Annotated in this window: 53 protein-coding genes (2 of these 53 cut by a window edge); 10 read left to right on the top strand and 43 right to left on the bottom strand. The window is 70.0% G+C overall.

Translation table 11 applies throughout. The annotated features are described in order from the left end of the window. A protein-coding gene (locus FHX50_RS00545) for a DUF1844 domain-containing protein (RefSeq protein WP_183373537.1) crosses the window boundary here: on the top strand, positions 1 to 164 show its final stretch. It extends 244 nt beyond the left edge of the window; 164 of the gene's 408 nt are visible here — the last part of the coding sequence; its start codon lies beyond the left edge, outside the window; the stop codon is at positions 162 to 164. A 30-nt stretch (positions 165 to 194) separates the two neighbouring features. On the opposite strand, the gene FHX50_RS00540 is transcribed toward FHX50_RS00545, so the two are convergent. The 8 genes from FHX50_RS00540 to FHX50_RS00505 are packed head-to-tail and all read right to left on the bottom strand — an operon-like array spanning position 195 to position 6,346. After that, positions 195 to 1,532 carry an MFS transporter gene (locus FHX50_RS00540; protein WP_183373536.1) on the bottom strand — a complete coding sequence of 446 codons (1,338 nt, stop codon included), beginning with the start codon at positions 1,530 to 1,532 and terminating at the stop codon, positions 195 to 197. 5 nt (positions 1,533 to 1,537) lie between these two features. Beyond that, positions 1,538 to 2,308, bottom strand: coding sequence for an SseB family protein (locus tag FHX50_RS00535; protein WP_239375547.1), 771 nt, complete (start codon positions 2,306 to 2,308; stop codon positions 1,538 to 1,540). Positions 2,309 to 2,363: 55 nt separating this feature from the next. Continuing rightward, positions 2,364 to 3,098, bottom strand: a complete 735-nt coding sequence (priA, locus tag FHX50_RS00530) for a bifunctional 1-(5-phosphoribosyl)-5-((5-phosphoribosylamino)methylideneamino)imidazole-4-carboxamide isomerase/phosphoribosylanthranilate isomerase PriA (RefSeq protein ID WP_183373535.1) — start codon at positions 3,096 to 3,098, stop codon at positions 2,364 to 2,366. Between the two features lie 33 nt (positions 3,099 to 3,131). Further along, positions 3,132 to 3,287, bottom strand: coding sequence for a hypothetical protein (locus tag FHX50_RS00525; protein WP_183373534.1), 156 nt, complete (start codon positions 3,285 to 3,287; stop codon positions 3,132 to 3,134). Continuing rightward, positions 3,284 to 3,979 carry an imidazole glycerol phosphate synthase subunit HisH gene (gene hisH / locus FHX50_RS00520; protein WP_343064018.1) on the bottom strand — a complete coding sequence of 232 codons (696 nt, stop codon included), beginning with the start codon at positions 3,977 to 3,979 and terminating at the stop codon, positions 3,284 to 3,286. The genes FHX50_RS00525 and hisH overlap by 4 nt, the downstream gene beginning before the upstream one ends. Then, positions 3,976 to 4,599 (bottom strand): hypothetical protein, encoded by a 624-nt coding sequence (locus FHX50_RS11955; RefSeq protein ID WP_183373532.1) that lies wholly within the window; start codon positions 4,597 to 4,599, stop codon positions 3,976 to 3,978. Before FHX50_RS11955 ends, hisH begins: the two co-directional genes overlap by 4 nt. After that, positions 4,599 to 5,243, bottom strand: a complete 645-nt coding sequence (gene hisB / locus FHX50_RS00510; RefSeq protein WP_183373531.1) for an imidazoleglycerol-phosphate dehydratase HisB — start codon at positions 5,241 to 5,243, stop codon at positions 4,599 to 4,601. The genes FHX50_RS11955 and hisB overlap by 1 nt, the downstream gene beginning before the upstream one ends. Continuing rightward, the gene (locus FHX50_RS00505) at positions 5,240 to 6,346 is read right to left on the bottom strand and encodes a histidinol-phosphate transaminase (protein ID WP_183373530.1); all 1,107 of its coding nucleotides are present in this window, start codon (positions 6,344 to 6,346) and stop codon (positions 5,240 to 5,242) included. Before FHX50_RS00505 ends, hisB begins: the two co-directional genes overlap by 4 nt. A gap of 94 nt (positions 6,347 to 6,440) precedes the next feature. On the opposite strand from FHX50_RS00505, the gene FHX50_RS00500 reads away from it, so the two are divergent. Beyond that, complete coding sequence (locus FHX50_RS00500) at positions 6,441 to 6,845, top strand: DUF3054 domain-containing protein (protein ID WP_183373529.1); 405 nt, start codon at positions 6,441 to 6,443, stop codon at positions 6,843 to 6,845. Positions 6,846 to 6,864: 19 nt separating this feature from the next. Then, positions 6,865 to 8,436, top strand: a complete 1,572-nt coding sequence (locus FHX50_RS00495) for an amidohydrolase family protein (RefSeq protein ID WP_183373528.1) — start codon at positions 6,865 to 6,867, stop codon at positions 8,434 to 8,436. A 30-nt stretch (positions 8,437 to 8,466) separates the two neighbouring features. Here the strand turns inward: FHX50_RS00495 and hisD are convergent, their stop codons facing one another. Further along, positions 8,467 to 9,777, bottom strand: coding sequence for a histidinol dehydrogenase (hisD, locus tag FHX50_RS00490; protein ID WP_183373527.1), 1,311 nt, complete (start codon positions 9,775 to 9,777; stop codon positions 8,467 to 8,469). A gap of 79 nt (positions 9,778 to 9,856) precedes the next feature. Here hisD and FHX50_RS00485 point away from each other — a divergent pair, with 79 nt between their 5' ends. After that, positions 9,857 to 10,786, top strand: a complete 930-nt coding sequence (locus FHX50_RS00485; protein ID WP_183373526.1) for a hypothetical protein — start codon at positions 9,857 to 9,859, stop codon at positions 10,784 to 10,786. Positions 10,787 to 10,827: 41 nt separating this feature from the next. On the opposite strand, the gene dnaE is transcribed toward FHX50_RS00485, so the two are convergent. The 23 genes from dnaE to FHX50_RS00370 form a co-directional block, all read right to left on the bottom strand. Continuing rightward, positions 10,828 to 14,379, bottom strand: coding sequence for a DNA polymerase III subunit alpha (gene dnaE / locus FHX50_RS00480; protein WP_183373525.1), 3,552 nt, complete (start codon positions 14,377 to 14,379; stop codon positions 10,828 to 10,830). A 14-nt stretch (positions 14,380 to 14,393) separates the two neighbouring features. Continuing rightward, the gene (locus tag FHX50_RS00475) at positions 14,394 to 15,320 is read right to left on the bottom strand and encodes an RluA family pseudouridine synthase (RefSeq protein ID WP_183373524.1); all 927 of its coding nucleotides are present in this window, start codon (positions 15,318 to 15,320) and stop codon (positions 14,394 to 14,396) included. Further along, positions 15,317 to 15,952: a signal peptidase II gene (lspA, locus tag FHX50_RS00470; protein ID WP_183373523.1), complete on the bottom strand. Its 636-nt coding sequence runs from the start codon at positions 15,950 to 15,952 to the stop codon at positions 15,317 to 15,319. Before lspA ends, FHX50_RS00475 begins: the two co-directional genes overlap by 4 nt. Next, positions 15,949 to 16,599 carry a DivIVA domain-containing protein gene (locus FHX50_RS00465; protein WP_183373522.1) on the bottom strand — a complete coding sequence of 217 codons (651 nt, stop codon included), beginning with the start codon at positions 16,597 to 16,599 and terminating at the stop codon, positions 15,949 to 15,951. Before FHX50_RS00465 ends, lspA begins: the two co-directional genes overlap by 4 nt. A gap of 79 nt (positions 16,600 to 16,678) precedes the next feature. Then, positions 16,679 to 16,978 (bottom strand): YggT family protein, encoded by a 300-nt coding sequence (locus FHX50_RS00460; protein WP_183373521.1) that lies wholly within the window; start codon positions 16,976 to 16,978, stop codon positions 16,679 to 16,681. 5 nt (positions 16,979 to 16,983) lie between these two features. Next, positions 16,984 to 17,487: a cell division protein SepF gene (locus tag FHX50_RS00455; protein WP_183373520.1), complete on the bottom strand. Its 504-nt coding sequence runs from the start codon at positions 17,485 to 17,487 to the stop codon at positions 16,984 to 16,986. A gap of 97 nt (positions 17,488 to 17,584) precedes the next feature. Further along, positions 17,585 to 18,358 (bottom strand): peptidoglycan editing factor PgeF, encoded by a 774-nt coding sequence (gene pgeF / locus FHX50_RS00450; protein WP_183373519.1) that lies wholly within the window; start codon positions 18,356 to 18,358, stop codon positions 17,585 to 17,587. Positions 18,359 to 18,371: 13 nt separating this feature from the next. Next, a complete protein-coding gene (gene ftsZ, locus FHX50_RS00445; protein ID WP_183373518.1) occupies positions 18,372 to 19,859 on the bottom strand; it encodes a cell division protein FtsZ in 1,488 nt (495 codons plus the stop codon). Positions 19,860 to 20,042: 183 nt separating this feature from the next. After that, positions 20,043 to 21,014, bottom strand: a complete 972-nt coding sequence (locus FHX50_RS00440; protein ID WP_183373517.1) for a cell division protein FtsQ/DivIB — start codon at positions 21,012 to 21,014, stop codon at positions 20,043 to 20,045. Then, positions 21,014 to 22,546, bottom strand: coding sequence for a UDP-N-acetylmuramate--L-alanine ligase (gene murC / locus FHX50_RS00435; RefSeq protein ID WP_183373516.1), 1,533 nt, complete (start codon positions 22,544 to 22,546; stop codon positions 21,014 to 21,016). Before murC ends, FHX50_RS00440 begins: the two co-directional genes overlap by 1 nt. After that, positions 22,543 to 23,622 (bottom strand): undecaprenyldiphospho-muramoylpentapeptide beta-N-acetylglucosaminyltransferase, encoded by a 1,080-nt coding sequence (gene murG, locus FHX50_RS00430; protein WP_183373515.1) that lies wholly within the window; start codon positions 23,620 to 23,622, stop codon positions 22,543 to 22,545. The genes murC and murG overlap by 4 nt, the downstream gene beginning before the upstream one ends. A gap of 1 nt (position 23,623) precedes the next feature. After that, positions 23,624 to 24,916: a putative lipid II flippase FtsW gene (gene ftsW, locus FHX50_RS00425; protein ID WP_183373514.1), complete on the bottom strand. Its 1,293-nt coding sequence runs from the start codon at positions 24,914 to 24,916 to the stop codon at positions 23,624 to 23,626. Then, positions 24,916 to 26,400, bottom strand: a complete 1,485-nt coding sequence (gene murD, locus FHX50_RS00420; RefSeq protein ID WP_183373513.1) for a UDP-N-acetylmuramoyl-L-alanine--D-glutamate ligase — start codon at positions 26,398 to 26,400, stop codon at positions 24,916 to 24,918. Before murD ends, ftsW begins: the two co-directional genes overlap by 1 nt. A 32-nt stretch (positions 26,401 to 26,432) precedes the next feature. Beyond that, entirely contained in the window at positions 26,433 to 27,521 is a 1,089-nt protein-coding gene (gene mraY, locus FHX50_RS00415) for a phospho-N-acetylmuramoyl-pentapeptide-transferase (RefSeq protein WP_183373512.1), read from the bottom strand. Beyond that, positions 27,518 to 28,933, bottom strand: coding sequence for a UDP-N-acetylmuramoyl-tripeptide--D-alanyl-D-alanine ligase (locus tag FHX50_RS00410; protein WP_183373511.1), 1,416 nt, complete (start codon positions 28,931 to 28,933; stop codon positions 27,518 to 27,520). Before FHX50_RS00410 ends, mraY begins: the two co-directional genes overlap by 4 nt. Then, a complete protein-coding gene (locus FHX50_RS00405; protein ID WP_183373510.1) occupies positions 28,926 to 30,497 on the bottom strand; it encodes a UDP-N-acetylmuramoyl-L-alanyl-D-glutamate--2,6-diaminopimelate ligase in 1,572 nt (523 codons plus the stop codon). The genes FHX50_RS00410 and FHX50_RS00405 overlap by 8 nt, the downstream gene beginning before the upstream one ends. Positions 30,498 to 30,506: 9 nt before the next feature. After that, the gene (locus FHX50_RS00400) at positions 30,507 to 32,264 is read right to left on the bottom strand and encodes a peptidoglycan D,D-transpeptidase FtsI family protein (protein WP_239375572.1); all 1,758 of its coding nucleotides are present in this window, start codon (positions 32,262 to 32,264) and stop codon (positions 30,507 to 30,509) included. Between the two features lie 116 nt (positions 32,265 to 32,380). Then, entirely contained in the window at positions 32,381 to 32,893 is a 513-nt protein-coding gene (gene ftsL / locus FHX50_RS00395) for a cell division protein FtsL (protein ID WP_183373508.1), read from the bottom strand. Next, entirely contained in the window at positions 32,893 to 33,954 is a 1,062-nt protein-coding gene (rsmH, locus tag FHX50_RS00390) for a 16S rRNA (cytosine(1402)-N(4))-methyltransferase RsmH (RefSeq protein WP_183373507.1), read from the bottom strand. Before rsmH ends, ftsL begins: the two co-directional genes overlap by 1 nt. 164 nt (positions 33,955 to 34,118) lie before the next feature. Further along, positions 34,119 to 34,550 carry a division/cell wall cluster transcriptional repressor MraZ gene (mraZ, locus tag FHX50_RS00385; protein WP_183373506.1) on the bottom strand — a complete coding sequence of 144 codons (432 nt, stop codon included), beginning with the start codon at positions 34,548 to 34,550 and terminating at the stop codon, positions 34,119 to 34,121. Between the two features lie 467 nt (positions 34,551 to 35,017). Beyond that, positions 35,018 to 35,452 carry a DUF3040 domain-containing protein gene (locus FHX50_RS00380; RefSeq protein ID WP_183373505.1) on the bottom strand — a complete coding sequence of 145 codons (435 nt, stop codon included), beginning with the start codon at positions 35,450 to 35,452 and terminating at the stop codon, positions 35,018 to 35,020. Positions 35,453 to 35,679: 227 nt separating this feature from the next. After that, entirely contained in the window at positions 35,680 to 36,906 is a 1,227-nt protein-coding gene (gene dinB, locus FHX50_RS00375; RefSeq protein ID WP_343064017.1) for a DNA polymerase IV, read from the bottom strand. Positions 36,907 to 36,945: 39 nt separating this feature from the next. After that, entirely contained in the window at positions 36,946 to 37,356 is a 411-nt protein-coding gene (locus FHX50_RS00370) for a hypothetical protein (RefSeq protein WP_183373504.1), read from the bottom strand. A gap of 94 nt (positions 37,357 to 37,450) precedes the next feature. Between FHX50_RS00370 and FHX50_RS00365 the strand changes: the two genes are divergently transcribed. Then, entirely contained in the window at positions 37,451 to 38,347 is an 897-nt protein-coding gene (locus FHX50_RS00365; RefSeq protein ID WP_183373503.1) for a spermidine synthase, read from the top strand. Here the strand turns inward: FHX50_RS00365 and FHX50_RS00360 are convergent. Both FHX50_RS00360 and FHX50_RS00355 read right to left on the bottom strand, forming a co-directional pair. Next, a complete protein-coding gene (locus FHX50_RS00360; protein WP_183373502.1) occupies positions 38,292 to 38,501 on the bottom strand; it encodes a cold-shock protein in 210 nt (69 codons plus the stop codon). The genes FHX50_RS00365 and FHX50_RS00360 overlap by 56 nt on opposite strands. 14 nt (positions 38,502 to 38,515) lie before the next feature. Next, on the bottom strand, positions 38,516 to 39,583 hold the full coding sequence (locus FHX50_RS00355) for a PAC2 family protein (RefSeq protein ID WP_183373501.1): 1,068 nt from the start codon (positions 39,581 to 39,583) through the stop codon (positions 38,516 to 38,518). A 254-nt stretch (positions 39,584 to 39,837) separates the two neighbouring features. On the opposite strand from FHX50_RS00355, the gene FHX50_RS00350 reads away from it, so the two are divergent. Then, complete coding sequence (locus tag FHX50_RS00350) at positions 39,838 to 42,126, top strand: HelD family protein (protein ID WP_343064016.1); 2,289 nt, start codon at positions 39,838 to 39,840, stop codon at positions 42,124 to 42,126. Between the two features lie 219 nt (positions 42,127 to 42,345). After that, on the top strand, positions 42,346 to 44,379 hold the full coding sequence (locus FHX50_RS00345; RefSeq protein WP_183373500.1) for an OPT family oligopeptide transporter: 2,034 nt from the start codon (positions 42,346 to 42,348) through the stop codon (positions 44,377 to 44,379). Positions 44,380 to 44,605: 226 nt separating this feature from the next. Here FHX50_RS00345 and nrdR read toward each other — a convergent pair whose 3' ends face one another. Both nrdR and yneA read right to left on the bottom strand, forming a co-directional pair. Then, the gene (nrdR, locus tag FHX50_RS00340; protein ID WP_183373499.1) at positions 44,606 to 45,058 is read right to left on the bottom strand and encodes a transcriptional regulator NrdR; all 453 of its coding nucleotides are present in this window, start codon (positions 45,056 to 45,058) and stop codon (positions 44,606 to 44,608) included. A gap of 127 nt (positions 45,059 to 45,185) precedes the next feature. Further along, positions 45,186 to 45,533 (bottom strand): cell division suppressor protein YneA, encoded by a 348-nt coding sequence (yneA, locus tag FHX50_RS00335; protein WP_183373498.1) that lies wholly within the window; start codon positions 45,531 to 45,533, stop codon positions 45,186 to 45,188. A gap of 179 nt (positions 45,534 to 45,712) precedes the next feature. Between yneA and lexA the strand changes: the two genes are divergently transcribed. Further along, positions 45,713 to 46,387 (top strand): transcriptional repressor LexA, encoded by a 675-nt coding sequence (gene lexA / locus FHX50_RS00330; protein WP_183373497.1) that lies wholly within the window; start codon positions 45,713 to 45,715, stop codon positions 46,385 to 46,387. A 114-nt stretch (positions 46,388 to 46,501) separates the two neighbouring features. On the opposite strand, the gene FHX50_RS00325 is transcribed toward lexA, so the two are convergent. Beyond that, complete coding sequence (locus FHX50_RS00325) at positions 46,502 to 48,529, bottom strand: ATP-dependent DNA helicase (RefSeq protein WP_183373496.1); 2,028 nt, start codon at positions 48,527 to 48,529, stop codon at positions 46,502 to 46,504. Positions 48,530 to 48,559: 30 nt separating this feature from the next. Beyond that, complete coding sequence (gene hflX, locus FHX50_RS00320; RefSeq protein WP_425485164.1) at positions 48,560 to 50,128, bottom strand: GTPase HflX; 1,569 nt, start codon at positions 50,126 to 50,128, stop codon at positions 48,560 to 48,562. Positions 50,129 to 50,224: 96 nt separating this feature from the next. On the opposite strand from hflX, the gene FHX50_RS00315 reads away from it, so the two are divergent. Beyond that, the gene (locus tag FHX50_RS00315; protein ID WP_239376100.1) at positions 50,225 to 50,866 is read left to right on the top strand and encodes a class I SAM-dependent methyltransferase; all 642 of its coding nucleotides are present in this window, start codon (positions 50,225 to 50,227) and stop codon (positions 50,864 to 50,866) included. Here the strand turns inward: FHX50_RS00315 and dapF are convergent. Next, positions 50,850 to 51,716: a diaminopimelate epimerase gene (dapF, locus tag FHX50_RS00310; RefSeq protein ID WP_183373494.1), complete on the bottom strand. Its 867-nt coding sequence runs from the start codon at positions 51,714 to 51,716 to the stop codon at positions 50,850 to 50,852. The two genes, FHX50_RS00315 and dapF, sit on opposite strands and share 17 nt — an antisense overlap. Positions 51,717 to 51,726: 10 nt before the next feature. Beyond that, positions 51,727 to 52,644, bottom strand: coding sequence for a tRNA (adenosine(37)-N6)-dimethylallyltransferase MiaA (gene miaA, locus FHX50_RS00305; protein WP_183373493.1), 918 nt, complete (start codon positions 52,642 to 52,644; stop codon positions 51,727 to 51,729). 121 nt (positions 52,645 to 52,765) lie between these two features. Between miaA and FHX50_RS00300 the strand changes: the two genes are divergently transcribed. Next, a complete protein-coding gene (locus tag FHX50_RS00300) occupies positions 52,766 to 53,245 on the top strand; it encodes a type III secretion system chaperone family protein (protein ID WP_183373492.1) in 480 nt (159 codons plus the stop codon). A gap of 12 nt (positions 53,246 to 53,257) precedes the next feature. On the opposite strand, the gene miaB is transcribed toward FHX50_RS00300, so the two are convergent. From miaB to recA, 3 genes are all read right to left on the bottom strand, one after another. Beyond that, on the bottom strand, positions 53,258 to 54,877 hold the full coding sequence (miaB, locus tag FHX50_RS00295; protein ID WP_183373491.1) for a tRNA (N6-isopentenyl adenosine(37)-C2)-methylthiotransferase MiaB: 1,620 nt from the start codon (positions 54,875 to 54,877) through the stop codon (positions 53,258 to 53,260). Positions 54,878 to 54,950: 73 nt separating this feature from the next. Next, positions 54,951 to 55,601 carry a regulatory protein RecX gene (locus tag FHX50_RS00290; protein WP_183373490.1) on the bottom strand — a complete coding sequence of 217 codons (651 nt, stop codon included), beginning with the start codon at positions 55,599 to 55,601 and terminating at the stop codon, positions 54,951 to 54,953. A 56-nt stretch (positions 55,602 to 55,657) separates the two neighbouring features. After that, positions 55,658 to 56,430: the 3' portion of a recombinase RecA gene (gene recA, locus FHX50_RS00285; protein WP_183373489.1), read on the bottom strand. The gene runs 310 nt beyond the window's last position; the window shows 773 of its 1,083 coding nt (coding positions 311–1,083); the start codon falls outside the window, past its right edge; it ends in the stop codon at positions 55,658 to 55,660.

The following is a 56,430-nucleotide window of genomic DNA, read 5'->3' as shown; positions in this document are numbered from 1 at the left end:
TCGCCGCCCTCATCACCGCGAGCGCCCCGGACCTCGGCAACGAGCACGCCCGCTCTCTGCGGGACGGTCTGCGCTCCCTGCAGCTGGCGTTCCAGGAGGCGCTGCCGGTGCCCGACGAAATGGGCCAGGGGCCGGGCGAGAAGTTCACCGGCCCCGTCCGCTGACCGGGTCCCGTCGGCCCGCCCGGCGCGTGCTCAGCTGAGCCCGGGCACGGTCGCGGCGAGCCGACGCCGCACACGACCCCGTCGGATGCGCATCGCGATCAGGCCCGCGCCCGCGATGCCGATCGCGACCAGGCCGGCTGCGCCGAAGCCCCAGTTCGCGCCCCACACATCGATGACGCTGCCGAAGATCGGGCCGCCCATCGCGGCGCCGATCGTCAGCGATGAGCCGTGCCAGCCCATCGCCTCCGAACGCCCCTCCTCCGGCACCTTCTGCGCGATCGCCTCACCCGTGGCGGACAGCAACGGCGCGATCGTGGTGCCGGCGAGGAACGCGAACACGATGAGCAGGATCAGGGCGTGCGTGAGCGCCAGCGGCAGGATCAGCAGGCCCATCAGCAGCAGGATCCACAGGGCGCCCACGTCGGTCCTCATCGCGCCGTAGACGATGCCGCCGATCGCGGAGCCGGCGCACATGATCGACACCATCGGGCCGACCATGCCCTCCTGCCCGATCTCCCGCAGCAGCGCCACGAACGCGACATCGGTCGCCACCAGCAGCATGGAGCCGACCGCGGTGGAAACCAGGATCGAGATGCCGCCCCAGCTGAGCAGGGCGGTGCGGGCCGCGCTCTTCGCCTGCTCCTGCGCCGGGTCCCCCACCACGGGGATCGCGCCGGTCTGCGTGTCCTCGAAGACGCGGCGTTCGTTGTACTCGCCGGTGTGGGCGGCCGCGGCCGCCTCCGCGGTCTCCAGCGGCTCCGACAGGTGCGTGGGCAGCATGATCTGGTCGGTGCGCAGCGGCGGGTCCACCACCATCAGCCCGAGCCCGGCCGCCACGATCAGCACCCCCACGAGGATCATCGTGGGGCGCGACCCCGCGGAGTACACCAGGACGGTGGCGAGCGCCGGCCCCGTCATGAACACGAACTCGGTGAACACGGAGTCGAGGGCGAACGCGGTGCGCCGCATCCTCGCCGGCACGATCACGGCGAGGGAGGTGCGGACGATGGAGAACACGGGGATGGAGAACAGGCCGCCGAGGAACACCAGCGGCAGTACGCCGGCGTACGGCAGCCACGGCACGGTCATCCACACGATGCCGTTGACGATGATCGGCGGCACCAGAGTGCGGCGCAGGCCCTGCTTGTCGAGGAGGCGGCCGCGCCACGGCGCCGAGATCGCGGCACCGAGGGTGGCGGCGGTGACCAGCAGACCCGCCTGCGTGAACGACACGTGCAGGGTCAGCACACAGTGCAGGGTCAGCAGCAGGCCCGTGGTGGAGAACGGGAAGCGCGCCAGGAACCCCAGCAGGAAGATCGATGCTGCTTTCGGCTGGGCGAGGACCGCCTTGTATGCGCTGAGGTTCATACCCCTCAGCCTGTCACGGTCAGCTTCAGCGAGGTCACCCTTTCGGCGATCAGCTGCGAAGACGCCAGGATCTGCTGGATGCCGCCGAGGATCGCCTGCAGGTCCTCGCGGCGCAGCCCCGGCTCCAGCACCAGCACCACGTCCACTTCGCGCTCGGGATGCGGACGCAGGTGCACATCCCGCAGATGCGGGACCGTTCCCAGCAGTGCGCCGCGCATCTCGCTGATCACAGCGTCGTCGGCGTGCGGCGGGGTCCAGGGACGGTCCTGACCGAGCGCCCACAGTGCAGAGCGGGTCAGGACCACGGGGCGGGGCCGTCCCATGTCCACGATCAGCATGGTGCAGCCTTCGGCGACTGCGGCCTGCGCCGCCTGCTCGATCACCATCGGCACGGGCCGCGCCTCCGGGCGCCACGCGGTGAGCTGCTCGGTGCCGGTGAAGATCGGCAGGGCGATGTCAGTGCCGGCCTGGATCTTCACCACGGCCATGTCGGAGGCGTTGTCGGCGACGAGCCCGTCGGCCGTGACCTCGGTGTCGGTGGCGATCGCGGTGATCGGCACCATCACCCGCTGCCCGCGCAGCGCCGCCACGAGCGCCTCATGGTGGGGGTCCTCCCCCGCGTCGACGGCGGCGAGCGCAGCAGCGATGCGGGGATCCTGGCCGCCCGTGTCCGTGGGGAACGGGGAGACGGTGTAGTCGCGCCCCTTCCACGGCACGCCAGCGGTGTCGGTCAGATGCGACTTCTGGGTGAAGTGGGCGGGCAGCGTGCGGCGCACCTGGTCCGCCTGCTCCGGCAGCGCCGATGAGTCAGGCTGGTCGCGGCGGGGCTGCTCAGTGCTGATCGCCGGCCACCTCGATCGCCTGCTCCAGGGTGAAGTTCTGCGCGTACAGCGCCTTGCCCACGATCGCGCCCTCCACACCGATCTCCACGAGGTCGCGCAGCGCCTTCAGGTCGTCGAGACTGGAGACGCCGCCGGAGGCGATGACGGCGGCATCGGTCCGTTCGCACACCCGGCGCATGAGGTCGAGGTTCGGGCCGCTGAGCATGCCGTCGGTGGCGACATCGGTGACCACATAGCGCGCGCAGCCGGCGTCGTTGAGGCGCTCGATGGTCTCGAACAGGTCGCCGCCCTCGCGGGTCCAGCCGCGGGCGGCGAGGATGGTGCCGCGCACATCGAGGCCCACGGCGACGCGGTCGCCGTACTCCCTGATGACCTCGGCCGTCCACTCGGGGTTCTCCAGGGCCGCGGTGCCGAGGTTGATGCGGCGGCAGCTGGTGGCGAGGGCGCGCTCAAGGGAGGCGTCGTCGCGGATGCCGCCGGACATCTCCACGTTCATGTCCACCTCGGAGACGACCTTCTCCAGCAGCTCTGCGTTGGAGCCGCGGCCGAATGCGGCGTCGAGGTCCACCAGGTGCAGCCAGGCGGCGCCCTGGCGCTGGAAGGAGAGTGCGGCGTCGACGGGGGCGCCGTAGACCGTTTCGGTGCCGGCTTCACCGCGGACGAGGCGGACGGCCTGCCCTCCGGCGACGTCAACAGCGGGCAGGAGGATCAGGGAATCAGACACTCAGGTCTCCTTACGTGGGAGCCGCGGGGGCGGCTACTGGTAGATGCGGAAGAGTGAGACGCCGATGCACAGCAGACCGGCGAGGGCGAGCACGGCGACGGACCACCACGGGTGGCGCTGCTTGGCGAAGGACCAGGCGCCGCCGAGCAGGATCGCGCCGACGAACAGCATGATGAATGCGAGGATCATGCGGCACCGCCTCCTGCTTCAGCGGTACCGGGGCGGGCGCCTTCTCGCTGCGGCAGAGTGCTGAGCCAGTTGCGCAGCACCCGAATGCCGGCCTGCCCGGACTTCTCCGGGTGGAACTGGGTGGCGCAGAGTGCGCCGTTCTCCACGGCGGCGATGAACCGATCGCCCTCATGCGCGGCCCACGTCACCTGCGGCGGGGTCATCGCGTCGCTGATCTGCTGGAACTCCCAGCGGCGCACACCGTAGGAGTGGACGAAGTAGAACCGTTCGTCCTCCACACCGGCGAACAGACGCGTTCCGGCGGGGGCGTCGATCGTGTTCCAGCCCATGTGGGGGACGGTCGCGGACTGCAGCCGTTCCACCCGCCCGGGCCATTCGCCGAGCCCGTCGGCCTCGATGCCGTGCTCGCTGCCGGCATCGAACATGACCTGCAGGCCCACGCAGATGCCGAGGACGGGGCGGCCACCGGCGAGGCGGCGCCCGATGATGCGGGGCGCACCCACGGCGCGCAGCTGCCGCATCGTGGCATCGAATGCGCCGACGCCGGGGACCACGAGCCCGTCGGCCTCGAGCGCGGCGACGGGGTCCGCAGTCAGCTCCACGGCGGCGCCGGCGTGTTCGAGGGCGCGCACAGCAGAGCGGACGTTGCCGGATCCGTGGTCGAGGACCACGACTCTGGGGGCGGGGCTCACCGCTTCCTCTTCCTGCCGGTCGCGATCCACTTCACGGCCTCGGTGCGGGACAGCTCCGCCGGGTCGTACACGTTCTCCGCTTCGGCGACGGACTCCGCTCCGAGCAGCAGGTCCTCCACGCGGGAATCGAGGGCGCCGAGCACGAACGCGGGAGGGACGTCGTCCATCCGCTCGCCGGAGCGGTAGCGGGTGGCGGTCATGCGGTCGCCCTGCCGCCAGAACAGCACCACGCCCTGCCGCTGCAGGCCGATGGAGACGAGGCCGGCGAGGCGGTGCGCGTCGGCCTCGGTGAGGGGGCCGACGGCGAGGGCACCGGAGTCGGCATCGATGGTGGCGGACCCCGTCGGCAGCGCGCGCGGGTCCTCCTTCGCGGCCATCGCGAGGCGGATCACCCCGGCGAGGGCCTTCGCGGTCGCGACCGGGGTGGCGACGATGGCGATGGGGGCGGGGGCCGACGGGTCCTGGGCCTGCGCCTGGTCCGCAGAGCCGGCTGAGGGGCCGCCCGCGGCGGTGAGGGGATCGTCGAGGGAGGACGTGTCGAAGTCCAGTCCCTCCATCATCGCGGCGAACTCCGCGTCCACACGGTCCTTGTCATCGGGTCCCTGCGGGGACTGCGTCATCAGAGTGCTCCCTTGGTGGATGGGATGACATCGGTCATCCTCGGATCGTACTCGGTGGCGCCGCGCAGCGCCCGCGCCAGCGCCTTGAACTGCGCTTCCACGATGTGGTGAGGGTCGCGGCCGGCGAGGAGGCGCATGTGCAGGCAGATGCCGGCGTGCAGCGCGAAGGATTCGAACACGTGGCGGGTCATGGAGCCGGTGAAGTGGCCGCCGATCAGGTGGTACTCCTGGCCGGCGGGCTCCCCGGTGTGCACGCAGTAGGGGCGGCCCGAGAGGTCCACCACGGCGTGGGCGAGGGCCTCGTCGAGGGGGACGAAGGCGTCGGCGAAGCGGGTGACGCCCTTCTTGTCGCTGAGGGCTTCGCGGAACGCGTCCCCGAGCACGATGGCGGTGTCCTCCACGGTGTGGTGGACGTCGATGTGGGTGTCGCCGTGCGCCTTGACGGTGAGGTCGAAGGAGCTGTGGGTGCCGAGCGCGGTCAGCATGTGGTCGTAGAACGGCACGGAGGTGTCGATGGAGACCTGGCCGGTGCCGTCGAGGTTGAGCTCCACCTCAACGCTGGATTCGCGGGTGGTGCGCGTCAGGGACGCCGTGCGGGGCGCGCGCTGACTGGGGTTCTGCGCGGGGTCATCGGTGCTGGTCATGCGGGATCGATCTCCTCAAGTGCGGTGCGGAAGGCCTGGTTGTCCTCTGCGGAGCCGACGGAGACGCGCAGCCACCCGTCGGGCCCGACCTCGCGGATCAGGACGCCGCGCTGCAGCAGCGCCTCGAAGACGGCGCGCCGGTCCGCGAAGGTGCCGAAGAGGATGAAGTTGGAATCGGACTGGGCGACGTCATGGCCGCGGCCGGTGAGGAATGCGGCGAGCTCATCGCGCTGCTGCCGGAGGAACGCGACGGAGCCGAGGAGCTCGTCGGTGAAGTCGAGGGCGGCGTGCGCCACCGCCTGCGCAATGGCGGACAGGTGGTACGGGAGGCGGACCACGCGGACCGCGTCGACGAGGGGCCGCGGCGCCGCCATGTAGCCGACTCGTGCTCCCGCGAGCGCGAACGCCTTCGCCATGGTGCGCGACACGATCAGGTTCGGGTGCTCGTCCAGGACGCTGAGGGCGGAGGGGACGCCGGCGTGGCGGAACTCCGCGTACGCTTCGTCGACCACGAGGATCGCTCCGCGCTCCTCCAGGGTGCGGGCGGCCGTGCGCACGAGGTCGAGGCTGAGCGCGGTGCCGGTGGGGTTGTTGGGGCTGGTCAGCAGCACGATCGTGGGGTCGTGCCGCTCGATGCCGGCCAGCACCATCTGGTCGGTGAGCTCGAAGCCGGGGGCGCTCCCGCGCTCCTCGGTGACGAACTCGGTGAGTGTGTTGCGGGCGTACTCGGGGTACATCGAATAGTGCGGCGCGAACGCGAGGGCGCGGCGGCCCGGGCCGCCGAACGCGGTGAAGACCTGCTGCATGATCTCGTTGGAGCCGTTTGCGACCCACATCTGCTCCGCGGGGATCGGGGCGGGCAGATCGGCGTCCGCGGCGAGGTAGGCGCCGAGGCGGGCGCGCAGGTCGAGGAACTCGCGGTCCGGGTAGCGGTTGAGGCCGGTGGCGGCGCGGCCGACGGCCTCCTGCAGATGCGCGATGAACTCCGGGGACGGCGGGAACGGGTTCTCGTTGACGTTCATCAGGTGAGGGACATCGATCTGGGGCGCGCCGTAGGGGGCGTCGCCGCGCAGATCGTCGCGCAGAGGGGGGTGGAAGGCCATGGGCCAAGTCTATGGGTGTGAGCTGAAGCGCGAGGGCGGCGTCCACCGGGCGTGCGCGCTCCCTCCCGGGGAGCCGCGGCGCTACCGTGGGGGCATGAAGAAGACCTTCGCCACCGCTGTTGTGATCGACATCGTCTGCGTCATCGCGTTCACCATCGCCGGGATCCTCTCCCACGGTGAGGCGCTCAGCGCCGGCACCCTGTTCCGGGTGGGGGCACCGTTCCTGGTGGGCCTGCTGCTGGGCCACGCTGTGACGCAGAGCTGGCGCACGGTCGCGGCCCGTCCCGCCGCGGCCGAGGCGAGCGCTGTGCAGGCCGCGGCGTTCCGCCTGTGGCCGCACGGTGTGCTGATCCTGGCGGTGGAGATCGCGACCGCAATGGTGATCCGCTCCCTCATCGGCGACGGCACCGCGACGAGCTTCGTGATCGTGTCGGTCCTGGTGAATGCGGCGCTGCTGCTGGGCTGGCGCGCCATCGCCCGCGCGGTCCGCACCCGCTGAGTCCCGGCGGCTGCTGCTGATGCTGCTGCGCACCGTCCGACTGATCGACCCCGTCGACCCCTCCCCCACCTGCTCGCGCACCGCCGCGCCGGTGGACGTCCGCATCGTCGACGGCCGGATCACCGAGATCGCTGAGCGGCTCAGCCGCACGAGCGGTGAACAGGTGGTGGATGCGGCGGGGGCGTTCGCGATCCCGGGCCTGTGGGATCAGCACGTGCATGTGGGGCAGACAGCGCAGGGCCGCTCCCGCCTCGACACCTCCGGCGCCACCAGCCTGGATGATCTGCTCGGCCTCGCCCGCCGGGCGCTCGCTGCCCGCCGCGCTCAGCTCGCCGGCAGCGCGGTGCACAGCGGCGATGCACTCGTCGGCTTCGGCCACCGCCTCGTCGACTTCGACGACGACCCGCACGGCGATGCCTTCACCCGCCGCGTCCTCACCGAACTGGACGCCCTGGCCCCCGCTACCGCGATCGTCCTCATCGGGTCCGACGCCCACCACGCCCTCATGAACACCGCCGCCCTGACGGGCCTCGGCCTGCCCACCGAGGGCGGTGTGGTCGGCGAGGACGAATGGTTCACGGCGCTGGAGCACCTCGACGACCTGCCCGGCATCGCCGACCGGCTCGAAGGCGGCGTCGCGGATATGCAGACGGAGGCGCTGGAGCGCGGCATCGTCGGCCTCGTCGACATGGAGTGGGCGGCGAACTGGGAGCTGTGGGCGCGCCGCGCGCCGCGCCTGCGGGTCCGCACCGCCACCTACGCCTCCACCCTGGAATCCGTTCCCGGGCCGACGGGGACCCCCATCCCCGCCGCCGACGCCCACAGCCCGCTGGTGACCATGGGTCCGCTGAAGGTGATCGTGGACGGCGCCCTCGGCTCCAAATCGGCCCTGTGCCGCCACGCCTACGGCGCCCCCGACGGGGACGGCCGCGGTGTCCTCGCGGTGCCGCTGCACGACCTGCACGACCTGCTGGGCCGTGCCCGCGGCCTCGGCCTGCACGCCGCCGTCCACGCCATCGGCGACGCCGCCGCCGACATCGCCCTCGACGCGATCCAGCAGGCGGGGATCCCCGCCCGCATCGAACACGCACAGATGCTGACCGACCAGGACGTTGCACGCATGGCCCGCCTCGGTGTGACCGCGTCCGTGCAGCCGGTGCATCTGCTGGATGACCGCGACGCCACCATGCAGACATGGGGCGACTGGGCGGACTGCGCCTACCGGCTGCGCGACCTGCTCGAGGCAGGGGTGCCGCTCGCATTCGGCTCCGATGCCCCGGTGGCGCCGATCGCGCCGTGGATGGCGATGGCGGCCGCGGTGCACCGCTCCTCCGATGAGCGCCCCGGCTGGTTCCCCGCCCAGCAGCTGCAGCCCCTGGAGGCTCTCGCCGCATCCGTGGACGGTGTTCAGCGCCTCCAAGTGGGAGGTCTCGCGGACCTGGTGCTGCTGGAGGACGACCCGTTCGCGCCGGTGCCGACGGGTCCCGACGGCCTCATGGTCGAATCAGCGGCGCGGGAAGCGGCGGAGCGCCTGCTGGCGGTGCGGCCGCTGTCCACGTTCGTGGACGGCATCGAACGCTTCAGCCGCTGAACGGCTCTGAGCGCCGCTGCGAGGTGCTGCTCAGTCCTCGAAGCGGATCGCGATGGCGCGGCCGTGCGCCGGCAGATCCTCCGCCTGAGCGAGCGTCTCCGCGGCCTCGCGCGACGCGGCCAGCGCCTCCCGGGTGTAGGTGATCTCGTGGATGGCGCGCAGGAACGTGTGCACCCCCAGCCCGCTGGAGAAGCGGGAGGAGCCGCCCGTGGGCAGCACATGGTTCGAGCCCGCCGCGTAATCGCCGAGGGACACCGGTGAGTATTCGCCGACGAACACAGCGCCCGCGTTCGTGATGCGGGACGCCGCCTCCCGCGCCCGCTCCGTGTGGATCTCCAAGTGCTCCGCGCCGTAGGCGTTCGCCACCGCGACTGCAGCATCGATGTCATCGACGAGCACCGCGGCGGACTGCGGGCCGCGGAGCGCCTCGGTGATCCGCTCCGCGTGCCGCGCCTGCGGGACCTGGCGGTCCAGTTCGGCGCGGACGGAGTCGATCAGGTCAGGGCTGTCGGTGATGAGGACGCTCGCGGCCATCGGGTCGTGCTCCGCCTGCGAGATCAGATCCGCCGCCACGGAGCGGGCCCTCGCGGACGCATCAGCGATGATGCCGATCTCCGTGGGGCCGGCCTCGGCGTCGATGCCGACATAGCCGCGCACGGCGCGCTTCGCCGCCGCCACGAACACGTTGCCCGGACCGGTGACGAGGTCCACGGGTTCCAGGCCGACGCCGTCGCCGAACGCGAACATCGCGATCGCCTGAGCGCCGCCCGCGGCGTACACCTCGGTGATGCCGAGCAGTTCGCAGGCGGCGAGGATCGTGGGATGCGGGTACCCGTCGGCCTCCTTCTGCGGCGGAGAGGCGACCACCAGCTCGCTGACGCCGGCGACCTGCGCGGGCACGGCGTTCATCACCACGGAGCTGGGCAGGACGGCACGTCCGCCGGGGACGTACAGGCCGACGCGCTCCACCGGCACCCAGCGCTGCGCCACCCGCCCACCGGGGATGACCTCCACGAGGTCGGTGTCGCGCAGCTGCGCCTCATCGACGGCGCGGACCCGCTCGATCGCGACCTCGAGGGCGGCGCGGATCTGCGGGTCGAGGCCGTCCAGGGCGGCGCGGCGGACGGAATCGGGGACCCGCAGCTGGGGCGGGCGGACCCCGTCGAACTGTTCGCCGTACTCGAGGATCGCCTCGGCGCCGCGCTCCTGCACATCGTCAATGATGCTCTGCACCTTCTCGAGCGCGCGATGCACATCCACCTCGGGGCGTGGAAGGGTGCGCTGCAGCTGGGAGCGGGACAGATCGGTGCCCCGCAGATCGAGGGTGTGGAGAAGAGCCATGCGGACCATCGTAATCTCGCGCCCGCCCGCGCCGCTGAACCATCCGCAGTTCTCCGCCGCCCGCCGGTACCCTGTCCTCATGCAGGAACCCGCACGCTTCTGGGCCCGCGCCGGCGAGCGCGTGGACTCCCCCACCGGTCCCGTCCACCTCGCGCAGTGGGGCCACTCCCCCACCAGTGAGGACGCCGCCCGCGCCCACGCCCGCGAGCGCCTCGCGCGCCTCGCCGAGCGGGTGCGCATCCACGGCCTTCCGCGGCGCCAGGATGAGGGGCAGGGCGGTTCCCTGAGCGCCGGCGGCGCCGCGCTGCGCACCGACGAGGGCTCCTACTACGACGCACAGCCCGCCCGCGAAGAGGTCCTGCAGGAGCTGCGGGACAGCGCCGACGCGCTCCTCGCGGTCATCACCCGCAACCGGTACGGGTCCCTGATCCTCACCACCGACACGATCGCGTTCGTCGACATCGACCTGCCGCCCGCCCCGCCTGCGAAGCAGCCCCTGTTCGGTCGCGGCGCGTGGCGGCAGAAGCAGGAGGAGCACCGAGCGGAGAGGAAGCGGCGCGTCGACCTCATCGCCTCGTGGGCGCTGCGCCACCCGGTCTGCAGCGTCATCACCTATGAGACAGCGGCCGGGCTGCGCGTCGCGATCTCCGGTCTGGACGCCGCCGCCGACTCCGCCCAGATGCAGCAGGTGATGCAGGACCTGGAAGCGGACCCGCTGTACGCGCGCCTGTGCGCACGTCACGCAACCTACCGGGCGCGCCTCACCGCGAAGCCGTGGCGGTGCGGGGTCACCGCACTCAGCGACACCGCCGACTACCCCACCACCAGCGCGGCCGAGCAGTCCGCGCGGGAGGAGTGGATCAGCGGCTACGACGCCGCCCGCGCCGGCACCCGCGCGGTGCAGCGCCTCGACGCCTCGGGCCCGGCCGTCAGCGGCGCCGCGGCCGTGGTGCTGGATCTGCACGACCGCCTGTCAGGGGCGGCCGACGGGGCGAGCCGCCTGGCCTGAGCCGCGCCGGCACCCGTCGGGCTGCCGGCAGCCGCCGGTCCTCAGCCGAGGCAGGACGCGCCCAGCAGAGTCTTCAGCGACGCGTACAGCGCGGGTGACGCCTGCACGCTCAGCCGCCGATCCAGGCGCATGAGCGTGGAGCGGCCCGGCTCCATCAGCTTCAGCCGCACCTCGCTGGAGCCCGGATTGTCCTCCAGGATCTCCCGCAGCTGCTCCGCCGTCCGCTCGTTCATGCGGGCATCCGGGATCGAGATCACCAGCGGACCATCCGCCGAGGCCGACGACGTGTCCAGCAGCGTCATCTCCATGACGCGCATCTCCGCACTGCCCTTGGAGTTGTCCACGCGGCCCTTCATGGACACCACGATGTCCTCCGCGAGCTCCGTGGCGACCTGCTGGTACGTGTTCGGGAACAGCAGGCAGTCGATGGAGCCCTCCAGGTCCTCCATCGTGACGATCGCCCACGTGTCGCCCTTCTTCGTGGTCTTGCGCTGAATACCGGTGACCAGGCCCGACAGGTTCACGATCCCGAGCGCCTCGGTGTTCTCCACCTCCGCCAGCTGCGAGATCGTGTGCGAGGAGTTCTGCGCCAGCACGTGCTCCAGGCCGTGCAGCGGATGGTCCGACACGTACAGGCCCAGCATCACGCGCTCGAAGCCGAGCTTCTGCTTCCGGTCCCACTCCGGCAGGTCCGGCACCTGCATCGTGGCGGCGGAGCCGAACGCCTCCCCCTCACCGAACATGCCTTCGCCGAACAGGTCGTACTGTCCCTGCTGCTCCTTGCGCTTCACATCGACCACACCATCGACCGCGTCCTCGTGGATGAGGGCGAGGGAGCGGCGGTTATGGCCCATCGAATCGAACGCGCCGCCCTTGATGAGCGACTCGATGGTGCGCTTGTTGCACACCACCAGCGGCACCTTGTCGAGGAAGTCGCTGAAGGAGGTGAACGCGCCCTTCTCCTCACGCGCCTGGATGATCGCCTCCACCACGTTCGCGCCCACATTGCGGACCGCGGACAGGCCGAAGCGGATGTCCTCCCCGACAGCGCGGAAGAACATACCGGACTCGTTCACATCCGGCGGCAGCACCGTGATGCCGCGGTGGCGGCAGTCGCCCAGGTAGAGGCCAAGGCGGTCGCGGTTCTCCTGCGTGGAGGTCAGCAGCGCCGCCATGTACTCCGTGGGGAAGTTCGCCTTCAGGTACGCCGTCCAGTACGACACCACACCATAGGCCGCGGAGTGCGACTTGTTGAACGCGTAGTCCGCGAACGGGAGCAGAACATCCCACAGCGCCTGGAACGCCTGCTCGGAATAGCCGTGGTCGAGCATGCCCTGGCGGAAGCCCACCATCTGCTTGTCCAGCTCTTCCTTCTTCTTCTTGCCCATCGCGCGGCGGAGGATGTCCGCCTGTCCCAGGGAGTAGCCCGCGACCTTCTGCGCGGTCTGCATCACCTGCTCCTGGTACACGATGACGCCGTAGGTCTCGCCGAGGATCTCCTGCAGCGGCTCCGCCAGCTCCGGGTGGATCGGGGTGATCTCCTGCATCCCGTTCTTGCGCAGGGCATAGTTCGTGTGGCTGTTCATGCCCATCGGGCCCGGGCGGTACAGCGCCGACACAGCCGAGATATCGCCGAACTTGTCCGGCTTCATCTGCCGCAGCAGGGACCGCATGCCCGCGCCATCCAGCTGGAACACGCCGAGGGTGTCACCGCGCTGCAGCAGCCGGTACGTCTCCGGGTCCTCGAACCCGAGGGTCTCGAAATCGGGGCCCTGCTTGCCGTTCGCTTCGATGTTCTCCAGCGCATCGGAGATCACCGTCAGGTTCCTCAGCCCCAGGAAGTCCATCTTCAGCAGGCCGAGGGTCTCGCACGTCGGGTAGTCGAACTGGGTGATGATCTGGCCGTCCGCGGGGCGCCGCATCATCGGGATGATGTCGGTGAGCGTGTGGCTGGACATGATGACCGCGCAGGCGTGCACGCCCCAGCCGCGGGTCAGGCCCTCCAGTCCGCCGGCGAGCTCCGTGACCCGCTTCGTGTCCGGGTCCTCCGCGTGCAGGCGGCGGTACTCCTCCGCCTCCCCGTAGCGCTTGTCGGACGGGTCGAAGATGCCCTTGATGGAGATGTCCTTGCCCATCACGGTGGGCGGCAGCGCCTTCGTGAGCCGGTCCCCCACCGCGTACGGCAGGCCGAGCACGCGGGCGCCGTCCTTCAGTGAGTTCTTCGTCTTCATCACGCCGTAGGTGATCACCTGCGCCACGCGGTCATCGCCGTACTTCTTCGTGACGTAGTCGAGCACTTCGCCGCGGCGGCGGTCATCGAAGTCCACGTCGAAGTCGGGCATGGAGACGCGCTCCGGGTTGAGGAACCGCTCGAACAGCAGGCCGTGCGGGATCGGGTCCAGGTCCGTGATGCGCATGGCGTAGGCGACCATCGAGCCGGCACCGGAGCCACGGCCGGGGCCCACGCGGATGCCCTGCTCCTTCGCCCATCTGATGAAGTCGGACACCACCAGGAAGTAGCCGGGGAAGCCCATGTTGGTGATGACGGACGTTTCGTAGTCGGCGCGCTCCTGCACCTCGTCCGGGATGCCGGCCGGGTAGCGGTACTCCAGGCCGCGCTGCACTTCCTTGATGAACCAGGAGTGCTCGTCCTCGCCCTCCGGCACGGGGAAGCGCGGCATGAAGTTCGCGCCCTCATCGGTGGTGGTGAAGGAGACGTCGCACATCTCGGCGATGCGCATCGTGTTGTCGCACGCTTCGGGCAGGTCGCGGAAGATGTCGCGCATCTCGGCTGCGGACTTCAGGTAGTAGCCGGAGCCGTCGAACTTGAAGCGGCCGGGGGTGTCGAAGGTGGAGCCGGAGTTGATGCACAGCAGGGCGTCCTGGATCGCGGCGTCCTCCCTGTGGACGTAGTGGAGGTCGTTGGTGGCGACCAGCGGCGCCCCGATCTTCTTCGCGACGTCCAGCAGTTCGGTGCGCACACGGCGCTCGATGTCCAGGCCGTGGTCCATGAGCTCGACGAAGTAGAAGTCCTTGCCGAACATGTCCTGGAATTCGCCGGCGGCACGGACCGCCTCATCGAACTGGCCGAGCCGCAGGCGGGTCTGCACCTCACCGGAGGGGCAGCCGGAGGTGGCGATCAGACCGCTGGCGTACTTCGCGAGGATTTCGCGGTCCATGCGGGGCCACTTGCCCATTTGGCCGTCGAGGGAGGCGTAGGAGGCGAGGCGGAACAGGTTGTGCATGCCCTCGGTGGTGCGGGACAGCAGCGTCATGTGGGTGTAGGCGCCGCGGGCGGAGACGTCGTCGCCGGCGTCCTGCTGCGCCTTCGTGCCCCAGGTCTGGCGGGTGCGGTCATGCCGCGACGTACCGGGGGTGACGTACGCTTCCACGCCGACGATCGGCTTCACGCCCGCAGCGATGGCGGTGCGGTAGAACTCGTAGGCACCGAACACGTACCCGTGGTCGGTGATGGCGATGGCCTTCTGGCCCTGCTCGGCGGTGGCGGCGACCAGTTTGTCGATCTTCGCTGCACCGTCCAGGAGGGAGTAGTCGGTGTGACAGTGCAGGTGAACGAAATCCTCAGAAGCCATGCCTCGAGGATAGGTCACTCTCCGCGCAGACGCGCCAGCGCAGTCTCCAGATCGTCGGGGAACTCGGTGGTGAATGTGACGGGCTTGGCGGCCGTCGGATGGTCGAACGTGAGCCCCGACGCGTGCAGCCACTGCCGCACCAGTCCCAGCTCCTTCGCCATTGTCGGGTCCGCACCGTAGAGGGGGTCGCCGACGAGCGGGTGCCCGTACTCGGAGAAGTGCACGCGGATCTGGTGGGTGCGCCCGGTCTCCAGCTGGATCCGCATCAGGGCGGCGCCGGGGAACATCTCCTCGACGTCGTAGTGGGTGATCGACGGCTTCCCGCTGTCCATCACGGCGAACTTGTAGTCGTGGCGGGTCGAGCGCCCGATGGGGGCGTCGATCGTGCCGCGCATCGGGTCCGGGTGGCCCTGGCACACGGCGTGGTAGGTCTTGCCCACCTGGCGGTTGCGGAACGCGTTCTTCAGCACCGAGTAGGCGATCTCGCTCTTGGCGACCACCATCAAACCGGAGGTGCCGACGTCGAGCCGCGAGACGATGCCGCGCCGCTCCTGCGCGCCCGAGGTCGCGATCCGCACTCCCGCGCCGAGCAGGCCGCCCAGCACCGTGGGGCCGGACCAGCCGATCGACGGGTGAGCGGCGACGCCGACGGGCTTGTCCACCACCACGATGTCCGCGTCCTCGAACACGATGGTCATGCCGTGGACATCCTCCGGCTCGACCTCGATCTCGGTGCGCTGGCCCGGGATCTCCACGTCGAGGCGGGCACCGGACAGGAGGCGTTCGGAGCGGACGGGCACCTGGCCGTCCACGAGGACCTTGCCGTCGGTGACGAGGGATGCGGCGCGGGTGCGGGACACCCCGAGCAGGCGGGAGAGGCCGACGTCCAACCGTTCGCCCTGCAGCCCGTCAGGGACGATGACCATGCGGTGCTCGCTCATCGCACCTCCTCACCGTCAGCGGTGCAGCCGGACGGGGCGCTGTCCTCACCGGTCGCTGCGCCGCTGCTGCCGTCAGCGTCCTTCTCCAGCACGCTGCCGTCGGAGGTGACGCCGAACAGGGTCAGCAGCACGATGAGGACCGCCGCGGTCACCACAGCGGTGTCCGCGATGTTGAAGATCGGCCAATGCGGCAGTTCGACGAAGTCCACCACCTCGCCGTACAGCGGCTTCGGGGCCCGCAGCAGGCGGTCATGGATGTTGCCGAGCGCCCCACCGGCCAGCAGACCGAGCGCGATCGCCCAGCGCCAGTCGGCGAGCTTCACCAGCACCCAACCGAGGACCGCCACGCAGATCAGGATCTGCACGACCGTGATGATGGGGGTGACGGAGGAGCCGAGGGAGAACGCGGCGCCGCTGTTGTAGATCAGGCGCAGCTGCAGCAGGTCACCCACCAGCGGCCGGGTCTCCCCCAGCGCCAGGGTGCGCTCCGCCCACGCCTTCGAGGCGAGGTCCGCGATGAGCGCGGCTGCGCCGATGGTCAGGGCGAGCAGAACCGACGGCCAACGACGCGAAGCGCCGGGTGCCCGCTGGGGCTGCCCGGCGCTTCCGCGCTGCTCAGAGGGGGAGGTCACAGGCCTCGGCTGGCCGACGACTCCTGGGTCTCGCTGGTGTCGAGATCCTGGAGCTGGTTCTCGAGGTAGCGGCGCAGGCGGCTGCGGTAGTCGCGCTCGAAGGTGCGCAGACCCTCGATCTCCTGCTCCAGCTCGGCCTTCTGGGTCTCGAGGCTCTCCAGCGTGGTGCGGGAGGTTTCGTTCGCCTCATCGATGATGCGCTTGTGCTCGGACTCGGCCTCGGAGATGAGGCGGTCGCGCTCGGACTCGCCGTTGGCGACGTGCTCGTCGTGCAGGCGCTGCGCGAGGGCGATGAGACCGGCGGCGTCGGAAGTGCCGGAGGCGGCCGGGCCGGCCATCGCGGCGGCGGTGTCCTCGGTGGGCTCCTCAGCCACGGGAGCGGCGACGGTGTCCTGCTCCTCCTCGACGACGGTCTCGGAGGCGGTGTCCACGGCCGGCGCGGCGGAGGCGCGGGACTCGAGCTCGGAGACCCGGTTGTGCGCCTCATCCAGCTGGGACTTCAGGCGCTCGTTCTCCTCGATGAGCTCCTTCAGACGCGGAATGACGTCATGGTCGAGGTAGTTGTCCACCTCGTCCATGTCGTAGCCCTCGGTGAAGCGAACCGGGGTGAAGCGCTTCTCCTCAAGATCCTCTGGCATCAGAGCCATGGGGTCACCTTCTCATTCGACTAGTAGATCGGTTTGGGAACAGAGTATCTGGTCAATCCTGAATCCGTCGGCCCATGAATCAGGCGGCGGAGGTGATCAGGCCGGTCAGCGCGCCTTCGGCGAGCATGCACGCGATGAACAGCACCAGCACGCTCAGGTCCAGCGACACCTGCCCCAGCCGCAGCGGTGGAATCACCTTGCGCAGCGCCTTCACCGGCGGGTCGGTCACCGTGTACACCACTTCGAACAGGACCAGGACGATGCCGTGCGGCCGGAATCCGCGGGAATACGACTGAATGATCTCCAGCACGATGCGGACGATCAGCAGCGTGCGAAAGACGAAGACCGCCAGGAACAGCAGCCCGAGGAGTGTGGTCACGTCCCTCAGCTCTGGTTGTAGAACGTGTTCTCTTCGCCCTTGGCGTCACCATCGACCTGGATGAACTCGGGCGAGAGCAGGAACACCTTGTTGGTGACGCGCTCGATGGAGCCGCGCAGACCGAACACGAGACCGGCGGAGAAGTCGACCATGCGCTTGGCATCGGCCTCGTCCATGTCGGACAGGTTCAGGATCACCGGGACGCCGTCGCGGAAGGACTCGCCGATGCTCTTGGCGTCGTTGTACGAGCGCGGGTGGATCGTGGTGATGCGCTGCATGGCGTCCGGCGCGGCGGAGGGCGCCACGGAGACGATGTTCTGCTGGCGCTGACGGATCGGGGTCACGTGAGCCTCCCGCTCGAGGGGTTCCTTGTCGTTCTCAACCGCGCGGGCCGCCACCGGTGCCGGTCGCTGCTGGTCCGCGGAGTCCAGGTCATCGTAGTAGTACTGGTCGTCGTCGGTCTGGTCGGCCAACCCCAGGTACACCATGGCCTTGCGCATTGCGCTCATTCTTTACTCTCCCTCATCGCGAAGTGACGACCCGTGGGGAAGCACGGGAGTGCAGTGGGTCCACCATGAAAATTACATGAGTGACATGAGCGCCGCCTCATCGCTGTGCGGCGTGTCGCGCAGAATCGGGATTCTCCGCTGAACCGTCCCGCCACACCGCGGTCGCGAACCGTCCCGACGCACTCGAACGGCGGTGCGAGAAGAAGTCCTCGTCCTCCAGGGTGCACACCGTCGGCAGCTCCATGTGCTCGTCCCTGATCCCCGCCTGCTCCAGCGCCCAGCGCGCCCCGGACTGCAGATCCACAGCGGGCGTCCCCCACCGCGTCTCGCCGCTCGCAGCGGGGTTCGAGCGCACCGCCTCCTCGAGCATGTCCGCGGGCACTTCGTAGCAGCGGCCGCAGATCGATGGGCCAACGGATGCGCGGATCCGCTCGGGCCGGGCTCCCAGGTCGGTCATGGCGGCCACCGTGTTCTGGATGACCCCGTCGAGCAGGCCCCGGCGGCCCGCATGCGCTGCGCCGACGACACCGGCATCGGGGTCGGCGAACGCGATCGGCATGCAGTCCGCGACCATCATCGCCAGCGCGACGTCATCGCGGGCGGTGACCAGGGCGTCGCACTCGGGCGGGTCCGCGGCGAAGGCGTCGAGGTCGGTGGTGCGGTCGATGCGGACCACGCGCGGAGAATGGATCTGGCTGACGAACAGCACCCGTCGGCCGATCCTCTCCTCCAGGCGGGCACGGGCGGCGCGGGCGCCCCCCGGGTCTGCCCCGGCGTGGAGCGCGAGGTTGCCGGCGTGCACGGTCGTGACGAGGGCGCGGAGTCCGGGAATGGCCGGTCTCCGCGCCCACGGCTGATCAGGTGTCGTCACTGGTGGACGATCCTCACTTCAGGAAGTCGGGGATGTCCAGGTCGTCGTCGCTGCGGCGCGGCTGCTCGTCGATGGTGGGGACGGACGGCTGGCGCTTCTGCTGCTCCTGCGCACGCGAGGGGCCCGACGAGTAGGGGCTGCTGTGCTGCTGGTCCTGGTCGGTCTCATCGTCGCGGTCCACGGAGTCCGACTCCATGCGGTTCTGCGGGGACGCGGAGGGTACGTACGCCGCGGGAGCCGACGGAGCCGACTGAGCGAACTGGTTCTGCTGACCCTGCTGCTCGTACTGCGACGCACTGCTCTGCTGGTCCTGCTGACGGTCCTGTGCGTAGTCGCCCTGCGCGGACGGCTGGCTGAACTGCTCGGAGGAGCCGTACTGGGTGGAGGGCTGGGTGTAGCCCCCGGACTGCTGGGCGTAGCGCGAGGGCTGCGCCGGCTGAGCGGCGGGGCGGGACTGGCCGTAGCCGCCCGCGGCCGAGGATCCGTAGCCGCCGGAGGACGGCACACGGCCCGCCTGCTGCTGGGCGCGGGCCTCGTCGGCCTGCTTCTTCGCACCCTTCGGTTCGAAGCCTGCGGCGATGACGGTCACACGGACCTCGTCGCCGAGGGCGTCGTCGATCACGGAGCCGAAGATGATGTTCGCATCCGGGTGCGCGGCCTCCTGGATGAGGCGCGCGGCCTCGGACACCTCGACGAGGCCGAGGTCGGTCCCGCCCTGGATGGAGAGCAGCACGCCGTAGGCGCCGTCGATCGAGGCCTCCAGCAGGGGGCTGGAGACGGCGAGCTCAGCGGCCTGCAGAGCACGGTCGTCGCCCCGGGCGGAGCCGATGCCCATGAGGGCGGTGCCGGCGTCCTGCATGACGGACTTGACGTCCGCGAAGTCGAGGTTGATCAGGCCCGGGGTGGTGATCAGGTCGGTGATGCCGGAGACGCCCTGCAGCAGCACCTGGTCGGCGTGCTTGAACGCGTCCAGCATGGAGATCTTGGCATCCGCGATCTGCAGCAGCTTGTCGTTCGGGATGGTGATGAGGGTGTCGACCTCAGCCTGCAGCGTCTCGATGCCGGACTCGGCCTGGGTAGAGCGGCGGCGGCCCTCAAAGGTGAACGGACGGGTGACCACACCGATGGTCAGCGCGCCGATCTCGCGGGCGATGGATGCCACGACCGGGGCGCCGCCGGTGCCGGTGCCGCCGCCCTCGCCGGCGGTCACGAAGACCATGTCCGCGCCCTTGAGCGCTTCCTGGATCTCCTCCTTGTGGTCCTCCGCAGCGCGGCGACCCACTTCGGGGTCGGCGCCGGCGCCGAGGCCGCGGGTGAGCTCCTTGCCGACGTCGAGCTTGACGTCGGCGTCCGACATCAGCAGGGCCTGGGCGTCGGTGTTGATCGCAATGAACTCCACGCCCTTCAGGCCGGATTCGATCATGCGGTTCACGGCGTTGACACCGCCGCCGCCGATGCCGACGACTTTGATGACTGCGAGGTAGTTCTGGGATCCGTCCACGGGGTTGGTCCTGCTTTCGTCCGAGGTTCTCAACCCTCAACCTCCAGTTGAGGTCGAGGAATCAGCTGCGTTCTTCGTACTGTCGACGCTAAGTTGCCGCCGAGGTGAGTGCAACAACTCTCGCATGCGTGTCTGACAGCAGTTCTCTGCCGGCCCGCCCTCCACAGGGCGCGCCGGCCGGTGTCAGCGGGTGGTCGGTGAGTGCGGGGCGGAGACGTCGATCGTGGATCCGGGCTGCTTCAGCAGGGCCTGCACCACCTTCGACTTCAGTTCGCCGTCCTCCGCGGTGCCCCAGATGATGGTCTTGGGGCCGCTGTCCGTGGTGATCTTCACCGTCACGTTCGACGGCGTGCTCGCCTCGATCCCCGTCACCTGCTTGAGCAGCGCCGGGTCGATGGTGGTGAGGGTGGCCATCAGCGCCTCCTGCGTGCGCTCCGGATCGATCGCCTCGCCCTTCACCGTCAGGGTGCGCAGAGACTTCCCCTGCGCGGACGCCTTGGGCAGGACGACGCCGTCGAGGTCGACCACGTGGGTGGCGGAGCCGTTCTTCACCACAGCGGCTGGTTCGCGCTCCGTCACGGTGACGCGCAGCCGGTTCGGCCAGGCGCGGTCCACTTCGGCGTCCTTCACGCCGGGGATCGTCGCGATCTCGTCGGCCGCGCCGGAGGTGTCGGCCAGCAGGATCGATCGGCCCATCTGCGGGCCTGTGACCTGTGTGATGGACTCCTCGGAGACGTACCCGGTGCCGGTGACCGTGGTCTCCTCGAGCTTGAACTGCGGCATGAACAGCAGCGCGGCCAGTGCCGCCACGAGCAGCACACCGGCGATGAGCAGGGTGATGACGATGGGGCGGCGGCTGCGCTGCCAGGGCCGGGGGCGCAGGCGCGACAGCAGTCCGCCGCGGCCGCCGGCGTCGTCTCGGTGGGTGGAGGCGAACCGGTCGCGGGCGTCGACCACGCGGGAGGAGCCGGAGCGGCGGGCGAGGGTGGTGGGCTCCTCCTGCCGCTCCACCTCGGAGCCGACCTGGTCGCGCTGCTGCGAGTCAGCAGGGTCCGGGGCGGCGTGCGATCCGGAGGCCGACGGGTGCTGGTCGTCGACGGGGCGCCGCGGTGTGTGGGGCGCTCCGCTGGGGCGGCGGATCCGGGGCTGCTTCATCAGCGGCCGTCGGCCTGACCGGCGCTGTCAGTGCTGTCGGAACTGTCGCGGCCGACGGCGCGCAGGGCATCGGCGACAGCCGCGGTCTCCTCGACCACGTCACCGGCGCCCATCATCAGGACGACCGCCCCGCCCGTGCCGCCGACCAGGTCGGCAACGGCTGCTGGCAGCTCGCCCTTCTCAACGACCCGCGCCGCACCACCGGGCACGAGCGCAGCGACATCCTCCGAACGGATCGACGGGTCGAAGTCCTCCCTGGCCGGGTAGATCGGCAGCAGCACCTGCTGATCCGCACCGGCGAGTGCGTCTGCGAACTCGCGGGCGAACGTCTTCGTGCGGGAGAACAGGTGCGGCTGGAACACCGCGATCACCGGCCGGTCACCGGCGAGGTCCCGGGCGGCGTCGATGGTGGCGGCGACTTCGCGGGGATGGTGGGCGTAGTCGTCGATGACGTCAATGCTGCCGATGGTGGCGGTGCGCTGGAAGCGGCGGGCGGCGCCGGTGAACTCCGCGAGTCCGGCCAGCACCTGCTCCGGTTCGAAGCCGAGCTCCGCCGCGGCCACCAGGGCACCGGTCGCGTTGAGGATGTTGTGGCGCCCCGGCACGGCGAGGCGCAGCTCCACATCGGCCCCCGTCGGCCGGCTGAGACGGACCGCCGCCCCCGCCGGGGTGGTGAGGTCCTCGAGGATCCGCCAGTCGGCGTCCTGGTGCTCCCCGTAGGTGAGGACGCGATGACCGGCCCCGCGGGCCGACACAGCGAGGCTGAGGGCGCCGGGATCGTCGGCGCAGGCGATCAGCGGTGCCCCGTCATGGAGTCGGGCGATGAACGCCGAGACGATCGCGCGGAGGTTCTCCTCCGTGCCGTGGAAGTCGAGGTGGTCCGCTTCGAAGTTCGTGATGACCGCGGCGGCGGGGCTGAACGCGACCAGGGAGCCGTCGGATTCATCCGCTTCGATGACAGCGGTGTCGGTGGATCCGAACCCGGCGTTCGCACCCAGCTGCGGGACCGCCGCGCCGATCGCCCAGGCGGGGTCCTCCCCCGCTGCCCGCAGCGCCATCACCGCCATCGAGGTGGTGGTCGTCTTGCCGTGCGTGCCCGCCACCGCGATCTGCCGACGGGTGCCGAGCAGTCCCGCGAGCGCGGCGGCGCGGTGGATCACGGGGATACCCGCTTCCCGGGCGGCGAGGACTTCAGGATTGTCCGCGCGGACGGCGGTGGAGACGACCACGAGGTCCGTGTCGGCGGTGAGGTTGTCGGCATCGAACCCGACGGTGATGGTGGCGCCCCGGTCCCGCAGCGGCTGCAGGAACTGCCCGTCCTGCGATTCCGACCCGGTGACGGTCAGGCCCGCGTCGAGGGCGAGGCGGGCGACCGCGCTCATACCGGCACCGCCGATGCGGATCACGTGGATCGAGGAGGGGGCGGCATCCGTCGGCCAGTGCGGCTGGGTGACCACGCCGCCCGGCTGCAGCATCGAATGCAGGGTGCCCGTCTCGAACGGCTCCAGGGTGTCCAGGAAGTCGGTGCTCATCGGCGGATCTCTCCTCGGATCAGGTCGGCGAGGGCCTCAGCGGCGTCGGTGATGCCGAAGCCTCGGGCGGCGCGGGCCATCTCGGTGCGGCGGGCGTCATCGGCGAGCAGCGGGATGACCGTGGAGCGGACGGCGTCGGCGGTGAAGTCGGCATCGTGGACCATGAGGGCGCCGCCCGCATCGACCACGTCCTGCCCGTTCAGCGCCTGTTCCCCGTTGCCGATCGGCAGCGGCACGTACACGGCGGGCAGGCCCACCGCGGTCAGTTCGCTGACCGTTCCGGCGCCGGAACGGGTGACGGCGAGGTCCGCGGCGGCGTACGCCAGCTCCATCCGAGTCACGTACTCCACCTGCCGGTAGTGCTCCGCTTCCACGGGGAACGACTTGCCGCGGCCGGTGATGTGGAGGATCTGCGCACCGGTCTGCGCGATCTCCTGGGCGGTGGCGCCGATCGCCGCGTTGAGGCGCTGGGCACCGAGGGACCCGCCGGTGACGAGCAGCGTGGGGCGGTCCGGGGCGAGGCCGAAGTGCTCGAGTGCCTCAGCGCGCAGCGCCGCGCGGTCCAGGTGGGCGATGCCGCGGCGCATGGGCATGCCGATGCGGACCGCCTTCGGCAGGGTGGAGCCCTCGAACGCGGTGGCGACGATGCGGGCGATGCGGGCCCCGAGCCGGTTCGCGAGACCGGGCCGCTTGTTCGCCTCGTGGATGATCAGCGGGATGCGGGCGGCGGCGCCGGCGAGGTACGCCGGCGGGCACACGTAGCCTCCGAACCCGGCGATGGCGCGGACATCGTGCTCGCGCAGCAGGCGCCGCACCGTGCGGATCTGCGCGGCGAGTCGGCCCGGGAAGCGCAGCGCATCCAGGTTGGGGCGGCGCGGGAACGGCACCTTGTCGATGGTCAGAAGCTCGAACCCGGCATCGGGCACGAGGTCCGCTTCCAGCCCGGCGGCGGTGCCGAGCGCGATCACGCGGATGTCGTCGTTGTCGCGGACCAGCGCTTCCGCGGTGGCGAGCATCGGGGAGACGTGCCCGGCGGAGCCGCCGCCGGCGACGAGGACGGTGCGAGTGGTGGTCATGTCACTTCCTGGATGAATGGCCGGATGAGATGACGGAGCCGGAGCGCTTCGACAGGCCCGCGCGGGCCCGCAGCGCGGCATCGGCGCCCGGTTCGGAGCGGGCGTAGTTGAGCAGCACCCCGAGCGCCAGCATGGATGCGACGAGCGCGGAGCCGCCGGCGGACACGAACGGCAGCGGCACACCGAGCACCGGCAGCAGGCCCGCCACCACCATCATGTTGACCAGTGCCTGGCCGAGGATCCAGCAGGAGATGCCGGCGATGGTGATCTGCGCTGCCGGTTCCCGCAGGCGGCTCGTCATGCGGAACAGGACGAGACCGAGCAGGAGGAACAGTGCGAGCACGGACAGGGTGCCGAGCAGGCCGAACTCCTCCCCGATGACGGCGAAGATGTAGTCATTGTCGGCGTGCGGGATGCGGCCCCATTTCTGGCGGGACGCTCCGAGGCCCACACCCCACCAGCCGCCTTCGGCGATGGCGGCCAGGCCGTTCTGCGCCTGGAAGCAGGAGTCCCCTTCGCAGACGCCGTGCAGCCAGTTGTCGATGCGCGCCATACGGTTCGGCGACATGACGGCCGCTGCGATCACACCGACCACGGCGATGCCGCCGCCGATCATGAACCAGCGCTTCGGCACCCCCGCCACCCACAGGGCGCCCGCCACGAGGAACGCCATCATCATGACGGTGCCGAGGTCTCGGCCGGCGAGGACGAGCCCGAGGCACAGCAGCACCACGGGGGCCAGCGGGATCATCAGATGTTTGACGTCCCGCAGGCGCTTGCGCTTGACCGCGAGGATGGAGCCGAGCCAGAGCGCGAGCGCGAGCTTGAGGAACTCAGCGGGCTGGCCGGTGACCGGCCCGAGCCTCACCCAGTTGCGGTTGCCGTTGATGTTGATGCCCAGCGGGGTGAACACCAGCAGCTGCAGCGCCATCGCACCGATCAGCACCACCCACAGCAGCGCGGGTGAGCGCAGGGTCCGCGCCGGCAGCGCGACCGCCACGATCAGGGCGACCAGGCCGACGGCTGCGTACGCGCCCTGGCGGAGGAACCCCGAGTACCCGGACTGGCCCTTGGAGATGGCGTCCACCGAGGAGCTGGACAGCACCATGATCAGGCCGATGAGGACGAGCAGTCCCCCGATGACGAGCAGGGCGAAGAAGTCGAGTGCGGGGGAGCGCAGCCACGCCCCCACTTCGGACTTCAGGCTGCCGCGGACGTCGCCGAGCGGCTCGTCCTTGGTGGGACGGACGATGGTGGGGACGGTGCGGGCGGAGGTGCTCTGGTCGTCGGGCATCAGGCGCCTGCCTCTGCCAGCACGGCCCGCTGGAAGAGTCGGCCGCGCTCGGCGTAGTTGCGGAACTGGTCGATGCTGGCGGCGGCGGGCGCGAGCAGCACCACGTCGTCGTCGGCGGCGTGCTCGCGCGCGGCGCGGACCGCGGCGCGCATCACGGAGTCGGCCTCCTGGTCGGGGTCGATGCGCACCACGGGGACCGACGGGGCGTGCTCGGTGAGCGCGTCGGTGAAGGCAGTGGCATCCGTGCCGATGAGGACGACGGCGCGCAGGCAGTCGGCTGCTCCTGCGACCAGGTCGCCGATGGGGGCGCCCTTGGTGTCACCGCCGGCGATCCACACGATGGACTGGGCGCTGGCGAGGGCCGCGCGGGCGGCGTCGGGGTTGGTGGCCTTCGAATCGTCCACCCAGGTGATGCCGCCGGAGCGGTGCACCACCTGGATGCGGTGCTCACCGGGACTGTAGGTGCGCAGGCCGTCACGGATGTGGGCGGGCTCCACCCCGACGGCGCGTGCCAGGCCCGCCGCGTTCAGGGCGTTGAACACGACATGAGCGGGGGCGCCGTGGGGGCCGAGGTGGGCGAGGTCGGTGAGGCTGGTGAGCTCAGCGGCCTGCCGGTGGCGCTCGGGCACGAATGCGCGGTCCACTAGGAGGTCATCGACGATGCCGAGTTCGGACGGGCCCGGGGTGCCGAGCCCGACGCCGATGGCGCGGCAGCCCTCCACCACGTCCGCTTCCTCCAGCAGTGTGCGGGTGCGGTCCTCGTGCAGGTTGTACAGGCACGCCGTGATGGTCTGGTCGTAGATGCGGCCCTTCGCGGCGGCGTACTCGTCGGCGCCGCCGTGCCAGTCGAGGTGGTCGTCGCTGATGGTGAGGATGCAGCTGGCCTCGGCGTGGAGGTTCTGCGTCCAGTGCAGCTGGAAGCTGGACAGCTCAACAGCGAGCACCTCGAACCCGATCGGGTCCAGTGCCGCTTCGATGACGGGCAGTCCCACGTTCCCCGCGGCAACGGCGCGGATACCCGCGGTGCGCAGGATGTGCTCGAGCATCGTCACCACGGTGGTCTTGCCGTTGGTGCCGGTGACGGTGAGCCAGGCGGGGCCGCCCTCGGGCTGCATGCGGCGGGCGAGCTCCACTTCGGACCAGACGGGGATGCCGCGCTGGGCCGCTTCGGCCAGCAGCGGCTGGTCGGGGCGCCACCCGGGGGAGGTGATGACGACGTCGATGTCGCCGTCGGGGAGGCGGTCGGTGGTGCCGGCGCCGAGCCGGATGTCGGCGCCGAGGACGCGGAGGATCTCTGCCCGCTCCTCGTTCTCGGGGCTGTCGTTGCCGTCCACGGCGACGACGTGCGCCCCGCGCTGCAGGGTCTGGTCGACGACGGCGTAGCCGGAGACGCCGAAGCCTGCCACGAGGATGCGGGCACCGCTGACGTCCAGTCCCGGCCAGGGCCGTTCGGCGAGCGGGGTGCGGTTCTGTGATGCGTCCACGGGCGTCGTCTCCTTGCTGAGGTGCGGGTGCGTCACTTCGGCAGCAGTGTGAGGGCGTCGAAGTAGAACAGCCCGAGACCGATGCTGGCGCACAGCAGCGCCACGATCCAGAAGCGGACCACGATCGTCACTTCGTTCCAGCCGGCCAGTTCGAAGTGATGCTGCAGCGGCGCCATGCGGAACACGCGCTTGCGGGTCAGTTTGAAGCTGGTGACCTGGATGATCACCGACAGGGAGATCGCGATGAACAGGCCGCCGATGATGGCGCCGATGAACTGGGTGCGGGAGATGATCGTCAGACCGGCGAGGGCTCCGCCGAGGGCGAGGGAGCCGGTGTCGCCCATGAAGATCTTCGCCGGGGAGGTGTTCCACCACAGGAAGCCGACGCAGGCGCCGAGGATCGCCATGGACACCAGCGCAAGGTCCAGCGGGTTGCGGGTCTCGTAGCAGGCGCCGCCCACGCCCATCTCACAGGACTGCCGCCACTGCCAGAACAGGATGAGGACATAGCTGCCGGTGAAGATGGCGGTCGCACCGGTGGCGAGGCCGTCGAGGCCGTCAGTGAGGTTGACGCCGTTGGACCAGGCGGCCACGAGGAAGTTCGACCAGAGGGCGAACAGGATGATGCCGAGGGTGGTGCCGGCGAACGCGAGGTCCAGCCAGTCGATGTCCCGGACGAACGAGATCTCGAACGAGCCGGGGGTGCGGCCGTGCGCGTCAGGGAAGCTGAGGGCGAGGACCGCGAACACGGTCGCCACGGTGAACTGACCGATCAGCTTCTTCTTCGCGGTCAGGCCGAGGGACTGCTTCTTGGCGATCTTCAGGTAGTCGTCGGCGAAGCCGAGGGCGCCCAGGCCGGTCATGAGGAACAGCACCAGCAGACCGGAGGCCGTCGGCGCCGTCCAGGTGATCAGGTGCGCGAGCGCGTACGCGAGCAGCACGGAGCCGATGATCGCCACACCGCCCATGGTGGGGGTCCCGCGCTTCGTCGAGTGCGAGGTCGGGCCGTCATCGCGGACGAACTGGCCGTACTGCTTCTTGACGAGAAGACGGATGTAGAAGGGGGTGCCGAATCCGCAGAGGATCAGGGCAGCAGCGCCGGCGATCAGGATGGAGATCATGCGGACTCCTCTCCTGTGCTCATGGTCTTCACCAGTTCTTCGCCGAGCGCGGCCAGGCCGGCTCCGTTGGATGACTTCAGCAGAACGATGTCGCCGCTCTGCAGGATCGTTTCTAGCACAGAGCGGGCCTCGTCGATCGAATCGACATAGCGTGATTCACCCCCGAAGCTGCCCTCCAGGTGCGCGCCGTTGTGGATGGCGCGGGCTCCGCTGCCGACCACGATCAGCTGGTGGACGTTCAGCCGCACGGCGAGGCGGCCGACGGAGTCGTGCATCTGCACCGACTCCTCCCCCAGCTCGAGCATTTCGCCGAGCACTGCGATGGTGCGACGGGTGCGGCCCAGGTGTGCGAGCGCCTTCAGGGCGGTGCGCATGGAGTCCGGGTTCGCGTTGTAGGCGTCGTTGATGATGGTGATGCCGTCCCGCACGTGGCTGACCTGCATGCGGCCTTCGCTGCGGGAGCGGGCGGTTTCGAGCCCGTCGGCGACCTCATCGAGGGTGAGGCCGGCGGCGAGCGCAGCGCCGGCGGCCGACAGGGCGTTGATGACGTGGTGCTCGCCGGTCAGGGAAAGGCGGATGCGGCGGGACTGACCGGCGACTCGCAGCTCGAAGCTGGGCTGCGCGTCCTCATCGAGGTCGACGTCGACGGCGGTGATGTCCGCATCGGCGGCGAACCCGGTGCGCAGCACGCGGGCGCCGGTGGCGTCGGCCATGGATGCGACACGGGGATCGTCGATGTTCAGCACGGCGGTGCCGTCTGCACCGAGCGCCTCCACCAGCTCCTGCTTGGCGATGCGGATCGCGTCCTGCCCACCGAACTCCCCCACGTGCGCGGTCCCGACGTTCAGCACCACGGAGATGTCCGGTGGAGCGATCTCAGTCAGATGGCGGATGTGGCCGATGCCGCGCGCCCCCATCTCCAGCACGAGGAAGCGGGTGGTCGCGGTGGCCTCAAGGATCGTCAGCGGCAGCCCCAGTTCGTTGTTACGGCTGCCGGCCGGAGCGATGGTCTCGCCGACACGGCTGAGCATCGCGTACAGCAGGTCCTTGGTGCTGGTCTTGCCGGAGGAGCCGGTAATGGCGATGACCGCCAGGTCGGGATTCTCGGTGCGGGCGCGCTGCAGCATCCGTCGGCCGAGCTCCGTGACGGCCTCGAGGGCGTCCTTGACCTGGACGGCGGGGACGCCGACGTCGCGGGTCACGAGGGTGAGGGCGGCCCCGTCGGCCATGGCCTTCTCGGCGAAGCGGTGACCGTCGACGCGCTCACCGGGGAACGCGACGAACAGGTCACCGGTCTGGACGGTGCGGGAATCGACGACGGCGCGGCCGGTGACGCGTTCGGACCCGTCGGCCCCGCCGACCAGCCGACCACCGGTGATCTCAGCGATGTCGGCGGCTGTCAGCTCAAGCATGAGTGGAGTCCTGATCCTTCCGAGTGAAGTGGGCGCGCACGTGGGCGCGGTCGTCGAAGTCGATGACGCGGTCGCCGAAGTCCTGGCCGGTCTCGGCGCCCTTGCCGGCGACGATGACGACGTCGCCCACCTCTGCGAGGCGGAGGGCGCGGGCGATCGCTTCGGCGCGGTCACCCTGGTCGATCACGTCGGCGCCGGACTGCTCAGCGGCGCGGTGGGCGCCTGCGGCGACCTGCTCGCGGATCGACGCGGGGTCCTCGGTGCGGGGGTTGTCGTCGGTGATGACGACGGTGTCGGAGAGGCGCGCGGCGACCTCCCCCATGAGCGGGCGCTTGGCTCGGTCGCGGTCACCGCCGGCGCCCATCACCGTGAGGATGCGGCGCACATTCGGCAGGGCCCGCAGCGAGACCAGGGTCTTCTCCAGGGCGTCCGGCGTGTGGGAGTAGTCGACGACCGCGCGGATGCCGTCATCGTGCACCAGCTCCATGCGGCCGGGGACGGTGCCGGCGGTGGCGACGTGCTCGGCGACGACGTCGAAGTCGTAGCCGCAGGAGTGCAGCGCCAGCGCCACACCGAGGGTGTTGGCGACGTAGTGGGTGCCGGGCAGGGTGGCGACGAGGTCGAAGTCGTCTCCGCCGTCCCAGGCGACCGTGAAGCGGGTGCCGAAGCCCTCGGGGGTCATGGAGGTGACGCGGAAGTCGGCCTCGCGGTCCGGGTCGGTGGTGTAGGTGACCGACGGGATCTCGGCGCGATCGGCGAGTCGGCGGCCCCAGTCGTCGTCCACGCAGATGACGCCGGACCGCGCGCGGTCACCGGCGAACAGCATCGCTTTGGCGTCGAAGTAGGCCTCCATCGTGCCGTGGAAGTCCAGGTGGTCCTGCGACAGGTTCGTGAACACGGCGCAGGCGAAGCGGACGGAGTCGGCGCGGTGGAGGATCATCGCGTGGCTGGAGACCTCCAGCGACGCGGTCTGGACACCGCTCTCGCGCATCATGGCGAGCATGCCGTGCAGGTCGGGCGCTTCGGGGGTGGTGCGGACCGTCGGCACGGTGCGGGTCCCCTCCCCCGCGGGGGTGACGAAGGTGCCGTTCGTCCCGACGACCGCAGTGCCGACGCCCATCGACTGCAGGGTGCGGTCGATCATCGTGGTGATCGAGGTCTTCCCGTTCGTGCCGGTGACGCCGACGACGCTCATGGACGCGGACGGTTCGGCATAGATCAGGTCCGCGGCGCGAGCGGCATGGGCGCGGGGATCCTCGCTGAGCAGGAGCGCGGGGATCCTGTCAGCGGCGATGCTCTCGCGGATGAGCTGCTCGCCGGCGGTGTCGGTGAGGATGGCGCCGCAGCCGAGCTCAACGGCACCGGCGGCGAATTCGGCGCCGTGGTTGTTCTCGCCCTGCACGGCGATCCAGAGGTCACCGGGGCGGACGGCGCGGGAGTCGATGGTGGCGCCGGTGAGCTGCGCGGCATCGCCGACGAGGCGGGCCCCGAGCTGCTCCGCCAGGGTGTCCGCCGGCAGCGGAGGCAGGCCGTGGGGTCGCGAGTCGATCTCAGTGCTGGTCACGGTGGTGGATCACTTCCAGGTGTTGTCGAGTTCGACGCCGTCCTTGCCCGAGGGCGTGACGCGGCGTGCATGCAGGGTGTAGCTCATGATGTCGGCGAAGGCGGGAGCGGCGACGGTGTTGCCGGAGAAGTACGCCGGAAGACCGTACACGAACACGCCGATGACGTAGCGCGGGTCGTCCATCGGCGCCATGCCGATGAAGGAGGCGGTGTAGGTGCCGTCGGGCACCTGCGCGGTGCCGGTCTTGCCGCCGACGGCGAAGCCGGGCACGTGCGCGTTGGAGTCAGGGTTGTCGGGCACGTCGTTGTCCATCAGCTGGCGCATGGTGGCGGCCGTCTCCGGGGAGACGACCCGGTCCGCCTGCTGCTTCTGGGTGGGGCGCAGAACCCCCTTGGCGTCCTTCACGCCCTTGACGATGCGGGGGCGGACATGGACTCCGTCGTTGGCGAATGTGCCGACGGCGCTGGTCACCTGCACGGCGTTGACGGCATATCCCTGGCCGAAAGAGGTGGTGAACTCGGTGCGGCCGGTCCAGTTCTCCGGCTTGTGGAGGATGCCGCCGGACTCGCCGGGAAGCGGCAGACCGGTGGGCTGACCGAGGCCGAACTTGCGCAGGTACTCATAGCGGGTCTTCGGGCTCATCCGGTTGGCGATCTCCACGGTGCCGACGTTCGAGGACTCCTTCAGAACACCCGCGGTGGTGAGGTACTGGGTGGGGTGCTGGTGGGAGTCGCGCACCTGATGCCCCTTGAACTCCTTGGAGTACGGAACGGTGTGCTTCTCCGACGGGGTCGTCACGCCCTCCTCGAGGGCGGCGGCCATGGTGAAGAGCTTGCCGGTGGAGCCGGGCTCGAACACGTTCGAGATGGACTGGTTGCCGAGCAGATCGGGCTTCGCCTTGGCGGGCTGGTTGGGGTCGAACGTCGGGTCCTCGGCGAGGGCGACGATGTCGCCCGTGGCGGTGTCGATGACGACGATGGAGCCGCCGGTGCCGTTCCACTCCTTCACCTTGGCGGTGATGATCTCCTGGGCGCGGTGCTGGATGTCCTCGTCGATGGTGAGGACCACGTCCTGGCCGTCCACGGCGTCCTTCGTGGTGTTGGAGCCCGACGGGATCACCTGCCCGCCGGCTCCGCGCTCGTAGGTGGTGTGCCCGTCCTGGCCGCGCAGGTGCTCATCCCAGGACAGTTCGGTGCCGCCGAGCGCCTGCCCGTCGGAGCTGACGAAGCCGACGACGTTGGCGCCGACCATGCCGCCGGGGTAGATGCGCTCGGTGGCGCGGTCCGCACCGATGCCGGGGATGTCCAGCGCCATGATGGCGTCGCGTTCGCTCGGCTCCACATTGCGGATGATGTACTGGAATCCGGCTTTGCCGGTCAGCTTCTTCTCCAGGTCCGCCACGGACATCCCGGTCAGCGGCGCGAGCTGTTTCGCGGCGGCCTTCACACCCGTTTCGGTGGCGGTGTCGTCGTTGGCGCGGTAGTCGCCGACCTGCCGCTGGTCCACCCAGATGTCATAGCGGAGCACGCTGGTGGCCATGACGTTGCCGTTGGTGTCCAGGATGTCGCCGCGCAGCGCGGGGATGGTCCGCTCCACGGTGCGCGCCTGCACGGCCTTCTCGGACAGTTCGGCGGAGTTCAGGCCCTGCACCCAGATGAGGCGACCGCCCAGCAGCAGCGCGAAGATCGCGATGCCGATGAGGACGAGTCGGTGGCGGCGGTGGGGTTCGGCGGGCAGGGTGCGGACAGCGGTCGCGCCGCTGCGCATCTGGGAACGCGAACGGCTCGAGCGCTGCTGTCGCTCGAGCCTCTGACGCGTATGACGGGTGCTCCGGTCAGGGGAGACGCGCCTGCGCCGCTCGGGCGATCGGCGATCTCCCGGCATCAGTCCCGTCCTTCGTTGCCCATGCCGTAATCATAGAGCGGCTGCGAGGCGCCGCGTTCGGGGACTGCGCGCGGCAGGTCCGCCGGCGGGATCAGCTGCTTGTCGGCTGCGCCGGGAGCGGCGGGCTGCGCAGGCTTCGGGTCGCCGACGACGCGGCCGTTGGCGAGGTCCACGAACGCGACGTCCTGCACGGGCACCATGCCGAGGTCGCGGGCGCGCTTCTCCAGCTCCTGCGGCTTGGACCTCATCTCGTTCTCCTCGCGCAGGGCCTGCGCCTGCTGGGAGAGGGCGATGTCCTGCTCCTGCAGGCGGGTGATCTCGTAGCTGGTCTGGGTCATCGACACGTTCAGCACCAGCATGGCGGCGAGGGTCGCCACCAGGATCAGGGTGATGAGCGCGGCGAACGGCACGATGCTCCGCTCCTGGCGAGGCCGCGCGATGAGCGCCAGACGCGGCCGAGCGGCGGTGCGGCGCGGACGGACGGCGTACGTGTGCGCGGCGAGCTGGGCCATCAGCGGGACTCCTGGGACGTTGCGGTTCGGGCGGTGCGCTCCACTGCGCGCAGCCGGACGCTGGCGCTGCGGGTGTTGGTCTCCTGCTCCTGAGCAGAGGCCTGTTTGGCACCGCGGTGGACAAGGCGGTAGTCGGGGGCGAGCTCGGGCAGCTCCACGGGCAGGTCGAGCGGCGCCGAGGACGTGGTGACGGCGGTGAACGCGCGCTTGACCATCCGGTCCTCCAGGGAGTGGTAGGACTCCACGGCGAGGCGGCCTCCGTCGGCCAGGGCGCCCAGGGCGGCCTCAAGGGCGTCCTGGAGGATGTCGAGTTCGTCGTTGACGGCGATCCGCAGGGCCTGGAAGGTGCGCTTGGCGGGGTGACCGCCGGTGCGCTTCGACTTCGCGGGAATGGAGCGGTCGATGACCTCGACGAGGTCGCCGGAACGGGTGAACGGCTGCTCGGCGCGGCGCTGCACGATCGAGCGGGCGATGCGGCGGGCGAAGCGCTCCTCACCGTACTGCGACAGGATGCGGGTGAGCTCCTGCTCCTCGAGGGTGTTGACGAGGTCGGCAGCAGTGGCGCCGCCGCCGGAGGCGTTCATCCGCATGTCCAGCGGGGCGTCCACGCTGTAGGCGAAACCGCGGTCACGGGTGTCGATCTGGAAGGACGACAGGCCGAGGTCCATGAGGATCGCGTCCGCGGCGGCGACTTTGGCGGCGTCGAGGACCTCGGGGATCTCGTCGTACGTCGCGTGGTGGAGGCTGAAGCGGCCGTCGAAGCCGGCGTCGGTGAGGCGGCCCCGGGCGAGTTCGAGGGCTGCGCTGTCGCGGTCGATGCCGACGAGGCGCGCCTCCGGGTTGGCGGCGAGGACGGCGCAGGCGTGGCCGGCCATGCCGAGGGTGCAGTCGAGGTAGACGGAGCCGGGGGCCTGCAGGGCGGGGGCGAAGATGTCGAGCAGTTCGCGCTCCATCACGGGGGCGTGCATCTCGGCGGCGGTGCGTTCGCTGTGCGCGCCTGCGGCTGCTGCGCTGTGCTCGCGTGCGGCCGGGCCGGCTGAACCGGAGGTCTGATCGTCCATCTGCTCTCACCCCTTCCTTGCTGACGTGGCAGCCCCTGGGCGGGTGGGGGCCCCTGAGATCTGTGCGTGCGTCATACCGTCAGACATCCCTCCGCTCACTACCCGGCGCCGGGGAAGAAGCGTCGGGGCGCGAGCGAAGAGATGTCTCGCGGTACGTCGCGTCGTCAGAACAGCCCGGGGACGATCTCCGTCGCGGTCTGCGCGAAGGCCTCCTCGGTCTGCTCCAGATACGCCTCCCACGCGGCCGTATCCCAGATCTCGATGCGACTGCCGGTGCCGATGACGGCGCAGTCGCGATCCAGACCCGCGTACGTCCGCAGGTGAGAGGGAATGGTGACCCGGCCCTGCTTGTCCGGAACCACGTCCTCGGCGCCCGAGAGGAGGACACGCAGGTAATCGCGTGCGTCCTTGCTCGTCACCGGGGCCTGCCGCAGCTGCTCGTGAACCTTCTCGAACTCGCGCATGGGGTACACCGTCACGCAGTGCTCCTGTCCGCGAGTCATCACGAGACCGGCTGCGAGCTGGTCACGGAACTTCGCAGGGAAGATCAGTCGGCCTTTGTCATCGAGCTTGGGCGTGAAGGTGCCGAGAAACATGGGCACCCCCTCCCAGCGCTCCTGACGCGGGCTCGTCTTCCTCGTCCCCCCACTTTACCCCACTTCCCACCACCCTCAACCCCCAAGTTCGGGGAGGGTCTCCGCACACTAACGTTTAACCAGGTCAGAGCGGTGGAGGGCGGTGGAGGAGATTGCGCGCACAGTGCCGAGCGGGCCTGCCGCAGCAGGTTTCCTCCACCTCTCCCCCACCCCTCCACCACTCCCCACGCTCATGCAAAAGCGCAGGTCAGATGCCATTTCAGCCATCTGTGGGGGATGCGGGTGGGGCGCGGTGGAGGGCGCGTGGGGGTGCGAGTGGAGGGAGGTGGAGGGAACAGATGCCCAGGTTCGGTTCAGGAGTGGAGCACGGTGGAGGGTCCGGGCATGAGAAACGGGGCCCGCCTCAAGCGGACCCCGTCGGATCGATCGGGTCGATCAGTGGATGAGTGGTGGTGTGCGCTGGCGGATCACCTGTCGCCGCTCTGCCGCTTGTCCCAGCGGTCTTCGAACTTCTTCATGAGGCCCTGGGGGCTGCCGCCCTTGCCGGCGGGGTGGGCGTCTCGGCCCTTGCGGCGGTCCGCATCGGTGACGGTCGCGGTGGCGGGGCGGGCGCGGTCGCCGGTGATGGCGAATACGGCGCTGCCGAGCATGAGCAGGAACGCGAGGACCCCGAGCCAGACGGCGGGCAGGGACACGGCGAAGACGAGAAGGGCGAGGCCGGCGAGCACCCCGACGCAGCCGAGCACTATGCGACGCGGGTTGAGGGTGGTCTTCTGCGCAGCCTCGGAGTCGCCGGACGACGCGGAGGACGATGAGAAGGTGCGTGCGAGCTTGGGATCGTCGGCGAACAGCTGCTTCTCCAGCTCGTCGAGCATCTTCTGCTCGTTCTCTGACAGCGCCATCGGATCCTCCTTCGACTGTCCGGCCCCGGTGCCGATCCCATGATCGGCGTGTCCTGCAGGGCGTCCGGCCCGATTGCTGACCCCAAGGATAGGCATGGAACCTGAGGATCCGGAACCGCTCTCCCAGGGTTGGAGTGCCCGCTCCCGCCGCTCGGAGGGCCCGCCGCGAGCACCGACGGTGGCGCCCGGGGCGCGCGCTGGAGCCTGCTGGGCGGTGATGTCCCAGGTCAGTGGTCTGGGTCGGTCCGCTGGGTTCGCTGCACAGAGGTGCTGTCGGTGTCGGCTCGCAGGGCGGAACCGCGCGAGAGCGCTGCCCGGCCGAACTTCGCCCGTGCCGCATCCATCGCGGCGTCGACCTTCCCCCATGAAGCGCTGGCGCCGTCGAGCGAGTCCTGGATGGCGATCCCGCCGGCGGGGACCAGGTGCTCGGCGCGGACCCCGAGCAGGCGAACCCATCGGATCTGCTCCCGGGCGCGCTCCAGCGCGATCAGCGCCCGCTCGCGGATCTCCTCACTGGAGGCCGTCGGCGAGCGGAAGGAGCTGGTCCGGGTGATGGTGCGGCCGTCCGGTGCGCGCATCTTCACCGAGAGGGACGCCGCAGCAAATCCGCGGGTGCGGACGCGGTGCGCGACCGTGTCCGCCATCTGCACAGTGAGGGACCGCAGCAGGTCCGGATCACCGATGTCGTTCTCGAAGGTGCGCTCCATCCCGATGCTGTGGTCCTTCGCCTGCTCCCCCAGAGTGCGGCGGTCGATGCCGCGGGCGAGCTCCTGCAGGGCGGGCGCACCCGAGCCGAGCAGTCGGCGCGCGGTCTGCGGCGGCAGCTCCGCCAGCTCCCCCACTGTGGTCACCCCCATGTCCGTCAGCTTCTTCGCCGCCACGGGGCCCACCCCATGGATCACGCTGATCGGCAGGGGTGCGAGGAACTCCCGAGTGCGGGCTGGTTCGACGACGAGGATCCCGGCGGGCTTCGCCTTCGCCGAGCAGATCTTCGCCACCGACTTCGAGATCCCGCCGCCCACGCTGCAGGGCAGGCCGACTCGCTCCTGCACTCGTCGGCGGATCTCCACCGCGATCTCCTCCGGGGTGCCGAGGAGGCGCTGGGAGCCGGTGACATCGATGTACGCCTCGTCCACGCTGACCACCTCGATGGAGGGCGAGAAGTCCTCAAGGATCGCCATGACCTGCCGGGAGACCTCCCGGTACACGTCCCCGCGCGGCGGCAGCACCAGCAGGTGAGGGCATCGCTGCAGGGCCTGAGCGGTGGGCTGAGCGGAGTGCACACCGAACCGGCGGGCCTCATAGTTGGCAGTGGCGATGACTCCGCGCCGGCCTCCGCCGCCGACGGCGATGGCGCGCCCGCGCAGCTCCGGATCGTCCCGCATCTCTACGGAGGCGAAGAAGGCGTCCATGTCCAGGTGCAGAACAGCGCGTTCCGATGGGTCCCACTGCACCGGGCGGACACCTCTCTTCTGCTTCGCAGGCCACGCGCCTCAGCAGGCGGCGGCCAGTTCGTCCGTGAGCTCACCCTGCACGACCCGCAGGTAGCGGCGGGACTGGGCGATGTGCTCGCGGACCGTCGATTCGGCGATGTCCACCCTACTCTCCAGCAGTGGACCGCTGCGGGCCCGCAGCTGCACGAACGGCTCCACCTCCGCGGCCCGCACCCGGTGCACAGTGCCGAGACGCGACAGAGCTGTCCAGGCGTTCAGCGGCAGCGGCCGGCGCCTCTCCTGGTTCGCGCGGTCCCGCATGATGCCGGCGGTGGCCAGCGCCGCCCGATGGCAGGTCTCGAACGCCTGGGCGCGGTCCTCGCCGATGAGCTGTTCGGCGCGGTCCAGCTGCTGCTCGATGCGGTCGCAGGCATCGAACCACGTGTTCGCTGACTGAACAGTGATGGTCATGTCTCTCCCCCTGGTGACTCGGTGAGCCCACCGTAGAGAGGGGGTGCGACATTTAAAGTCGGGGGTTTCGTCGGCTCCCTCTACAATCGGCCGCATGGCCAGGTCGAAGCGCTCCCAGCGCCCCCGCGCGAACCCCCCATCCCTCCCCCTCGGGCGGGAGATCCCCACCGACACCGGCACGGTGCGGCTCGACCAGGAGACCGACGGGTCCGTGCTGGTGACCCTCAACGGGATGCCGTCCTCGATGATCCACCCGGATGCGCAGGTGCTGTCCTTCGAGTACATGCGCTGGATCTTCAGCGCGATCCGCGCCCTCCACCCGCAGAGCAGCGCCGAGGAGGGACGGCTCGCGATCGCCCACCTCGGCGGCGGCGCGGCGGCGCTCCCCCGCGCGCTCGCCGATGCGTACCCGCAGTCCACCAACAGCGTGGTGGAGATCGACGGAGCCCTCCTGGACCTGGTGCGCACCTGGTTCGACCTGCCGCGCTCCCCGCGGATATCCCTGCGCGCCGACGACGCCCTCGTCGCACTCGACGGCTGGCGGGAGGACCGGTTCGACCTCGTCATCCGGGATGTGTTCGCCGGCGGCACGATCCCCCGCGCGTTCCAGGACCTCACGGCGGTGTCCGCGGTCCGACGGGTGCTGCGCCCCGGCGGGTTCTACTTCGTGAACTCCGTGATGCGCCCGGCCAGCTCCGTCATCTCCGACGAGCTCGCCACGCTCTCGCGCGTCTTCGAGCACGTGTCACTGATCGCGGAGCCGTCGGCGCTGAAGAAGAGGAGGACCGCCAACTGCATCCTGATCGGCAGTGATGATGAGCTGCCGCCGGAGGTGGAGCGGGCGATCCGCTCCGATGCGGTCAGCGTCCGCCTGATGCCGAACGCGGAGGTGCAGCGGATGATCCGGCACGGCCATGTGCTGCGCCGCGAAGCCGTCAGTTCGGCAGCGGACGAACCCGCTGAGCGCTCGGGCCCTTATCGCTTCGGATGAGCTCGAACTCCACGCGCTGGCCTTCGGCGAGGGTGCGGAAGCCGTCCATGTCGATCTGGGAGTGGTGCACGAACACGTCCGCGCCGCCGCCGTCGAGGTCGATGAATCCGAAGCCCTTCTCGGCGTTGAACCACTTCACTTCGCCCAGTGCCACGGCACTCCTCCCTGTCAGCTGCTGATGGGGCCGCTCGGCGGACCGCTGGTGCCGTCGTCGTCGGTGTTCTCGGCGAGGAACCGTTCGAAGCGGTCACCGAGCTCATCCGCGGTCGGCATGTCCGGCACGTAGCCGGTGCCGTCGTTGTCCCGAGCCATCTGATCGTAGCCGTCCTCGAGGGTCTTCACCATCGCCTGCAGCTCCGGTGAGTCCTCCACCTCGTCCTCCAGCATCCGCTGGCTCGCCTCGACGATGTCCCCCAGCTCCATCAGCGGGATCTCCAGGGCAGCCGTCTCACTGACGCGGCGCAGCAGCGCGAGCGTGCCCGCCGGGTAGGGCGAACGGGTCAGATAGTGAGGGATCTGCGCAACGAAGCCCTGGCAGCGGATGCCGCCGCGCTGCAGCTCCTTCTCCAGCACGGGGATGAAGCTGCCGGGCATCTCGAACACCTGCTCGGGGCCCGCCCCGGTGGCGGCGATGCCCTCCTGTGCGTCCGCGCTGTCGCCGCTGGCGGGATGCTCACTGGTGTCGCACTGCTCGCCCGGCCCATCGGTGTCTGCACCGGTGGTGTCGGCGGATCCGTCGGCTGGGGGCTCCTCCCCCAGCGCCAGCTGGTTGGCGTGGGTGAGCATGGTGATGGTGCGGGTGTGCGGGGTCTCCGACGGGATCGCGCGCAGCGTCACCACCTGGTCGATGCCGAACGTGTCCGCGAGCGCGACCACCGCGCCCGCCAGCAGGTTCCAGCGCAGGTCCGGCTCGGGGCCCTCAAGGAGAAGGAAGGGGCGGGAGGCGTCGTCGTAGACGAGGTGCAGGGCGATCTCCGGCATCTCCACGGTGCGGTAGCGGCGGCCGTCGTACACGACGCAGGGCCGGGAGGAGCGGTAGTCCAGCAGCTCATCGGAGTCGAACCGGGCGATGCGGATGCTGCGGAGGTTCTCCTGGAAGTAGGTGGCGGCGGTCCGGCAGGTCTGGCCGGCATCGATCATGCCGGGGATGCACACCACCAGCGGGAGGGGCCCGGAGGGGACGGCGGCGATGACCTCGTGGTCCTCCAGCTGGTACAGCTCGCGGGGGTCGCGCATCGTCTCTCCTCGTGTGCTCTGCAGTTCTCGTCGGGCCCCTGGCGGGACCGGCAGCGGGGCGGCCGACGGGTGCCGCCGCCTGAGTCGGTCCTGAGCGCGGCCCGCTGCGCATCGACCATAATGGTATGTCGCCTGCGCGGCATTGAGGCTTGGAGCTGAGACGCCGCCGGCGCGCCGAGGGGCCGCGCACCGGCCGTGTCGGCGCAGCACTGTGGTCAACCGGTCGAAGAGCCGGCAACGCTGAAAGGCACGTCGTGGGACGAACCAGCACGCAGCTCGAACTCGAACAGGCAGCGGTGGACACCATGTACCGCCGGATCGATGAGCTGATCGAGCATCTGACGGACCAGATGGAGAGGACGGCCGGCTCGCAGAGCGCCTCCACCCACCAGAACCGCAGCGAACGCGACGCCTTCACTGCGTTCTACGAGGACCGCATCTCCCTGCTGCGCACCGTCAGCCACTCCGCCGTGTTCGGCCGACTCGACATGGTCGACGGCGCCCGCCGCTACATCGGCCGCATCGGCCTGTTCACCGCGAACCGCGACCAGCTGCTGATGGACTGGCGCGCCCCTGCAGCCGCCGCGTTCTACCAGGCGACCGCGCACAGCCCTCAGGGGGTGCGTCTGCGCCGCCACCTCATCACCAACGGCCGCACCGTCACCGGTGTGGACGACGACGTCCTGGACCGCGACCTGCTGCACGAGGCCTCCGACGTCTCCTCCGACCTGCAGGGCGAAGGCGCGCTCCTCGCCGCTGTCAGTGCGAGCCGAACTGGCCGCATGGGGGACATCGTCGCCACTATCCAGGGCGAACAGGACCGCATCATCCGCTCCGAGAACCGCGGCGTGCTCGTGGTGCAGGGCGGCCCCGGCACCGGCAAGACCGCGGTCGCGCTGCACCGCGCCGCCTACCAGCTGTACACGCACCGCGCCCGGCTGGAGCAGGCGGGCGTGCTGATCGTGGCCCCCACCCGCGGCTTCCTCACCTACATCGAACGCGTGCTGCCGAGCCTCGGCGAATCCGGCGCCGTCATGGCGACCCCGGGCGAACTGTTCCCCGGCGTCACCGCCACCGAGACGGACCAGGCGCGCATCGCAGAGATCAAGGGCCGCCCGGTGATGGCGAACCTGCTGAAGCGCGCCCTGCGCCACCGCCAGCTCGTGCCCGCCGCCGACATCCACCTGCGGATCGACGGCGTTCCCCTGACGATCACACCGGCGGACATCAAAGCCGCCCGCTCCGAAGCCCGCTCCTCCGGCCGCCCGCACAACCGCGCCCGCACCACGTTCGTGCGCGCCGCGCTGGATCGCCTGGTGGACAGGTACGCCGACGAGATCCGCCGACAGGGCCGCACCATCACCGAGGAGGACCACCCGGACCTCATCAACGATCTGCGCACCGACGACGGGGTGAAGGTCGCCCTCAACCGCGCCTGGCTGCCGTACACGCCCGAATCGTTCCTCCGCTCCTTCTTCGCCTCCGAGCAGCGGGTGCGCCGCGCTGCGCACGGCCTCATGCCGATGAAGGACGCCGCCGCCCTCGTGCGGTCCAAGGACTCCGCGTGGACCATCGACGATGTGCCCCTGCTGGATGAGATCGCCGAACTGCTCGGCGAGGACGACGCCGCGGCTCGTCAGGAGGAGAAGCGGCAGAAGGCCGCGCAGCAGGACCAGATCGGCTATGCCGAGAAGGTGCTGGAGATGATGGACTCCGACGGCATGATCAGCGCGCAGGACCTCGCCGCGCAGGTGTCGCACATGCATGCCCGCCGCACCGTGGCGGAGCGCGCCGCCGGTGACCGCACCTGGACGTACGGCCATGTGGTGGTCGATGAGGCGCAGGAGCTGTCGGCGATGATGTGGCGTCTGCTCATGCGCCGCAACCCCACGAAGTCGTTCACGGTGGTGGGCGACGTCGCACAGACGTCCTCCCCTGCCGGCACCACGTCCTGGACCGCCGTGCTCGAGCCGTTCGTGGAGGACCGCGCCCAGATCGAAGAGCTCACCGTCAACTACCGCACCCCCGCCCGCATCATGGCGGCGGCGAACCGCGTGGCGCGCGCCCACGACCTCCTCGCCACCGAGGTGCAGTCCGTCCGCGAGGGCGAGCACGACATGCACCTCGCCCTCCTGCCCGGTCAGGCGGGCAGCGTGGGCGAGGGGGCCCCGTCCGCTGAGCAGATGGACGCGATCGCCGCCGAGGTCCGACGTGTGCGCGCCCTGATCGGCGACGGCCGGCTCGCCGTGGTCGCACCCGACGCGGCTGTTGCACCCCTGGTCGAAGCGCTCGGCGCGCAGTTCGATCCGGGAGAGGTCGGCGCCGGATCCGCCGGCATCGACTCCCCCGTCTCCGTGATGAACGCCCGCGACTCCAAGGGCCTGGAGTTCGACGCCGTGGTCCTCACCGACCCCGCCACCATCTGCGAGGCGCACGCCCGCGGCGCGAACGACGTGTTCGTGGCGATGACGCGCCCCACCCAGGTGCTGTCGGTGCTGCACCACGGAAACCTGCCCGACGGGTTCGAGGACCCGTCGGCATGAGGCCCCCGCGGCACACCCCGCACCCGGTCGACCAGCGCTCCCCTCTCCCGCGGCAGCGCTGACCTCCGCGGACCCTCGGTGTGTTGCCGATCAGCGGCCGGTCGGGCGTAGCATGATCTGCGTCGTCCGCACGGACGATGGGCGCACTCGCGCTCCCTGACCCCCAGCGGCCGCCGCCCGATCCCTCATCCTGACGCGGCGGCCCCGACAAGGAGAGGTATGTCCTCCACCCCAACAACGGCCGCTTCCGGGCGCCGACAGGCCAGCGTGCGCGAGCTGACGCTGCGAGGCGTCGTCCTCGGCGGTCTCATCACGCTGATCTTCACCGCCGCCAACGTCTACCTCGGTCTCAAGGTCGGCCTGACGTTCGCCACTTCGATCCCCGCTGCCGTGATCTCCATGGCGGTGCTGCGCTTCTTCAGCCACACCATCCAGGAGAACAACATCGTCCAGACGATCGCCTCAGCAGCCGGCACGCTGTCCGCGATCATCTTCGTGCTGCCCGGCCTGGTCATCGTCGGCTGGTGGGCGGGCTTCCCGTACTGGACCACCGCACTGGTGTGCGCCGTCGGCGGCATCCTCGGCGTCACCTACTCCATCCCGCTGCGCCGCACCCTCGTCACCGGCAGCGACCTGCCGTATCCCGAGGGTGTGGCCGCCGCTGAGGTGCTGAAGGTCGGCGACAGCGCCGGCTCCTCCGAGGAGAACAAGCGCGGACTGCACGTCATCATCGCCGGCGCCCTCGGCGCCGCCGCCTTCTCCCTGTTCGCCAACCTCAAGGTCCTCGCCAGCTCCGTGGGCACCGCCCTGCGCCTCGGCTCCGGCGGCACCATGGTGGGCGGCAGCCTCTCCCTCGCCCTCATCGGCGTGGGCCACCTGGTCGGCATCACGGTCGGCATCGCCATGATCATCGGCATGATCATCTCCTACGGCATCCTCCTGCCGACCCTCACCCAGGGGCAGATTCCGGCCGACGCCGACCTGATGGAGACCGTCGGCGGCATCTTCGGCAGCGACGTCCGCTTCATCGGCGCCGGCACCATCGCCGTGGCCGCTGTGTGGACCCTGCTGAAGCTGATCGTCCCCATCGTCCGCGGCATCTCCGAGGCGCTCGCCTCCAACCGTCGCCGCCGCGGTGGCGACGAGGTCGACATCACCGAACGCGACATTCCGATGTCGCTGGTCCTGGGCATCACCCTGCTGTCCATGATCCCGATCGGCCTGCTGCTGTGGTCCTTCCTCAAGGACACCGCGATCTCCCACCACACCGGCAGCCTGATCGCCGTCGCCGTGGTCTTCACCCTGCTGATCGGCCTCGTCGTCGCCTCCGTGTGCGGCTACATGGCCGGCCTCATCGGCGCCTCCAACTCGCCGATATCCGGCGTGGGCATCCTGGTGGCGATCGCCGCAGCCCTCGTGGTGAAGCTGGTGCACGGCACCTCCGGTGCTGACACCGCGTCCCTGGTCGCCTTCACCCTGTTCACCGCGGCGATCGTGTTCGGCATCGGCACGATCTCCAACGACAACCTGCAGGACCTCAAGACCGGCCAGCTCGTGGGCGCGACCCCGTGGAAGCAGCAGGTCGCTCTGATCATCGGCGTCATCTTCGGCTCGATCATCATCCCGCCGGTGCTGCAGCTGATGCACACCGCCTTCGGCTTCGCCGGTGACCCGAACGCGGGCCCGGACGCCCTGGCGGCACCGCAGGCGTCGCTGATCTCCTCCCTGGTGAAGGGCGTGCTCGGCGGCGACCTCAACTGGGGCCTCATCGGCATCGGCGCCCTCATCGGCGCCGTGGTGATCGTCATCGACGAGGCACTCCGGGCCACGTCGAAGGGTAAGAAGCGCGCCCTGGCCCTGCCGCCGCTCGCAGTCGGCATGGGCATGTACCTGCCGATGGAGCTGACCCTGATCATCCCGATCGGCGCCCTCATCGGCCTGGTCTACAACCGTTGGGCCTCCACGTCGAAGCGCCCGGAGGTCATGAAGCGCCTCGGCATTCTGCTGGCCACCGGTCTCATCGTGGGCGAGTCGCTCTTCGGTGTCGTGTTCGCCGGTGTGGTGGCGGCCTCCGGTGAAGCGGAACCGCTCGCGATCGTGGGTGAGAGCTTCCAGTCCGTCGCCATGATCCTCGGCGTCCTCGCATTCGCCGGCATCATCGCGGTGCTGTACCGCTGGGTGATGGGTCTGCAGAAGACCCTGCCGGCAGCCGACGAGACCGCTGAGCCCACCGGTCGCCGCGCCGCACGCTGATGTGCTGCTGAAGGCCAGCTGACGCGCCGACGGCGCTGATGCGCACGCGCCCTCCGCTTCCCGTTTCGGGAGGTGGAGGGCGCTTCTCGTTGGGGACCGCGATCGCCGCGCTTCGGGCATGAAGAAACCGGCGAGTCTGGCTTCCCCTCCAGACTCGCCGGTCAGCATTCATCATACACACTCTGCGGCGCGAGGTGTAATCGAGTGCGCATATCCGCTGCGCGGCTCAGGCGTCGGACTGCTCCCGCAGCTCGGCGATCGCCTTCTCGAAGTCCTCGAGTGAGTCGAAGTTCCGGTAGACGGACGCGAAGCGCAGGTACGCCACGAGGTCCAGGTCCTTCAGCGGCTGCAGGATCGCAAGGCCCACATCGTGCGCCTCGATCTCACTGACTCCAGTGAGGCGAATGCTCTCCTCCACCTTCTGTGCGAGCACCGCGAGCTGATCATCGGTGACGGGCCGGCCCTGGCAGGCCTTGCGGACACCGGAGATGACCTTGGAACGGCTGAAGGGTTCGCCCACACCAGAGCGCTTCACCACGGACAGCGACGCTGATTCGATCGTGGAGAAGCGGCGCGAGCAGCTCGGGCACTGGCGGCGCCGGCGGATGACGGTGCCGTCATCCGCTGTCCGTGAATCGACGACGCGGGAGTCAGTGTGGCGACAGAAAGGGCAATGCACAGCGTCATCCTACTAAACGGCCTGACAGTCCCACCGTCACGCTGGGTGGAGGAACAGCTCCGCCCCGTCACCGGCGGCGATGAGGTGGTTCGCGGGTGACGGGGCGGGCTGGGTCCGGTGGTGCCGGTCAGGACACGGGAAGGTGCAGGCTCTGACCGCGCTGCACGACGCCGTTCTGCAGGTCGTTGAGGTCCTCCACCATGAGGATGTAGTCGCGGACATCGGTGCCCTCCGGGGCGTACTGCGAGGCGATGCCCCACAGGGTGTCCCCCTCGTGCACGGTCACGGTGACGTACTCGGTGGTGGCGGTGGAGCCCGCTTCAGCGGCGGGCGTGAAGGAGGCCATGCCCATCAGGAACGCCAGGCTGAGCGCGACCGAGGCGATCAGCAGGCCGAGGACCACACGACCACGACGGGTGATGCGCAGGCGAACATCTGGTCGAAGAGCGACGGGACGAACGGTGGTGGCAGTCATGATTGGAATCCTTGTTCGATGTGCGAATGACTTGACCCTACGATCACTTGTTCGACGAAGTCAAGACTCTTTCGAACGATCGTTTGAATATGCGGCTTGGGCCACGTACTCTTGAGTCGAGACAGACTCAAACAGAGGGGTGCGACATTTAAAGTCGCCCCATCGCGGAAAGGGCGCTGATGACCGAGACGAACGAGACCACCGACGGCGCTGCTCGCCCCCGTCTGACCGCCCGTCAGCGCCGCATCCTGGACGTCATCGAGGATGCGATCCGCGAGCACGGCTACCCGCCGTCCATGCGCGAGATCGCCTCGAAGGCGGGCCTGGCCTCCCCCTCCTCCGTGCTGCACCAGCTGACCGTCCTGGAGACCAAGGGCTATGTGCGCCGCGACCCGAACCGCCCGCGCGCCCTCGAGCTCGTCCAGGGGGATGATGCTCCCGCTCCGACCAGCGGCGACTTCAACGGCATCCAGCCGGCCGCCACCACGAACGTGCCGCTGGTCGGCCGCATCGCCGCCGGTTCGCCGATCACCGCCGAAGAGCAGATCGAGGACGTGTTCACACTGCCGTCCCAGCTGGTCGGTGACGGCAACCTGTTCCTGCTGAAGGTCGTGGGCGATTCGATGATCGATGCCGCGATCTGCGACGGCGACTGGGTCGTCGTCCGCGCGCAGCGGGTGGCTGAGCAGGGAGAGATCGTCGCCGCGATGATCGACGGCGAAGCCACCGTGAAGTCGTTGCACATGCGGGACGGCCACGTGTGGCTGATGCCACACAACCCCGCCTACACGCCGATCCTCGGCGACCTCAGCGAAATCCTCGGCAAGGTCGTGGCGGTGCTCCGCTCCGTCTGACCAGCCGCTGGCCTGCCCGGCCCACCCGGTCGTCTCCGTCCCATGCGCCTCCGGTTCGCCGCCGGGGGCGCATGTGCGTCTCCCGGCTGGTTCCGCCCCGGACGGGCGCGGCTCTCAGGACCTGCGCGGCGCCGCGGCGAGGCGCTCCAGCGCTCCCAGCGCCACGGACGCGCGCTGCGTGTACCACAGCGGCGGCATCGCCTGCCGCAGATACGAACCGTACCGCCGCGTCGCGAGCCGTGAATCCAGCACCGCCACCATTCCCCGGTCGCTGCGGGTGCGGATCAGCCGCCCCGCGCCCTGCGCCATCAGCAGTGCCGCGTGCCGCGCAGACACCGCCATGAACCCGTTCTTCCCGGACTCGCTGAGCCGCTCCTGCAGAGCCGCCTTCAGCGGGTCATCCGGCCGCGGGAACGGGATCCGGTCGATCACCACCAGCCGGCACGCATCTCCCGGTACGTCCACGCCCTGCCACAGTGACAGCGTCCCGAACAGGCACATCGACCAGTCCTCACGGAACTGGCGCACCAGGTTCGTCAGCGAGTCCTCGCCCTGCAGCCCCACCGTCAGGCCCGTGTGGGCGCGGACGTAGTCCGCCGCCGTCTCCGCTGCGCGGCGGGAGGAGAACAGTCCCAGGACGCCGCCCTCGCTCGCCTCCGCGAGCTCCACCAGATGCTCCAGCAGCTGCTGGGACAGACCCTCGCGTCCGGGCGGCGGCAGCTGCGATGCGCAGTAGAGGATGCCCTGCTTCGGGTAGTCGAACGGGCTGCCGACGTCGATGCCCGCCCACTGCTCCCGCTCCGCGGACGACGACTCCCGCATGAACCCGCTCATCGGGGCGCCCAGATCCACTCGCGACCGGGGGAACAGGCCGACGGATCCCGCCGCCTGATCGAACCTGCCCGCGAGCGCCAGGGTCGCGGAGGTGAAGACCGTGGTGCGCTGATCGAGGATGGCGCGGCGCATCGCCGAGGCGACGCTCAGCGGCGCCACCTCGATGATGGAGCGTCCCGTCATCTCCGAGTGGGAGATGTAGCGGACATCGTCCTCATCCGGGCTGATGAGGCGGGCGCACACATCCATGATCTCCTGGAGCTTGGTGCGGGCCGCTTTGCGCGCCCCGGCCGTGGAGGCGGCAGTCGAGTCACCGGCGTCCTTGGCATCGGAGTGGGCTTGGCGCGCTTCGATCTCCAGCAGTGTGATGGCGTCGCTGAGGACAGGCGGCATGTCGCCGGTGATGCGTCCGTCGGGCTGCAGGCCGAGGGCGTCCCCGAGGGCGTGGCCGGCGTCGTCGAGGGCGGTGGAGACCACGCCGAGACCTCGCAGGTCCCGCACCGCAGAGCGGACGTGGCCGGCGCTGAGCGTTTCGGTGACGGCGCCGGTGACACGGGCGGCGAGCTCGTGGGCCTCGTCGATGATGACGACGTCGTGCTCGGGGATGATGCCGTGCCCGTCGAACGCGTCGATCGCCAGCAGGGCATGGTTGGTGACGATGATGTCGGATTCCTTCGCGATGGCGCGGTTGCGCTCCGCGAAGCAGGAGTCCTTCATCGGGCACTGCGCGCCGAGGCATTGGGCGCCGGTGACGGACACCTGCCGCCAGGCACGGTCCGAGACGGGGGTGCGCAGGTCGTCGCGGTTGCCGGTGTCGGTGTCCTCCGCCCATTCGCGCAGCCGCTTCACCTGGTCGCCGAGGCGTTCGGACGCGGCCGGCTCACCTGTGACGGACGCTTCGCTGAACAGGGCGCCGGGGTCGAGGTCGTCCGGGTAGCCGCCGGCGATCTTGTGCAGGCACAGGTAGTTGGAGCGGCCCTTCAGCAGGCTGAACGACGGGGTGCGCTCCAGCATCGGGGCGAGCGCGTCCACCAGTCGGGGCAGGTCCTTCTCCACGATCTGGTTCTGCAGCGCGATGGTGGCGGTGGAGATCACCACCGGGGCGTCGTTCTCGACGGCGTAGGCGAGTGCGGGCACGAGGTAGGCGAGGGACTTGCCGGTCCCGGTACCGGCCTGCACCAGCAGATGCCGCTTGTCCTCCAGGGACTGGGCGATGCCCTCCGCCATGGTGCGCTGACCGGTGCGGACTTCACCGCCGACCGCGCCAACAGCGGCTTCCAGGAGCTGAGGGATCGGTGCGGTGGCCATTGGTCGATCCTACCCGCGCCTGACCGCTCGTCAGCGGACCCGCGCTTCGTCGAGTTCAGCGGCGAGACGGCCGTCCACACGGGCGTGCACGTGGGTGCCGTTCTCCTCGAACTCCTCGCTGATCATCTCGCCCGTGGTGTGGACGCGGGAGACGAGGTCGCCGCGGGTGTACGGCACCACGAGGTCCACCTCTTCGGTGGGCTGCGGGAGGCGCTCCGCGATCATCTCGCGCAGCTCCTCGATGCCCTCACCGGTGATGGCGGACACCGCGACGGAGTCCTGGACCTGGGAGCGCAGCCGCGCCAGGGTCTCAGGGGCGGCGAGGTCCGCCTTGTTGAAGACGACGAGTTCGGGGACGTCGAAGTCCTCGATGTCTGAGAGGACTTCCCGCACCGCCTGGATCTGGCCCTCCGGGTCGGGGTGGCCGGCGTCGACCACATGCAGCAGCAGGTCCGCGTCGGCGACTTCTTCGAGGGTGGAGCGGAACGCTTCGACCAGTTCGTGCGGGAGGTGGCGCACGAAGCCGACGGTGTCCGCGAACGTGAACTCGCGGCCGTCGGGGGTCTGCGCGCGCCGCACCGTCGGGTCGAGGGTGGCGAACAGGGCGTTCTCCACGAGGACCCCGGCGCGGGTGAGGCGGTTGAGCAGCGAGGACTTCCCGGCGTTGGTGTAGCCGGCGATGGCCACCGCGGGCACGTCGCGGCGGTACCGGTCGGCGCGTTTGGCGGCACGACTGGGCGCCATCTCCTTGATCTCCCGGCGCAGCTTCGCCATGCGGGTGCGGATGCGGCGGCGGTCCAGTTCGATCTTCGTCTCACCGGGGCCTCGGGAGCCGATGCCGGCGCCGCCGGCGACTCGGCCACCGGCCTGACGGGACATCGATTCGCCCCAGCCGCGCAGACGCGGCAGCAGGTACTCGAGCTGTGCGAGCTCCACCTGCGCCTTGCCTTCGCGGCTCTTCGCGTGCTGGGCGAAGATGTCGAGGATGAGGGCGGTGCGGTCGATGACCTTCACCTTCACGATGTCCTCGAGGGCGCGGCGCTGGGAGGGGCCGAGCTGGCCGTCGGCGATGACGGTGTCGGCACCGACCTCCGCCACGAGGTCCGCGAGTTCGAGCGCCTTTCCCTTGCCGAGGAAGGTGGCGGGGTCCGGGTGGGCGCGGCGCTGCATGACGCCGTCGAGGACGGTGGAGCCGGCGGTTTCGGCGAGGGCGGCGAGTTCCCGCATGGAGTTCTCGGCGTCGGTGACGTTGCCGGTGGTGAACAGGCCCGCGAGGACCACGTTCTCGAGCCGCAGTTCGCGGTATTCGACCTCGGTGACGTCGTCGAGCTCGGTGGAGAGGCCGTCGACGCGGCGCAGGGCGTGGCGGTCGGCGAGGTCGAACTGGTCGCCGTCGGAGTCGCTGCTGGAGTAGGTGAAGGCGGAGATGGAGGCGTCACCGCGGGACAGGACGCGGTCCATCAGCGAGCTGCCGCGGCCCCGTGCGGTGTCCGCTGCCCCGTCGGCCGCGCCCGCCTGCCCGGTTCCGTCATGCTCCCCGCGGGCGGGGGCGTCGGAGTCGAGGCTGAACTCGGGGTCGGGGGTGAAGGAGGTGGGCAAGTCGGGGGCCTTCTCTCGGTCGGCGGTGGTGGTGATGCTCCAGCATGGCACGCCCAGGGCGCGGGGTCGATCGATTTATGGCCTACACTCCCCCATGTGACACGCGAAGCAGACACTCCCGGCACCCCCGCCCACTACTTTTCGCCCGCCGCGGGTGCGGATCTGCGCACTCGGGAGCTGCGGGTGCCGCTGGCCGGTGAGGAGCGCACCGTCCTCTCGGCCGACGGGATCTTCTCCTCCGACGGTCTGGACAAGGCGACGGCGCTGCTGCTCGCACAGACGGATCAGATGCCGCCGCTGGAGCCGGACAGCACCGTGCTGGACCTCGGCTGCGGCTGGGGACCGATCGCGCTCACGATGGCGCTGCTGCAGCCGCAGGCGCGGGTCCTCGCCGTGGACGTCAACGAGCATGCGCGCGCGGTGTGCGCCCTGAACGCCCAGCGCCTGGGCCTGACGAACATCGAGGTCATCGCCCCCGAGGAATTCCGGGAGGGCGACCGGATCGACGCGATCTGGTCGAACCCGCCGATCCGGATCGGGAAGCAGGCGCTGCACGAACTGCTGCGGCTGTGGCTGGACCGCCTCACCCCGGAGGGGACGGCGTCGATGATCGTCGGCAAGAACCTGGGGGCGGACTCCCTCGCCGCCTGGATCGGCCGGGAATGGCCGGACCGCCGGGTCGAGCGGCTGAACAGCTCGAAGGGGTTCCGCCTGCTGCAGGTCAGTCGGCGCGGCTGAGCACTGCGGGCCCGGCGAGGGTCATGTGGGCGTCGCTGTCCCACCCGATGCGCAGCTGGCCGCCGCGCACGTCCACCAGCCACTGCTCACCCCAGCCCTCGCCGAGGGCGTCAGCGGTCGCGGCGACCGCAGCGGTGGCGCCGGTGCCGCAGGACAGGGTCTCCCCCACTCCACGTTCGAACACGCGCATGCGGATGTGGCGGTCGCCGAGGACCTGCACGAATTCGATGTTGGCGCCGTCGGCCGGTTCGGGTGTGAGGTCGGGCCGGTCAGCGAGGTTGAGACAGTCGTAGTCGACGCCGTCGGGCAGCTGCACCACGCAGTGCGGGTTGCCGAGGTCGACATCGCGGCCTTCGAACGAGTCGGAGTCGACCGTCACCATGCGGACGGCGTCATTGGTGCGGGCAGGGCCCATGCCCACCTTCACCTGCCATTGCTCGTCGCCGCCGCTGGGCGCCTGCTCAATGGTGACGGAGCGTTCGCCGGCGCGGGTCATGATGGGGAACTCGTCGGCCTCCACCCAGCCGCGGTCGCGGAGGTGGGCGGCGAACACACGCACGCCGTTGCCGCACATCTGGGCGATGGAGCCATCGGCGTTGCGGTAGTCCATGAACCATTCGTGGCCGGTGCCGTCGGGCCGGTCACCGGAGGCGATGAACCCTTCGCCGCTGGCGGCGGTGCGCACCACCCGGATGACGCCGTCGGCGCTGTCCTCACCCCAGAGGGCGGCGAGGTCGCGGACGTCCTGCTCGGTCAGCGCGAGTTCGCCGTCGGGATCGTCGACGAGCACGAACGTGTTCTTGGTGCCGTGCCCGAAGCTGATGCGGGGGTCGGTGCTGCGAAGTCCCATGGGGCGCAGTCTACGCCGGGCTCCCGGACGCAACCAGGGTCTGGATCCGGGCGACGGGGTCGGGGCCGGCGGCGTCGATCCAGGTGATCCGCGGGTCGCGGCGGAACCACGTGTCCTGTTTGCGCACGAGGCGGCGCGTCCCGGTGATGGTCTGGTCGATCGCCTCGGCCCAGGTGAGGTCGCCGCGCAGGTGGGCGAGCATCTGGGCGTACCCGATGGCCTGTCGGGCGGTCCTCCCCTCGGTGATGCCGCTGTCGATGAGGTCGCGCACTTCGTCCAGGAGCCCCTGCTCCGCCATGAGGTGCACGCGGCGCTCCACCCGCTGGTGAAGGTCGTCGCGGTCGCGGCGGATCGCGGTGTGGATGACCCACGGGTCGGCGTAGGTGTAGCTGGGCAGGAACGCGGTGAACGGCTCCCCGGTGAGCTCGATGACTTCGAGGGCGCGGACGATGCGGCGGGCGTCGCCGACCTGGATCCGCTGGGCGGCCGACGGGTCCTTCTCGGCGAGGGTGCGGTGCGCTGCGGCGCTGCCGACCTCCCGGGCCCAGAGTTCGAGGCGGCGCCGGACGGCGGGATCCGTCGGCGGGAAGCGGATCTCATCGGTGAGGGCCCGCAGGTACAGTCCGGAGCCGCCGACTGCGATCGGCACCCGTCCGCGGGAGCGGATCTCGTGGACGCGGGCGCGGGCGTCCCGCTGGTACTGGGCGACGCTCGCTTCGTCGGTGACGTCGAGGACGTCCAGCAGGTGGTGGGGGATGCCGCGGCGCTCAGCGGGCGGGGTCTTCGCTGTGCCGATGTCCATGCCGCGGTAGAACTGGAGGGCATCCGCGTTGATGATCTCCCCGCCGATGCGGTCGGCAAGCGCGATGGCGATGTCGCTCTTGCCGGTGGCGGTGGCGCCGGCGATGACGATCAAGGGGATGTCCATGGATCGATTCTTCCATCTTCGGCAGCGATGTGGTGGCGCCTGCAGGGGTGGGTTAGCGTTGGTTGCCGACAGTCCGCGGCCCCTGAAGGGCCGCGTGGGCGCCCGAGACGAAGGATGAGCGATGCCTACACGACCTGAGCGCGACCAGCTGCCTGCATCGACGCGGCCGCGCCTGACCCTGGGACGGATCACTGACGCCCTGCAGCGCCACGGCTACTCGTTCGTCCCTGACGATGAGCATGAGAACTCGGTGCGGGCGCGGTTCGATTCGTACCCGTTCACGTTCATGGTGACCGGTGAGCACGATTCGCTGCTGCTGATCCGCGGCCGGTGGGACACCATGCCGGGGGCGGATCAGAAGCTGGACTGTGTGCGCGTCTGCAATCACTGGAACATGGAGCGCATGTGGCCGAAGGTGTACGTGCGGCGCGAGAACGATGAGGCGCTCGGCGTGTACGGCGAGACGGTGATGGACTTCCGCTTCGGTGTTGATGACGCGGAGCTGGACCACACGATCACCACGGCCCTGTCCACCATCATCACCTTCTTCCACAACGTGGAGGAGGAGATCTCCGAAGGCGACGGCCCCGCCACCCGCTGATCGCGCCGCCCCCTACTTGACCCCCTGCTCGCGCCCCTGCTGCGGGGCGCGCACGCTCGGCATGCCGAGGCCGACGGGCCCCGCGGGTGCCGGCCCGGTGCCGCAGCCACCGGTGGAGCACGAGTCGTCCGCTGCGGTGAGGCGAGCCTGCCAGGCGTCACCGGAGCGGGTGCGTCGGATGCGGAACTCCCCTGCCGGCTCACCGCTGCTCGCGCCCGTCGGCGCCGAGGCGTGACCTGCATCGGCGGGCGTCACGCCGGAGTCCGCGACGAGGTAGAACGGCGCCGCAGCCGTAACCCGCGCCGTGACCGCATCGCCGGGGCGGGGCATATCGGCCTCGCTGAGGCCCGCGGGGATGCCGACGTGGACGAGACGGTTGTCGCGTGAGCGCCCGGACAGGCGATGGGTCTGCTGATCCCGGGTGCCCTCACCGTCGCCGATGATGACTTCCACTTCGGTGCCGATGAGCCGCTGGTTCTCTTCGGCGCTGATGCGGTCCTGCAGTGCGGTGAGGCGTTCGTACCGGTCCTGCACCACCTCCTTGGGCACCTGGTCCTCCATGTCGGCGGCGGGGGTGCCGGGACGCGGTGAGTACTGGAAGGTGAAGGCGCTGGAGAAGCGGGATGCCTCCACCACGTCGAGGGTGCGCTGGAAGTCGTCCTCGGTTTCGCCGGGGAAGCCGACGATGATGTCGGTGGTGATGGCAGCGTGCGGGATCCTTTCCCGCACGCTGTCGAGGATGCGGAGGAACTTCGCGGACCGGTAGGAGCGGCGCATCGCTTTCAGGATGCGGTCGGAGCCGGACTGCAGCGGCATGTGCAGCTGCGGCATCACGGTGGGGGTCTCCGCCATGGCGTCGATGACGTCATCGGTGAACATGGCGGGGTGCGGTGAGGTGAAGCGGATGCGCTCCAGGCCGTCGATCTCGCCGCAGGCGCGCAGCAGTTTCGCGAAGGCACCGCGGTCGCCGAACTCGACGCCATAGGAGTTGACGTTCTGGCCGAGCAGCGTCACTTCGATCGCGCCGGTGTCCACGAGGTGCTGCACTTCGGCGAGGATGTCGCCGGGGCGGCGATCCTTCTCCTTGCCGCGCAGGGAGGGGACGATGCAGAAGGTGCAGGTGTTGTTGCAACCCACGGAGATGGACACCCAGCCGGCGGCGGCGCTTTCGCGCTTCGTGGGGAGGGTGGAGGGGAACACTTCGAGGGATTCGAGGATCTCCACTTGGGCGTCGCGCTCGTGGCGGGCGCGGTCCAGCAGCACCGGCAGGGAGTGGATGTTGTGGGTGCCGAACACGACGTCCACCCAGGGGGCGCGGTCGGTGATGGTGGAGCGGTCCTTCTGGGCGAGGCACCCGCCGACGGCGATCTGCAGGTTGGGGTTGCGGCGCTTGGCGGGGCGGAGCATCCCGAGGTGGCCGTAGAGGCGCCGGTCGGCGTTCTCGCGGACCGCGCAGGTGTTGAACACGATGACGTCGACGTCGCCGCGTTCGACGTCGGCACTCTCCGGCGCGGGCGTGTACCCGGCGGTCTCCAGGAGGCCGGCGAGGCGCTCGGAGTCGTGGACGTTCATCTGGCAGCCGAAGGTGCGGACCTGGTAGGTGCCGCGGCCGGTGGTGGGGGTGCTCGTCATAGTGGGTTCAGCCTAGAAGAGTCGGCGGCAGCGGCGGTGCTCGGGCGCGGCCTGCTCCATCGCGAGCGGGCTGTCACGCCTGCCAGGGGACGCGGGCGATGTCCAGTTCCTGGTTGACGATCCGCAGGGCGAGGTTCTGCGAGTAGCCGCGGCGCTGCACGGCGGCGCACAGCCGACGCGCCATGGAGCGGCGATCGCGGCTCAGGGCGCGGGTGGAGCGCAGTTCTCTGTCGAGGCGGTCGCGGACGAGGGCGATGCACCGTTCGGTTTCGCTGCCGTCCTCCGTGTCGTCGATCGCGATGTTGATGATCGACTCGTCCACGCCTTTGGCTTCGAGTTCGCTGCGCAGGGCGCCGGTGCCGAGCTGCTTCGCGGCGCGGCGCTGCATGATCCATTCGGTGGCGAACAGGAAGTCGTTGATGAGGTCGGCTCGGTCCAGGCGGGCGATCACTTCGTCCACGAGCGCGGTGTCGACACGGTCGTTCTCGTCCCGGCAGCGTTCGGCCAGGCGGGTGCGCAGTTCGAATTCGGAGCGCAGGCGGCGGCCGATCAGGCCCATGCAGTAGCGCGCTTCCTTCACGACCCGCTTCTCATCCTCCGGGCTGCGGAATTCCCGCACCACACGGTTGCGGGGCGTCTCGCCGCGTTCGTAGGCGGCGAGGTTCTGCTGGAGGCCGCGGACCACAGGGTCAGGATGCGCGGAGCGGGCGTGCCGTGAGGTCACGCCCGCCCGCTCCGCCTGCTGGTCCCGCGGCCGCTCATCAGGCGGCTGCGCGGGCATCAGATCTTGACGGGGATCTCGTCATCGACGAACTCGCCTTCGGCACCCGCAGCGCCCTCGGCCTCCTCGGGCTTCTCGGCGTGGTCGCCGATGCCGAGCTTCGCGAGGATCTTGTGTTCGATGTCCACTGCGAGGTCCGGGTTGTCCTTGAGGAAGCGGCGGGCGTTCTCCTTGCCCTGGCCGAGCTGATCGCCCTCGTAGGTGAACCAGGCGCCGGACTTGCGGACGATGCCGTGCTCCACGCCCAGATCGATCAGGCCGCCTTCGCGGGAGATGCCTTCGCCGTAGAGGATGTCGAACTCGGCCTGCTTGAAGGGAGGGGCCATCTTGTTCTTCACGATCTTCACGCGGGTGCGGTTGCCGACCGAGTCGGTGCCCTGCTTCAGGGTCTCGATGCGGCGGATGTCCATGCGGACGGACGCGTAGAACTTCAGCGCCTTACCGCCGGTGGTGGTCTCGGGGCTGCCGAAGAACACGCCGATCTTCTCGCGCAGCTGGTTGATGAAGATGGCGGTGGTGCCGGTGGAGGACAGAGCACCGGCCAGCTTGCGCAGCGCCTGCGACATGAGGCGGGCCTGCAGACCCACGTGGGAGTCGCCCATTTCGCCTTCGATCTCGGCCTTCGGCACGAGTGCGGCGACGGAGTCGATCACGATGATGTCGATGGCACCGGAGCGCACCAGCATGTCCGTGATCTCCAGGGCCTGTTCACCGGTGTCCGGCTGGGAGACGAGGAGGGAGTCGGTGTCCACGCCGAGCTTCTTGGCGTACT

This window comes from Helcobacillus massiliensis (genome assembly GCF_014191425.1).
Lineage (GTDB): Bacteria > Actinomycetota > Actinomycetes > Actinomycetales > Dermabacteraceae > Helcobacillus > Helcobacillus massiliensis.
Note: the sequence above shows the minus strand (reverse complement) of the source record. Positions and strands in the feature narration are given on the sequence as shown.

Excerpts from the sequence above, each read along its gene's own strand:
- FHX50_RS00495 (WP_183373528.1), top strand. The coding sequence starts at position 6,865 with ATGCTGCTGCGCACCGTCCGACTGATCGACCCCGTCGACCCCTCCCCC.
- FHX50_RS00355 (WP_183373501.1), bottom strand. The coding sequence starts at position 39,583 with ATGCGCGACCCCCGCGAGCTGTACCAGCTGGAGGACCACGAGGTCATC.
- ftsW (WP_183373514.1), bottom strand. The coding sequence starts at position 24,916 with ATGCCCGACGACCAGAGCACCTCCGCCCGCACCGTCCCCACCATCGTC.
- FHX50_RS00440 (WP_183373517.1), bottom strand. The coding sequence starts at position 21,014 with ATGAAGCAGCCCCGGATCCGCCGCCCCAGCGGAGCGCCCCACACACCG.
- miaB (WP_183373491.1), bottom strand. The coding sequence starts at position 54,877 with ATGACGAGCACCCCCACCACCGGCCGCGGCACCTACCAGGTCCGCACC.
- mraY (WP_183373512.1), bottom strand. The coding sequence starts at position 27,521 with ATGATCTCCATCCTGATCGCCGGCGCTGCTGCCCTGATCCTCTGCGGA.
- FHX50_RS00475 (WP_183373524.1), bottom strand. The coding sequence starts at position 15,320 with ATGAGCGAGCACCGCATGGTCATCGTCCCTGACGGGCTGCAGGGCGAA.
- FHX50_RS00525 (WP_183373534.1), bottom strand. The coding sequence starts at position 3,287 with ATGATCCTCGCATTCATCATGCTGTTCGTCGGCGCGATCCTGCTCGGC.
- FHX50_RS00300 (WP_183373492.1), top strand. The coding sequence starts at position 52,766 with ATGCCTACACGACCTGAGCGCGACCAGCTGCCTGCATCGACGCGGCCG.
- dnaE (WP_183373525.1), bottom strand. The coding sequence starts at position 14,379 with ATGGCTTCTGAGGATTTCGTTCACCTGCACTGTCACACCGACTACTCC.
- FHX50_RS00345 (WP_183373500.1), top strand. The coding sequence starts at position 42,346 with ATGTCCTCCACCCCAACAACGGCCGCTTCCGGGCGCCGACAGGCCAGC.
- dapF (WP_183373494.1), bottom strand. The coding sequence starts at position 51,716 with ATGGGACTTCGCAGCACCGACCCCCGCATCAGCTTCGGGCACGGCACC.
- FHX50_RS00325 (WP_183373496.1), bottom strand. The coding sequence starts at position 48,529 with ATGGCCACCGCACCGATCCCTCAGCTCCTGGAAGCCGCTGTTGGCGCG.
- mraZ (WP_183373506.1), bottom strand. The coding sequence starts at position 34,550 with ATGTTTCTCGGCACCTTCACGCCCAAGCTCGATGACAAAGGCCGACTG.
- ftsL (WP_183373508.1), bottom strand. The coding sequence starts at position 32,893 with ATGGCCCAGCTCGCCGCGCACACGTACGCCGTCCGTCCGCGCCGCACC.
- murC (WP_183373516.1), bottom strand. The coding sequence starts at position 22,546 with ATGAGCACCGACTTCCTGGACACCCTGGAGCCGTTCGAGACGGGCACC.
- FHX50_RS00410 (WP_183373511.1), bottom strand. The coding sequence starts at position 28,933 with ATGCTTGAGCTGACAGCCGCCGACATCGCTGAGATCACCGGTGGTCGG.
- rsmH (WP_183373507.1), bottom strand. The coding sequence starts at position 33,954 with ATGGACGATCAGACCTCCGGTTCAGCCGGCCCGGCCGCACGCGAGCAC.
- FHX50_RS00500 (WP_183373529.1), top strand. The coding sequence starts at position 6,441 with ATGAAGAAGACCTTCGCCACCGCTGTTGTGATCGACATCGTCTGCGTC.
- FHX50_RS11955 (WP_183373532.1), bottom strand. The coding sequence starts at position 4,599 with ATGACGCAGTCCCCGCAGGGACCCGATGACAAGGACCGTGTGGACGCG.
- FHX50_RS00380 (WP_183373505.1), bottom strand. The coding sequence starts at position 35,452 with ATGGCGCTGTCAGAGAACGAGCAGAAGATGCTCGACGAGCTGGAGAAG.
- FHX50_RS00485 (WP_183373526.1), top strand. The coding sequence starts at position 9,857 with ATGCAGGAACCCGCACGCTTCTGGGCCCGCGCCGGCGAGCGCGTGGAC.
- miaA (WP_183373493.1), bottom strand. The coding sequence starts at position 52,644 with ATGGACATCCCCTTGATCGTCATCGCCGGCGCCACCGCCACCGGCAAG.
- FHX50_RS00540 (WP_183373536.1), bottom strand. The coding sequence starts at position 1,532 with ATGAACCTCAGCGCATACAAGGCGGTCCTCGCCCAGCCGAAAGCAGCA.
- FHX50_RS00365 (WP_183373503.1), top strand. The coding sequence starts at position 37,451 with ATGGCCAGGTCGAAGCGCTCCCAGCGCCCCCGCGCGAACCCCCCATCC.
- yneA (WP_183373498.1), bottom strand. The coding sequence starts at position 45,533 with ATGACTGCCACCACCGTTCGTCCCGTCGCTCTTCGACCAGATGTTCGC.
- murG (WP_183373515.1), bottom strand. The coding sequence starts at position 23,622 with ATGACCACCACTCGCACCGTCCTCGTCGCCGGCGGCGGCTCCGCCGGG.
- FHX50_RS00455 (WP_183373520.1), bottom strand. The coding sequence starts at position 17,487 with ATGAGCGCAATGCGCAAGGCCATGGTGTACCTGGGGTTGGCCGACCAG.
- hisD (WP_183373527.1), bottom strand. The coding sequence starts at position 9,777 with ATGGCTCTTCTCCACACCCTCGATCTGCGGGGCACCGATCTGTCCCGC.
- lexA (WP_183373497.1), top strand. The coding sequence starts at position 45,713 with ATGACCGAGACGAACGAGACCACCGACGGCGCTGCTCGCCCCCGTCTG.
- FHX50_RS00400 (WP_239375572.1), bottom strand. The coding sequence starts at position 32,264 with ATGCGCAGCGGCGCGACCGCTGTCCGCACCCTGCCCGCCGAACCCCAC.
- FHX50_RS00370 (WP_183373504.1), bottom strand. The coding sequence starts at position 37,356 with ATGACCATCACTGTTCAGTCAGCGAACACGTGGTTCGATGCCTGCGAC.
- FHX50_RS00465 (WP_183373522.1), bottom strand. The coding sequence starts at position 16,599 with ATGGCTCTGATGCCAGAGGATCTTGAGGAGAAGCGCTTCACCCCGGTT.
- hisB (WP_183373531.1), bottom strand. The coding sequence starts at position 5,243 with ATGACCAGCACCGATGACCCCGCGCAGAACCCCAGTCAGCGCGCGCCC.
- FHX50_RS00505 (WP_183373530.1), bottom strand. The coding sequence starts at position 6,346 with ATGGCCTTCCACCCCCCTCTGCGCGACGATCTGCGCGGCGACGCCCCC.